The sequence below is a fragment of the Stenotrophomonas maltophilia group sp. Smal32 genome, assembly GCF_030237085.1.
GTDB lineage: Bacteria > Pseudomonadota > Gammaproteobacteria > Xanthomonadales > Xanthomonadaceae > Stenotrophomonas > Stenotrophomonas maltophilia_Q.
Genome location: NZ_JASJSI010000020.1, coordinates 1 through 56,750, shown reverse-complemented (window position 1 = coordinate 56,750; position 56,750 = coordinate 1). Strand labels below are relative to the sequence as shown.

52 protein-coding genes are annotated in these 56,750 nt (G+C 63.7%); 22 read left to right on the top strand and 30 right to left on the bottom strand.

The genetic code is table 11. The features are described from left to right. Positions 1-222 precede the first annotated feature (222 nt). Both QRO91_RS07320 and QRO91_RS07315 read left to right on the top strand, forming a co-directional pair. Positions 223-1,926: a proline--tRNA ligase gene (locus QRO91_RS07320; RefSeq protein ID WP_049427911.1), complete on the top strand. Its 1,704-nt coding sequence runs from the start codon at positions 223-225 to the stop codon at positions 1,924-1,926. 223 nt (positions 1,927-2,149) lie between these two features. After that, positions 2,150-2,533, top strand: coding sequence for an H-NS family nucleoid-associated regulatory protein (locus QRO91_RS07315; protein ID WP_005408004.1), 384 nt, complete (start codon positions 2,150-2,152; stop codon positions 2,531-2,533). Between the two features lie 110 nt (positions 2,534-2,643). Here the strand turns inward: QRO91_RS07315 and QRO91_RS07310 are convergent, their stop codons facing one another. Continuing rightward, positions 2,644-3,903 carry a threonine/serine exporter ThrE family protein gene (locus tag QRO91_RS07310; protein WP_049427914.1) on the bottom strand — a complete coding sequence of 420 codons (1,260 nt, stop codon included), beginning with the start codon at positions 3,901-3,903 and terminating at the stop codon, positions 2,644-2,646. 93 nt (positions 3,904-3,996) lie between these two features. Here QRO91_RS07310 and QRO91_RS07305 point away from each other — a divergent pair, with 93 nt between their 5' ends. The 5 genes from QRO91_RS07305 to QRO91_RS07285 all read left to right on the top strand — a co-directional run bounded on the left by QRO91_RS07305 (position 3,997) and on the right by QRO91_RS07285 (position 8,576). After that, positions 3,997-5,118: an ABC transporter permease gene (locus tag QRO91_RS07305; protein WP_049427915.1), complete on the top strand. Its 1,122-nt coding sequence runs from the start codon at positions 3,997-3,999 to the stop codon at positions 5,116-5,118. 1 nt (position 5,119) lies between these two features. Next, positions 5,120-5,947 (top strand): ABC transporter ATP-binding protein, encoded by an 828-nt coding sequence (locus QRO91_RS07300; protein ID WP_049427916.1) that lies wholly within the window; start codon positions 5,120-5,122, stop codon positions 5,945-5,947. Positions 5,948-5,950: 3 nt separating this feature from the next. After that, positions 5,951-6,877, top strand: coding sequence for an MlaD family protein (locus tag QRO91_RS07295; RefSeq protein WP_033835489.1), 927 nt, complete (start codon positions 5,951-5,953; stop codon positions 6,875-6,877). After that, positions 6,874-7,515, top strand: a complete 642-nt coding sequence (locus QRO91_RS07290) for an ABC-type transport auxiliary lipoprotein family protein (protein ID WP_049427918.1) — start codon at positions 6,874-6,876, stop codon at positions 7,513-7,515. Before QRO91_RS07295 ends, QRO91_RS07290 begins: the two co-directional genes overlap by 4 nt. Positions 7,516-7,613: 98 nt before the next feature. Then, positions 7,614-8,576 carry a glycosyltransferase family 2 protein gene (locus QRO91_RS07285; protein ID WP_049427920.1) on the top strand — a complete coding sequence of 321 codons (963 nt, stop codon included), beginning with the start codon at positions 7,614-7,616 and terminating at the stop codon, positions 8,574-8,576. Here the strand turns inward: QRO91_RS07285 and QRO91_RS07280 are convergent. From QRO91_RS07280 to QRO91_RS07240, 9 genes are all read right to left on the bottom strand, one after another. Beyond that, positions 8,573-9,184 carry an alpha-ketoglutarate-dependent dioxygenase AlkB gene (locus tag QRO91_RS07280; protein ID WP_197620103.1) on the bottom strand — a complete coding sequence of 204 codons (612 nt, stop codon included), beginning with the start codon at positions 9,182-9,184 and terminating at the stop codon, positions 8,573-8,575. The two genes, QRO91_RS07285 and QRO91_RS07280, sit on opposite strands and share 4 nt — an antisense overlap. A gap of 46 nt (positions 9,185-9,230) precedes the next feature. After that, positions 9,231-9,863: a CoA transferase subunit B gene (locus QRO91_RS07275; RefSeq protein WP_049427924.1), complete on the bottom strand. Its 633-nt coding sequence runs from the start codon at positions 9,861-9,863 to the stop codon at positions 9,231-9,233. A 1-nt stretch (position 9,864) separates the two neighbouring features. After that, on the bottom strand, positions 9,865-10,596 hold the full coding sequence (locus QRO91_RS07270; protein WP_049427926.1) for a CoA transferase subunit A: 732 nt from the start codon (positions 10,594-10,596) through the stop codon (positions 9,865-9,867). Positions 10,597-10,692: 96 nt separating this feature from the next. Next, entirely contained in the window at positions 10,693-11,898 is a 1,206-nt protein-coding gene (locus QRO91_RS07265; protein ID WP_049427927.1) for a hypothetical protein, read from the bottom strand. After that, the gene (locus QRO91_RS07260; RefSeq protein WP_049427930.1) at positions 11,873-12,298 is read right to left on the bottom strand and encodes a hypothetical protein; all 426 of its coding nucleotides are present in this window, start codon (positions 12,296-12,298) and stop codon (positions 11,873-11,875) included. Before QRO91_RS07260 ends, QRO91_RS07265 begins: the two co-directional genes overlap by 26 nt. A 51-nt stretch (positions 12,299-12,349) precedes the next feature. Further along, positions 12,350-12,949, bottom strand: a complete 600-nt coding sequence (locus tag QRO91_RS07255; protein WP_049427931.1) for a hypothetical protein — start codon at positions 12,947-12,949, stop codon at positions 12,350-12,352. Continuing rightward, positions 12,946-13,350 carry a GtrA family protein gene (locus tag QRO91_RS07250; protein WP_049427932.1) on the bottom strand — a complete coding sequence of 135 codons (405 nt, stop codon included), beginning with the start codon at positions 13,348-13,350 and terminating at the stop codon, positions 12,946-12,948. Before QRO91_RS07250 ends, QRO91_RS07255 begins: the two co-directional genes overlap by 4 nt. Then, positions 13,328-14,272: a glycosyltransferase gene (locus QRO91_RS07245; protein WP_197620102.1), complete on the bottom strand. Its 945-nt coding sequence runs from the start codon at positions 14,270-14,272 to the stop codon at positions 13,328-13,330. Before QRO91_RS07245 ends, QRO91_RS07250 begins: the two co-directional genes overlap by 23 nt. 10 nt (positions 14,273-14,282) lie before the next feature. Then, complete coding sequence (locus QRO91_RS07240) at positions 14,283-15,239, bottom strand: UDP-glucuronic acid decarboxylase family protein (RefSeq protein WP_197650571.1); 957 nt, start codon at positions 15,237-15,239, stop codon at positions 14,283-14,285. Positions 15,240-15,473: 234 nt separating this feature from the next. On the opposite strand from QRO91_RS07240, the gene QRO91_RS07235 reads away from it, so the two are divergent. Continuing rightward, positions 15,474-16,820, top strand: a complete 1,347-nt coding sequence (locus QRO91_RS07235; RefSeq protein WP_049427933.1) for a phosphomannomutase/phosphoglucomutase — start codon at positions 15,474-15,476, stop codon at positions 16,818-16,820. Positions 16,821-16,831: 11 nt separating this feature from the next. Beyond that, positions 16,832-18,235, top strand: coding sequence for a mannose-1-phosphate guanylyltransferase/mannose-6-phosphate isomerase (locus tag QRO91_RS07230; RefSeq protein ID WP_049427934.1), 1,404 nt, complete (start codon positions 16,832-16,834; stop codon positions 18,233-18,235). Positions 18,236-18,310: 75 nt separating this feature from the next. Here the strand turns inward: QRO91_RS07230 and rfbD are convergent, their stop codons facing one another. From rfbD to rfbB, 4 genes are read right to left on the bottom strand one after another with little or no spacing between them, the layout of a single operon-like run. Further along, a complete protein-coding gene (gene rfbD, locus QRO91_RS07225) occupies positions 18,311-19,204 on the bottom strand; it encodes a dTDP-4-dehydrorhamnose reductase (protein ID WP_197620101.1) in 894 nt (297 codons plus the stop codon). After that, entirely contained in the window at positions 19,201-19,758 is a 558-nt protein-coding gene (rfbC, locus tag QRO91_RS07220) for a dTDP-4-dehydrorhamnose 3,5-epimerase (protein WP_049427936.1), read from the bottom strand. The genes rfbD and rfbC overlap by 4 nt, the downstream gene beginning before the upstream one ends. Continuing rightward, positions 19,755-20,642 carry a glucose-1-phosphate thymidylyltransferase RfbA gene (gene rfbA / locus QRO91_RS07215; protein WP_049427937.1) on the bottom strand — a complete coding sequence of 296 codons (888 nt, stop codon included), beginning with the start codon at positions 20,640-20,642 and terminating at the stop codon, positions 19,755-19,757. The genes rfbC and rfbA overlap by 4 nt, the downstream gene beginning before the upstream one ends. Before the next feature lie 14 nt (positions 20,643-20,656). Further along, complete coding sequence (rfbB, locus tag QRO91_RS07210; RefSeq protein ID WP_049427939.1) at positions 20,657-21,712, bottom strand: dTDP-glucose 4,6-dehydratase; 1,056 nt, start codon at positions 21,710-21,712, stop codon at positions 20,657-20,659. A 259-nt stretch (positions 21,713-21,971) separates the two neighbouring features. On the opposite strand from rfbB, the gene QRO91_RS07205 reads away from it, so the two are divergent. From QRO91_RS07205 to QRO91_RS07165, 9 genes are all read left to right on the top strand, one after another. Then, positions 21,972-22,718 carry an electron transfer flavoprotein subunit beta/FixA family protein gene (locus tag QRO91_RS07205; RefSeq protein WP_014035896.1) on the top strand — a complete coding sequence of 249 codons (747 nt, stop codon included), beginning with the start codon at positions 21,972-21,974 and terminating at the stop codon, positions 22,716-22,718. Further along, entirely contained in the window at positions 22,718-23,656 is a 939-nt protein-coding gene (locus QRO91_RS07200; RefSeq protein WP_197632505.1) for an electron transfer flavoprotein subunit alpha/FixB family protein, read from the top strand. Before QRO91_RS07205 ends, QRO91_RS07200 begins: the two co-directional genes overlap by 1 nt. A gap of 91 nt (positions 23,657-23,747) precedes the next feature. After that, a complete protein-coding gene (locus QRO91_RS07195) occupies positions 23,748-24,212 on the top strand; it encodes a GtrA family protein (protein ID WP_049427941.1) in 465 nt (154 codons plus the stop codon). Positions 24,213-24,582: 370 nt separating this feature from the next. Continuing rightward, on the top strand, positions 24,583-25,380 hold the full coding sequence (locus QRO91_RS07190; RefSeq protein ID WP_049427943.1) for a glycosyltransferase family 2 protein: 798 nt from the start codon (positions 24,583-24,585) through the stop codon (positions 25,378-25,380). Next, positions 25,377-26,291, top strand: coding sequence for a hypothetical protein (locus QRO91_RS07185; protein WP_049427945.1), 915 nt, complete (start codon positions 25,377-25,379; stop codon positions 26,289-26,291). The genes QRO91_RS07190 and QRO91_RS07185 overlap by 4 nt, the downstream gene beginning before the upstream one ends. Then, the gene (locus QRO91_RS07180) at positions 26,288-27,748 is read left to right on the top strand and encodes a hypothetical protein (protein WP_049427946.1); all 1,461 of its coding nucleotides are present in this window, start codon (positions 26,288-26,290) and stop codon (positions 27,746-27,748) included. The genes QRO91_RS07185 and QRO91_RS07180 overlap by 4 nt, the downstream gene beginning before the upstream one ends. Beyond that, positions 27,702-28,115 carry a capsular biosynthesis protein gene (locus tag QRO91_RS07175; RefSeq protein ID WP_049427947.1) on the top strand — a complete coding sequence of 138 codons (414 nt, stop codon included), beginning with the start codon at positions 27,702-27,704 and terminating at the stop codon, positions 28,113-28,115. The genes QRO91_RS07180 and QRO91_RS07175 overlap by 47 nt, the downstream gene beginning before the upstream one ends. A gap of 3 nt (positions 28,116-28,118) precedes the next feature. After that, a complete protein-coding gene (locus QRO91_RS07170; protein WP_049427949.1) occupies positions 28,119-28,841 on the top strand; it encodes a glycosyltransferase family 2 protein in 723 nt (240 codons plus the stop codon). Between the two features lie 7 nt (positions 28,842-28,848). Further along, entirely contained in the window at positions 28,849-30,498 is a 1,650-nt protein-coding gene (locus QRO91_RS07165) for a hypothetical protein (RefSeq protein WP_100451143.1), read from the top strand. A gap of 822 nt (positions 30,499-31,320) precedes the next feature. On the opposite strand, the gene QRO91_RS07160 is transcribed toward QRO91_RS07165, so the two are convergent. From QRO91_RS07160 to QRO91_RS07095, 14 genes are all read right to left on the bottom strand, one after another. After that, positions 31,321-32,790 carry a glycosyltransferase gene (locus QRO91_RS07160; protein WP_152906553.1) on the bottom strand — a complete coding sequence of 490 codons (1,470 nt, stop codon included), beginning with the start codon at positions 32,788-32,790 and terminating at the stop codon, positions 31,321-31,323. Further along, the gene (locus QRO91_RS07155; protein WP_197620095.1) at positions 32,783-33,538 is read right to left on the bottom strand and encodes a glycosyltransferase family 2 protein; all 756 of its coding nucleotides are present in this window, start codon (positions 33,536-33,538) and stop codon (positions 32,783-32,785) included. The genes QRO91_RS07160 and QRO91_RS07155 overlap by 8 nt, the downstream gene beginning before the upstream one ends. A 142-nt stretch (positions 33,539-33,680) precedes the next feature. Further along, on the bottom strand, positions 33,681-34,388 hold the full coding sequence (locus tag QRO91_RS07150; RefSeq protein ID WP_049427955.1) for an NAD-dependent epimerase/dehydratase family protein: 708 nt from the start codon (positions 34,386-34,388) through the stop codon (positions 33,681-33,683). Further along, positions 34,385-35,827 carry a glycosyltransferase gene (locus QRO91_RS07145; RefSeq protein WP_197650572.1) on the bottom strand — a complete coding sequence of 481 codons (1,443 nt, stop codon included), beginning with the start codon at positions 35,825-35,827 and terminating at the stop codon, positions 34,385-34,387. Before QRO91_RS07145 ends, QRO91_RS07150 begins: the two co-directional genes overlap by 4 nt. Beyond that, positions 35,827-36,558: a glycosyltransferase family 2 protein gene (locus QRO91_RS07140; protein WP_049427958.1), complete on the bottom strand. Its 732-nt coding sequence runs from the start codon at positions 36,556-36,558 to the stop codon at positions 35,827-35,829. Before QRO91_RS07140 ends, QRO91_RS07145 begins: the two co-directional genes overlap by 1 nt. Beyond that, entirely contained in the window at positions 36,555-39,128 is a 2,574-nt protein-coding gene (locus QRO91_RS07135; RefSeq protein WP_152906555.1) for a hypothetical protein, read from the bottom strand. Before QRO91_RS07135 ends, QRO91_RS07140 begins: the two co-directional genes overlap by 4 nt. 8 nt (positions 39,129-39,136) lie before the next feature. Further along, positions 39,137-40,810, bottom strand: a complete 1,674-nt coding sequence (locus tag QRO91_RS07130) for a class I SAM-dependent methyltransferase (RefSeq protein ID WP_157804766.1) — start codon at positions 40,808-40,810, stop codon at positions 39,137-39,139. A 125-nt stretch (positions 40,811-40,935) separates the two neighbouring features. Continuing rightward, positions 40,936-42,372 carry an ABC transporter ATP-binding protein gene (locus QRO91_RS07125; protein ID WP_049427961.1) on the bottom strand — a complete coding sequence of 479 codons (1,437 nt, stop codon included), beginning with the start codon at positions 42,370-42,372 and terminating at the stop codon, positions 40,936-40,938. Further along, positions 42,362-43,144 (bottom strand): ABC transporter permease, encoded by a 783-nt coding sequence (locus QRO91_RS07120; protein WP_080354981.1) that lies wholly within the window; start codon positions 43,142-43,144, stop codon positions 42,362-42,364. Before QRO91_RS07120 ends, QRO91_RS07125 begins: the two co-directional genes overlap by 11 nt. Further along, positions 43,141-44,325, bottom strand: coding sequence for a cystathionine gamma-synthase (locus QRO91_RS07115; protein ID WP_049427963.1), 1,185 nt, complete (start codon positions 44,323-44,325; stop codon positions 43,141-43,143). Before QRO91_RS07115 ends, QRO91_RS07120 begins: the two co-directional genes overlap by 4 nt. A gap of 123 nt (positions 44,326-44,448) precedes the next feature. Then, positions 44,449-45,819: a pyridoxal-phosphate dependent enzyme gene (locus tag QRO91_RS07110; RefSeq protein WP_049427966.1), complete on the bottom strand. Its 1,371-nt coding sequence runs from the start codon at positions 45,817-45,819 to the stop codon at positions 44,449-44,451. A gap of 301 nt (positions 45,820-46,120) precedes the next feature. Further along, on the bottom strand, positions 46,121-46,357 hold the full coding sequence (locus tag QRO91_RS07105; RefSeq protein WP_005407964.1) for a YdcH family protein: 237 nt from the start codon (positions 46,355-46,357) through the stop codon (positions 46,121-46,123). Between the two features lie 324 nt (positions 46,358-46,681). After that, positions 46,682-47,566, bottom strand: coding sequence for a hypothetical protein (locus tag QRO91_RS07100; RefSeq protein WP_005407962.1), 885 nt, complete (start codon positions 47,564-47,566; stop codon positions 46,682-46,684). Next, positions 47,563-47,928 (bottom strand): DUF4398 domain-containing protein, encoded by a 366-nt coding sequence (locus QRO91_RS07095; RefSeq protein WP_005407961.1) that lies wholly within the window; start codon positions 47,926-47,928, stop codon positions 47,563-47,565. The genes QRO91_RS07100 and QRO91_RS07095 overlap by 4 nt, the downstream gene beginning before the upstream one ends. A 121-nt stretch (positions 47,929-48,049) precedes the next feature. Between QRO91_RS07095 and QRO91_RS07090 the strand changes: the two genes are divergently transcribed. From QRO91_RS07090 to QRO91_RS07080, 3 genes are all read left to right on the top strand, one after another. Continuing rightward, a complete protein-coding gene (locus QRO91_RS07090) occupies positions 48,050-49,177 on the top strand; it encodes a PilT/PilU family type 4a pilus ATPase (RefSeq protein ID WP_004141526.1) in 1,128 nt (375 codons plus the stop codon). Between the two features lie 108 nt (positions 49,178-49,285). After that, positions 49,286-50,569, top strand: coding sequence for a putative DNA modification/repair radical SAM protein (locus QRO91_RS07085; RefSeq protein WP_049427967.1), 1,284 nt, complete (start codon positions 49,286-49,288; stop codon positions 50,567-50,569). Further along, positions 50,550-52,046: a UdgX family uracil-DNA binding protein gene (locus QRO91_RS07080; protein ID WP_049427971.1), complete on the top strand. Its 1,497-nt coding sequence runs from the start codon at positions 50,550-50,552 to the stop codon at positions 52,044-52,046. The genes QRO91_RS07085 and QRO91_RS07080 overlap by 20 nt, the downstream gene beginning before the upstream one ends. A 33-nt stretch (positions 52,047-52,079) precedes the next feature. Here the strand turns inward: QRO91_RS07080 and maiA are convergent, their stop codons facing one another. Then, positions 52,080-52,763, bottom strand: a complete 684-nt coding sequence (gene maiA / locus QRO91_RS07075) for a maleylacetoacetate isomerase (RefSeq protein ID WP_197632510.1) — start codon at positions 52,761-52,763, stop codon at positions 52,080-52,082. A 14-nt stretch (positions 52,764-52,777) separates the two neighbouring features. Next, positions 52,778-53,767, bottom strand: coding sequence for a fumarylacetoacetate hydrolase family protein (locus QRO91_RS07070; protein WP_049427974.1), 990 nt, complete (start codon positions 53,765-53,767; stop codon positions 52,778-52,780). Between the two features lie 891 nt (positions 53,768-54,658). Between QRO91_RS07070 and QRO91_RS07065 the strand changes: the two genes are divergently transcribed. Beyond that, the gene (locus QRO91_RS07065) at positions 54,659-56,080 is read left to right on the top strand and encodes a DEAD/DEAH box helicase (protein WP_049432238.1); all 1,422 of its coding nucleotides are present in this window, start codon (positions 54,659-54,661) and stop codon (positions 56,078-56,080) included. The last annotated feature ends 670 nt before the right edge of the window (positions 56,081-56,750 follow it).

Genomic DNA, 56,750 nt, shown 5'->3' with positions numbered 1-56,750 from the left:
GCGTGAGCGCCATGGATGGCGCGACCGAGCCTACAGGGACGTATTTACGGCGTCCCCCGCAACCGGACCCACCCCGCCATCCCACGGGAAGTCCGCCTTTGCCGTTGCTTCGGCAGTTGCAGTTGACGTTGCTTGAGGCGGGTGCAGGGCGCAGCCCTGCCAGTACCCCCACCCCGGCCGGGCTGGCAGAATAGGCGTCTCTGCCGTTATCCGAAGCCGACGATGCGCCTCTCCCAGTTCCACCTGCACACCACCAAGGAAACTCCCAGCGACGCCGAGCTCACCAGCCACCGGCTGATGCTGCGTGCGGGCATGATCCGCAAGCTTGCATCGGGCCTGTACACCTGGTCGCCGCTGGGCCTGCGCGTGCTGCGCAAGGTCGAGCGCATCGTGCGCGAGGAAATGGACCGTGCCGGTGCCGTGGAATTCCAGATCCCGACCATCCAGCCGAAGGAACTGTGGGAGCAGACCGGTCGCTGGCAGAAGTTCGGCCCGCAGCTGCTGAAGATCAAGGACCGCAAGGACCAGGTCTTCTGCTACAGCCCGACCGCCGAAGAAGCCGCCTGCGACTTCGCGCGCAGCGAGCTGTCCAGCTACAAGCAGCTGCCGGTGAACTTCTACCAGGTGCAGACCAAGTTCCGCGACGAGATCCGCCCACGCTTCGGCGTGATGCGTTCGCGCGAGTTCCTGATGAAGGACGCCTACTCGTTCCACCTGCATGATGAATGCCTGGTGCGCGAGTACGAGAACATGAAGTCGGCCTACAGCCGCATCTTCACCCGCCTCGGCCTGGATTTCCGCATGGTGCAGGCCGACTCCGGTGCGATCGGCGGCGATGCCTCGCAGGAATTCCACGTGATCGCCGATTCCGGCGAAGACGCGCTGGTGTTCTCCACCGGCTCGGATTACGCGGCCAACATGGAAGCGGCGATCAGCGCCGATCCGGCCCCGCGTGCGGCCGCCGCTGAAGCGATGCGCAAGGTCGACACGCCCACCCAGAAGACCTGCGAGGACGTCGCGGCCCTGCTCGGCATCGACCTGCAGCGCACCGTGAAGTCGGTGGCGCTGGTCGCCGGCGAAGGCGACGCACAGCAGTTCGTGCTGGTGCTGGTGCGCGGCGACCATGAAGTCAACGAGATCAAGCTGGCCAAGGTCGCCGGCCTGGACGAGCAACGCTTTGCCAGCGAAGCAGAGATCGCCGAGTACCTGGGCAGCGTGCCCGGCTTCCTCGGCCCGGTCGCGCCTGCGAAGGCCATCCGCGTGGTCGCCGATCGCGAAGTGGCCGCGATGTCCGACTTCGTCGTCGGCGCCAACGAAGCTGGTTTCCACCTGGCCGGCGTCAACTGGGGCCGTGACCTGCCGGAACCGGAAGTGGCCGACATCCGCAACGTGCGTGCCGGTGACCGCGCGCTGGACGGCGGCGAACTGAAGATCGCCCGCGGCATCGAAGTCGGCCACGTATTCCAGCTCGGCCGCAAGTACGCCGAAGCACTGGATGCCACCGTGCTGGACGAGAACGGCAAGGCCGCGGTGATGGCGATGGGCTGCTACGGCATCGGCATCTCGCGCGTGGTGGCTGCCGCGATCGAACAGAACCATGACGATGCCGGCATCATCTGGCCGGACGCGATGGCGCCGTGGCAGGTGGTGGTGTGCGTGATCAACCCGAAGGGCGACGTTGCCGTCGCCGATGCAGCGTCCAGCCTGCTGCAGGAACTTCGCGACGCCGGCCTCGATGCCGCGCTGGACGACCGTGGCCTGCGCCCGGGCGCGATGTTCGCCGACATGGAACTGATCGGCATCCCGCACCGCGTGGTGGTGAGCGAGCGTGGCCTGGCCGCCGGTACCTACGAGTACCGCTCGCGCCGCGCCAGCGAAGCGGAAAGCCTGGACAAGGCCACCCTGCTGCAGCGACTGCAGGGCTGATCGCAGAAAGGACCGGGGCATGCCCCGGTCTTTTTTTGCGTTTCCGCCACGTCACCGATATTGCAGCGGACATAATCCGGTCAAAATCGACGCAATGCAGCCGGTACGTCGCCAAGCCCTGTCCTGTCTGCATTTGTGCTTGGAATAATTCATCTCTATTCTGTGCTGCGACGCCATGGACTGGCTCGTCCCGTCCACACATTAGTTTCCGGAGTAACCGTAAATGAGCATTGACCTGACCGGCCTGTCGGCACGCGAACTGGGCGCCCTGATCCGCACCGCCAAGAAGCAGCAGACCATCGTCGCCAAGCGCCGGCCAATCACCAAGGTCCGGGCCCAGCTGACCAAGCTGGCCAAGACCGAGGGTTACACCATCGAAGAACTGTTCGGCGGCGCCCCGGCCCCGCGCGCGCGCAAGGCCGCCCCGGCAGCCAAGGCACCGTCCAAGACCGCCGGCCGCAAGCTGGGCAAGGTGGCACCGAAGTACCGCAACCCGGCCAACCCGAAGGAAACCTGGACCGGTCGTGGCAAGCAGCCGCGCTGGATGGCCGAGCTGACCGCCAAGGGCAACAAGAAGCCGGAAGATTTCCTGATCAAGAAGGCCTGAGGCCAGGATCAGGTTGCAATGAAAAACGCCGGCGGAAGCCGGCGTTTCTTGTTTGTAGAGCCGAGCCCACGCTCGGCTATCCATATGCAAAGCCGAGCATGGGCTCGGCTCTACAGGGTTTTGCGCGCCGGCATCAGCAGGTTGCCGAACAGCAGGCCGGCCACCAGCGCCATCACCACGTTGAGCACGGTGAGGAACACGCTCTGGCCAGCGCCGACATCCTGCTGCTGGACCAGGGTCAGCACGCCGCGCAGGCTGGTGCTGCCGGGCACCATCATGATGATGCCGGGCAGGCGGATGATCGCGCCCGGTCGGCCCACCAGGCGGCCAAACAGATTGCCACCGGCGGTCAGCAGCATCGCCGACAGGAAGATGCCGGCCGGCGCACCCCAGGCGTGGCCGCCGAACTTGGAGATCGCATAACCGGCCACCGAAGCGGCGATTACCCAGGGATAGTCGCGGCGGTTGGCCTTGAACAACATCGCGAAGGCGAATGCTGCGGTCAGCAGTGAACCCCACTCCACCCACGGCCCCTGCGGCCGCGTGGCGCGGATCACCGGGTCCAGGCCGAGTACGTCGGCCAGGGTCACCGCGATCATCGCGCCCACGCTGAGCTTCATGATGGTGGTCAACGCGCCGGCGAAGCGCGCGGTACCGGAGACCCAGTGCTGGCTGGCGAGTTCATTGACCGCATTGGTCAGCGACATGCCGGGCAGCAACACCACCAGCGAGGCGATGATCACCGTGTTGAGGTTGAGTGCGCCGACAAAGGACGCGACCAGGGTTGCGACCATGCCGGCCAGCAGCGCCGCCAGCGCCTCGGCCGCTTCGCGGGTGGCCGGGCGACGGTCGGTGACCATGCCGAGCAGGCCGATCATCAGGCCGATGACACCGGCGGTGGCGATGTCCAGCCACGGCAGCTTCCACATGCCGGCCACGCCGGCAGCGCCGAGGGTGAACGAAAGGATGGTGCGCAACTTGCCGCGCCGGCCGGGATCCTTGTCCAGCTGGCGCAGCGCGGTGTGGCCCTGGGCGATGCTCATCCGGCCGTTGGACACTTCCTCGGCGATATGGTCGGCGACGCTGAGCTTGTGCAGGTCGTTCTCGCCAGGCGCCAGGCGGATCACGCGGGTGATGTCGCTGGAGCCGATCGCCTGTGCCGGGTCGCTGAAGCTGAGGATGATACCGGTGGGATTCGACCACGGTTCACAATCCAGATCGAGCTGGCGGGCCAGTGCCACCACTGCCGTTTCCAGGCGCTGGGCCGTGGTGCCGTAGCTGTGCAGGCGTCCGGCGATCTCGGAAACAAAGGCCACGCGCTGCGCGTAGGTGGCCTGGGGCGTGGGGATCGTGTGAGCGTCTGCGGACATGCGCCGTAGTATTACCTACTGCCGGGCCGCACTGGATAAATTCATCCGGGTTCGACGCGATGCCCCAGACAGAACGGTTATGCTGCGACCCGAATGGCCCAAGTGACCCCGAACCACGCCCCCCAGCTCGAACAGGACGCCCATGACCCGGGCCTGATCCGCCTGTCCGGCACCTGGACCTTGAAGACCGCGCTGGCCGCGGCCGAAGTCCTGCGCGGCGTTCCCGACACACTGACCGGCATCGACGCCACCGGCATCGAGAAGATGGATTCGGCCGGCGTGCTGCAGGTGCTGCGGGTGGCCCATCGCGCCGATCTCGGCGAGGACGCGTTGCAGTTCCGCCCGGATCACCAGGCGCTGGTCTGCACCATCGAGGAAGTGGCCGACGACCGGCCCAGGCCCAAGCGCGATTTCGGCGTGCTGGCCGCGCTGGAACGGCTCGGTGTCAGCGTCCATGCCACTGGCCACAATATCAAGGCGCTGTGCAGTTTCCTGGGCGAAAACCTGGTCAAGGCAGCCCGGCTGGTCAAGGAGCCCCGTCGCTTCCGACTGACCGCCACCGTGCACCAGATGGAGCAGGTCGGGCTGGACGCAGTACCGCTGGTGGCGCTGCTGTCGTACCTGGTCGGTGCGGTGATCGCCTTCCTCGGCTCGACCATCCTGCGCGACTTCGGCGCCGAGATCTACGTGGTCGAGCTGGTCAACATCGCCTTCCTGCGCGAGTTCGCGGTACTGCTGACCGCGATCGTGCTGGCCGGCCGCACCGCCAGTGCGTTCACCGCGCAGATCGGTGCGATGAAGGCGCGCGAGGAAATCGATGCCATGCGCACGCTGGGCCTGGACCCGATCGACCTGCTGGTGCTGCCACGGTTGATGGCGCTGCTGGTCACCCTGCCCCTGCTGACCTTCATCGCGATGGTTGCCGGCCTGGCCGGCGGTATCACCGTCGGCGCGTTCGACCTAGACATCCCGCCGCAGATGTACATCGCGCGCATGCACGAAACCATGGAAGTGCGGCACATGCTGGTCGGCCTGTCCAAGGCCCCGGTGTTCGCACTGGTGATCGGCCTGATCGGCTGCCTGGAAGGCCTGAAGGTGGAAGGCACGGCGCAGTCGGTCGGTGAACGCACCACCTCCAGCGTGGTGCAGACCATCTCGCTGGTGATCATCATCGATGCCTTCGCGGCGTTGTGGTTCATGCACATGGACTGGTGACATGAGCACGCATACGACTCCCGAAGAAATCCCCATGCAGGACGGCGAAGGCCACGACCTGGCCATCCGCGTGCGCGGGCTGGTCAACCGCTTCGGCAGCCAGACCGTGCATGAAGACCTGGACCTGGACGTGCGCCGCGGCGAGATCCTGGGCGTGGTCGGAGGCTCGGGCACCGGCAAGTCGGTGCTGATGCGTTCGATCCTCGGCCTGCGCACGCCCGACGCCGGACAGATCGAAGTGCTCGGCCGCGATGCGCGTGCCGACGATGCCGAGAGCCGACTGCACATCGAACGCAACACCGGCGTGCTGTTCCAGGATGGCGCCCTGTTTTCTTCGCTGACCGTGGGCGAGAACGTGCAGGTGCCCTTGAAGGAACACCACCGCGAATTGCCCGAGCGCTGGCACTACGAGCTCGCGCTGCTGAAGGTGAAGCTGGCCGGCCTGCCCGCCGATGCGATCAACAAGCTGCCATCGCAGTTGTCCGGCGGCATGCGCAAGCGTGCGGGCCTGGCCCGGGCGCTGGCGCTGGACCCGCCCCTGCTGTTCCTGGATGAACCCACCGCCGGCCTCGACCCGATTGGTGCGGCGGCATTTGACCGCCTGATCAAGACCCTGCAGGAAGCGCTGGGGCTGACCGTGTTCCTGATCACCCACGACCTGGACACGCTGTACGCGATCTGCGACCGGGTGGCGGTGATCGCCGACCGCAAGGTGGTGGCCAACGCGCCGCTGCCGGACATCGAGAAACTGGATCATCCGTGGATCCAGGAATACTTCCACGGACCGCGTGCGCGTGCCGCGCGCGGCGAACAGATCGAGAGTGCCTGAGCCATGGAAACCAAAGCCAACTACGTGCTGATCGGCGCGTTCACCCTGATCACCGGCCTGGCCCTTCTGGCCTTCGGCCTGTGGGCGGCCAAGTACTCCTCCGACCGTACCTGGCAGGAATACCGCGTGGTGTTCCGTGAGGCGGTGACCGGCCTGTCGGTGGGCAGCCCGGTGCAGTACAACGGCATCGCGGTCGGTTCGATCATCGAACTGAACCTGGTGCCGGACGACCCGCGCCAGGTGGTCGCTCGCATCCGCCTGAACTCGACCACCCCGGTCAAGACCGATACCCGCGCCAAGCTGGCGATCACCAGCCTGACCGGCCCGTCGATCATCCAGCTCAGCGGTGGCACGCCGCAGTCGCCTGCGCTGACCACGGTCAACAAGGACCCGGCCCCGATCATCCCGACCACGCCATCGGCGCTGCAGAACATCACCGACGTTGCCAACCGCATCGTCGAGCGCATGGACCAGATCCTCAGCGACCGCAACGTGGCCTCGATCAATGCGACGCTGGCCAACCTGGAGACGATCAGCGGCGGCCTGGCCGACCGCGACCAGGGTACCCAGGCGCTGCTGCTCAGCGCGCGCGACGCCGCCCGCAGCCTGGACACCACCCTTAAGACCACCAACGGTACGATCGAGCGCCTGGACAAGAACCTGGTGCAGCAGCTGCCGGGCATCATCGACAAGCTGGACGGCACCCTGGCCAAGCTCGACTCGGCCGCCGGCAACGCCGATTCGATCCTGGGCGAGAACCGCGCCGCGATCAACAGCTTCGCCAACGATGGCCTCGGCCAGCTGGGCCCGACGCTGACCGAACTGCGCGGCCTGATCCGCGACCTGCGCCGGGTCAGCGACCGCCTCGAGAACAACCCCGCGCGCTATCTGCTGGGCCGCGACGCACCGAAGGAGTTCGAACCCAAATGAGCCCGATGCCCCTTCCGCGCCTGCTGCTGGCCGCTTCGCTGGCCACCCTGCTGGGCGGCTGCTCCATCCTTGGCAGCAGCGAGAAAACCGCAGTGACGCTGTACTCGCCCGCCGTGCAGGTGAAGGCCGATCCGGCGTGGCCGCAGGCCAGCTGGCAGCTGGTACTGGCCAAGCCCAGCGCCGCGCGCATGGTCGACAGCCCGCGCATCAACGTGCGGCCGACCCCGTCGCAGCTGGAGATCTACAAGGGCGCCAGCTGGGCGCAACCGGCCACCGACATGATCGAGGACACCCTGCTGCGTGGCTTCGAGGACTCCGGCCGCATCCGCGGCGTGGCGCGCAGCACCGCCGGCATCCGCGCCGACTACAAGCTGTCCACCGACGTACGCCGCTTCGAGTCGGACTACCAGGGCCAGGCCACGCCGACGGTGGTGATCGAGGTCAACGCCAAGCTGATCCACGTCGCCGACCAGCGCGTGGTGGCCGACCGCACGTTCCGCCAGGCCCAGCCGGTCGGCAGCACCGATGTGCCGGCCGTGACCGCCGCGTTCGAGCGTGGCCTGCAGCAGCTGGCGCAGGACATGGTGGGGTGGACGCTGGTCAGCGGGCAGAACGATCAGCCGGGCGCCCTGCACTGATCAATGGCCGGCGTGCGCGCCACGGAGGGCGGGAGGGTCTCGATGGAGGCATGCGATACTCGACGCATCCTGGCTGCACCTGGCTGCACCGTCTCCCGATGACCTCATCCGTTTCCATCGCCGTCTGCACCTACAACGGCGAGCGCTTCCTGCAGGAGCAGCTGGACAGCCTGCTGGCGCAGACACGCCATCCGGATCAGCTCGTGATCCGTGACGATGCGTCCTCCGACGGTACCCTGGCATTGCTGCGTTCGTTCGTGCCTCGTGCAGAGGCCCTGGGCATCGCGGTGGACCTGCAGGTGAATGCCCGCAACGTCGGCTATCGGCAGAACTTCGACGGCGCGCTCCGCGCCTGTACCGGCGACCTCATTTTCCTGTGCGACCAGGATGACCTCTGGTACCCGGACAAGCTGCAACGTTTCTGCACCGAGTTCGATGCCCGCCCTGAGCTGCTGGCACTGCACAGCGATGCGCAACTGATCGACGGATCCGGCCGGATGTTGTCCAAACGGTTGTTTTCCGCGTTGGGGTACCGGCCTTCGGAGCATGTGCGGATGCATGCAGGCCACGGTTTCGAGCTGCTGCTCAAGCGTCCGCTGATGACAGGGGCGGCAATGGCGCTGCGTCGCCAGGTTCTGGACGATGCATTGCCTCTTCCTGCTTCGGGCTGGGTCCACGACGCCTGGATCAGCACGCTGGCGGCCATGCGAGGGGAGATCGACAGCTTACCCGAGCCGTTGATCGGCTACCGCCTGCACGGCAACAACCAGGTGGGGCTTGGCGACCAGGATGGCGTCTCGCGCGAGGTGAGGCGGGAACGCCAATTGGAGATCGAACGACTGCAGTGCGAGCAGCTGCTGGCCCGCGCACGCGCGCTGGGCCTGCCCGGATCGCGCCTGGAGTGGATTGAACGGAAGCAGCGGCACTTGACGGTACGCACAGGGATGGGCCCTGCACGCCTTCGCCGCATTCCCGCGGTGATGGCAGAGGTGTTCTCCGGCAACTACGGCTACTTCGGGCGTGGCCTGTTGACCGCCGCCATCGATCTGGTCCGGCGCTAGGCTCCGGTACGCGCGCCCGCCGTGCGTGAATGAATCCAGCGGAACGTCAGGTTGATCCGCTCCCCGCGAACCCGCGCCATCTTCGGGAGCGCGTGCTGGTAGAAGCGCTGGGTCTGCCCGCCCATCAACAACAGGTCTCCGTGGCCCAGGACGAACTCGGTCCTGCGCGCCGGCTCATCGCGCCGTCGCAGCAGGAAGCGGCGCGCAGCACCAAGGCTCACCGAAGCAATCACCGGTGCCGGCCCCAGCTCCGGCTCATCGTCACTGTGCCATCCCATGTGATCTCCCCCATCCCGATAGCGGTTCAGCAGCACGCTGTTGAAACGACCGATGTTCCCGTCCTGCAGCTGCTCACGCACGGCCTGCAGCACGGGCGGCCATGAGTACGGCACGAACTCGGCACCGGAGTAACGGTAGCGGGCCTGCGGGTCGCCGATCCAGCAGCTCAGCCGCGGCGACTCCACCCAGTTGCCGAACATGCGGATGCGATGTACCTCCCATGGCACTTCGGCCTGCAGCGCGGCCATCAGCCGGTCGGCGTCGGCCGCAGCCAGCCAGCCCGGCAAGTGCTGGACGTCCGCATCGGGCAGATCGTGGAGGAACAACATGGCGGCCCCTCAAGGAACAGGGCGGCGCTTGGCCGCCCCCGGAACATCAGGCACGCTGGAACGCGACGCCGGTCTTTTCCTTCAGTTCGTCATCGCCGACACCCGGTGCCGCTTCCACCAGCAGCAGCCCCTCGTCGGTAACGTCGAATACGGCCAGGTCGGTGATGATGCGATCAACTACGCCGACGCCGGTCAGCGGCAGCGTGCATTCGGCCAGGATCTTGTGCTCGCCATTCTTGGCGGTGTGCTCCATCAGCACCACCACGCGCTGCACGCCGGCCACCAGGTCCATCGCGCCGCCCATGCCCTTGACCATCTTGCCGGGCACCATCCAGTTGGCCAGGTCACCCTTGTCGGTGACCTGCATGGCGCCGAGAATGGCCAGGTTGACGTGGCCGCCACGGATCATCGCGAAGCTGTCATGGCTGCCGAAATAGCTGGCACCGGCGCGTGCAGTCACGGTCTGCTTGCCGGCATTGATCAGGTCCGCGTCGACTTCAGCGTCGGTCGGGAACGGGCCGATGCCCAGCAGGCCATTTTCCGACTGCAGCCACACGTCCACGCCTTCGGGAATGTGGTTGGCGACCAGGGTCGGCAGGCCGATGCCCAGGTTCACGTAGGCACCATCGGTCAGTTCGCGGGCGGCACGTGCCGCCATCTCATCGCGGGTCCATGCCATGTCAGTTGCCCTCCGCGCGGACGGTGCGCTGCTCGATGCGTTTTTCAGGGTGTGCGTTGTGCACGATACGGTGCACGTAGATACCCGGCAGGTGCACCTGGTCCGGATCGATGGCGCCCACCGGCACGACCTCCTCGACCTCCGCAATGCAGACCTTGCCGGCCATCGCGCAGGCCGGGTTGAAGTTGCGCGCGGTCTTGCGGAACACCAGGTTGCCAGCTTCGTCGGCCTTCCACGCCTTGACCAGCGCCACGTCGGCGCGCAGGGCGGTTTCCATCACGTAGTGCTTGCCGTCGAACTCGCGCGTCTCCTTGCCTTCGGCCACCACCGTGCCGTAGCCGGTGGCAGTGAAGAACGCAGGAATGCCTGCACCGCCAGCACGCAGGCGCTCGGCAAGGGTGCCCTGCGGATTGAATTCGAGCTCCAGTTCGCCAGCCAGGAACTGCCGCTCGAACTCCTTGTTCTCGCCCACGTAGGACGAAATCATCTTCCTGATCTGGCGCGTCTCCAGCAGCTGGCCAAGGCCGAAGCCATCGACACCGGCGTTGTTGGAGATCACCGTCAGGCCCTTGGCCCCGCTGTCACGCAGCGCGGCGATCAGCGCCTCGGGAATGCCGCACAGGCCGAAGCCGCCCACGGCCAGGGTCTGGCCATCGGCGACCACGCCCTCCAGCGCCTGCGCCGCACTGGCGAAGCGCTTGCCGCGCTTGCCGGTGGAAGTCACGTGTTCCATTTCTACAGCCCCACACGGGAAGAATGAGCGCATTCTAGCGCTACACCTGCCTACCGCTGGGATGCGCCGCAGCATGACGCCGCGGCGCGTTCCGGCTCAACGCGCGCGCGGCATCTTCGCCGTGGCGCGATGTTCCAGTGCCAGCAGCACTGCAAACCCCAGCAGCAGTGTCACCGGCATGCGGACACGGTCGACGCTGCTGCGCAGGTGCCAGTCCAGGTCATGTGGTGTTCCCAGGTAGACCAGGAACAGCAGCGTTGCATACGCCAGCGCCGCCAGCACGGCAACCGATGCCGCCGGAACCCGCAGCACCGGGCGCCAGAGCACCGCCAGCACCAGCAGCGGCACCAGCACCCAGACATCCAGCAGCAGGCGCCCGACGATCGGCAGGGTACTGCCCTCGCTGCCAAGCCGCGCCAGCAGCTGCACCTTCATGTCGCTTCCCGCCAGGTCATTGCCAACCCCTGCCTGCCCGACGGCCAGCTTCCATGCCAGCAGTGGCAGCAGGGCCACAACCGCGGCCAGGAGGATGTGCCAGCCCAGGCGACGCTCACGCAGCACACCTTCGCCCAGCACCACGGCCGTCAACAGGGCCGCAAGCACGGCCCCCTCGTTCTTCAACATCGACAGCACGGCCACCAGCAACATGAATGCGACCAGCTCGCGACTACCACCGTGCTTCCCGGACATGCGGTGGCGCATCGCTGTCGCCACGGCAGCGACGGCGTAGACCGCCACCAGCGGATCCATGTAGCCGTTGATCAGCATGTCGCGCGCCAGGCGCAGCAGCAGCACTGCGAACAGCACGCCGCACCAGCGCGAGCGGAAACTCGGGGCGATCAGCAGCAGTGCCGGCAGCAGCAGCAGCGGTGCCACCGCCTTGGGCAGCAGCTCGTTCCAGTGCCCAGCCAAACCTGCTGCACAGGCCATCAACAACGGAACCAGTGCAGGATAGTCGTTGTGGCTCCACGGCGCGTAATCATCCAGCTGGGCGTACAACGTGCCCTCCAGGTAGATCCGCTTGGCATGGAAGAGCCAGATTGAACGCGGGTCCCAGCCATCGCTGGGGCTTCCCAGTGCGATCAACACCAGCACCAGCACGGCCAGGACCAGAGGGGCGGTACGCAGGTCACGCACAGCCGGCAGGGCGAGCAGCGCGCTGAGCACGACCGCGCCAAATGCCACCTGCACCGGCCAGCCCATCAGGCCCACGGCGGCCAGGCCGTAGCAGAGAAGAATGGAGACCAGCATGGCCAGCGCCGCACGGCGCCCTGGTTCAGCGGCAGTCGGCAAGAACGACATCTCCGCTCCTCCCCTGGACGTGGCACTGGTCAACCAACGGATCACCGGCCCTCAGCAGGCGCTGCGGGGTATCGGTATCGCTGAACCGGACCGGATACAGCGCCTCCCACATGCGTTGCTGGATCAATGGGTCGTCCTTCAGCCCCTGCCCGAGTGAAAGCAGCGAGGGAGCGATCGGCTGCGCGCGCACCAGACCACGTGCATCCACCACCTCGCGTGGTACGGATGCCTCGAATCCCGCGTCCTCAGCGAAGGCCTGGCGCAGCAACGATGTCTGATAGTCAGATCGCTTGGCGACCGATACGAGGGAAGCGGCCAACAGCAGCGCCAGGGCCCCGGCAATCGCCAGGTCTCGGCGCGGAGTACGCGGGGGGGGAGAGGTGGAGGTCATGTCATCCATGAAACGTTTCAAGGAACCAACGGAAAAACCAATGCGCCAGCAGCACCCGGGCTATTGGCAACGGTAGTCGGACGGCATCCGGCTGTCGCGGAAAGGATCAGTGAGCGCATCGGTGTACTCCCCCATCAGCAGGCGATGGGTCGGCAGCAGGTTCTGCCGGTAGAAGCGGCCAAACGATGCGAGGCGCTCGCCGCGCGCGGTCAACCGCACACAACCATCATGGATCTGCACGGTTCCAGACTGCAGCTGCTCGGTCAGGCGCACTTCCACCAGGTGGTGCTCGGGGACGTACTCTTCGATGAAGACCTGCCGGAAGGCATCCTCGCGGATGCCGCCACCACGCTGCTGCAGCTTCTCCAGGATGTAGAAGGACAGCGAACGATCGATGACGGTCGGGACCGAAATCGCGAACACGTAGCCTCCCAGCAGCCAGATGGCGGCCAGCTGGATCAGCTCGAGGCGGCTGAAATCCCTGAACCACTTCAACGCGTACAGGCCCGCAAACACCACCACCACGGCGATCACCGCGTCGAGGATGCTGGCATACAGCACCACGTTCACGCGGAACTGGCGCATGTGGACGTAGTAGACCAGCAGCAGGGTGGCAATGAACGCCAGGGTTGCCAGCGCGGCACGCAGATACTTGTTCATTTGAACACCAGGAATTTGTTGGCAACGAAGCTGAAAGCCATCTGCATCCCCGTGGCCAATACGAATCCGATGCGATAGTCCAGACCCCATCGATCGGCCCAGACGTACATCACCAGCGCATGCAGCACGGCGATCGCCGCGTAGATCAGCAGGAACAGCGAGCCCTGCCGCGCCAGGCTGCCCTGCCTGCCATGGAAAACGAAGTAGCGGCTGCCGAGGAACGATACGGTGATGCCGAAGACCGCTGCAATCGCATTGGCCACCGCGGCCAACGGGATGTGCAGCACCTCAATGTTGAAGTGCAGCACTCCATAGTGCACTGCGGTGGCGAGCAGGCCATTGATCACGTAGCGGACGGCCTGTCCGCCCAGCGCATCCTTAGCCACTGCGGCGGCCGGCATGCAGGACCTCGTCGACGAACTCGCGATAGCTGCCCACGCTCATGACACCACCGCCGCGCATCATCCCCGACAACATCAGGATGATCAGCGTCAGTGCCGCGGTCTGCAGGAACACCAGCACCAGGATGCCGAATGCCAGCGAGAACCAGCCCTGCGATGCAAAGCCCAGCATCTTCAGCCCGGTGGCGACGATGCCGCCGATGATCGACAGTGCCGCCACCATGGTGCAGGCGATGCCCACGCGTACCAGCACATCCTCGGCAAACACCATCAGTGCACGGAATCCGTGCAGGGCCAGGCCGACGAAGTTCATCTTGCTGCGGCCGGCATAGCGCGGACCACGATCCAGCGCACAGGTCTGCACGCGCAGCTTAGAGCCCAGTACGCAGGCTGCAACGTGGATCCACAGCTCCTGCATCGATGCCAACCGGCGCACCGCCGGCATCTTCGCCGCCATGAAGTTGCCGAAGCTGATCTGGCGCCCGCTGAGCAGCGAGAACAGCAGCTTGTAGACAATGTAGAACGACTTGAACTTCAGCGATTCGACCCGGCTGCGACGACTGGCCACCACCACGTCGACATCGGCCGAATCCAGGCCCGCCACCAGTTCGGTGATGCTCTCCGGCGTATCCTCGCCATCGGAATCCATCACCACGACAATGTCATTGCCATCGAAGTGTTCGGCCACATAGCCCAGGCCGATGGCGATCGCACGCTGATGCCCGACATTGCGACGCAGGCGGATCACCACGCCCTCCAACCCTGAAGCCTCAATGGCGCTGATCGGCAATGGCTGCCGCACCGAGCCGTCGTCCACGGCCACCAAATAGGTGTCCGGGCCCTGGGTGCGGGCGAGCTCGACAAACAGCTTCGAGGAGGCTTCCAGATCCTCGTAGACCGGCATCACCACGATCTTTCGCATCGTCGCCACCTCAGGCCTGCAAGCGATGGCGGAAATAGGCGATGGTCTCCTTCAGGCCGTCCTCCAGGCCGACCTTGGGCTCCCAGCCCAGATCCGCTTTGGCCAGGCTGATATCCGGCTGGCGTTGGCGTGGATCATCCAAGGGCAGCGGGCGGTACTCGATCTTCGACCTGCCACCGACGAGGCGGAGCACGGTCTCGGCCAGTTCCAGCATGGTGTACTCGGACGGATTGCCGATATTGATCGGACCGGTGAGATCAGCTGGCGAGTCCATCAGCCGCAACATGCCTTCGATCAGGTCATCGACATAGCAGAAGCTGCGCGTCTGGCTGCCATCACCATAGATGGTGATCGGCTCGCCCTTCAGCCCCTGCACGATGAAGTTGCTGACCACCCGGCCATCATTGGGATGCATGCGCGGGCCATACGTGTTGAAGATGCGCATGACCTTGATCTCCAGCTGGTGCTGGCGCCAGTAGTCGAAGAACAGCGTTTCGGCGCAACGCTTGCCCTCGTCATAGCAGCTGCGGATGCCGATCGGGTTGACCCGGCCCCAGTAGCCTTCTACCTGCGGATGGATTTCCGGATCGCCGTACACCTCACTGGTGCTGGCCTGCAGGATGCGCGCGCGCAGACGCTTGGCCAGGCCGAGCATGTTGATCGCGCCATGCACGCTGGTCTTGGTGGTCTGCACCGGGTCCTGCTGATAGTGGATCGGTGACGCCGGGCAGGCCAGGTTGAAGATCCGGTCCACTTCCACATAGAGCGGGAACGTCACGTCATGGCGCATGAGCTCGAACCGTGGGTGGCCCAGCAGCCCATCCACGTTCGCCTTGCTACCGGTGTAGAAGTTGTCCACGCAGAGGACGTCATCGCCGCCCGCGATGAGCCGATCGCACAGATGCGACCCGAGGAAGCCCGCGCCACCGGTCACCAGCACGCGTTTCTGATCGTGAGTGAATTTCAAAGCAAACCTCGATCCTTCTGGAACAGCAGGCCAATCGGCGATGGCCACGCGGGCCATGTCCTCGGTCGTCAGCGCGCAATTGTATGCGAACTGCCTGCTGGCCATGGCCCATCGACGGGGAATCGGCCCGCCCCACTTCCATGTCGGCGCTACCCGCCGGGCGTCCCTGACTCACCGGCCGTTTGCAGACCCTCCCGCTATAATCAGGTTTCTCTATCCGGATGGACTGCTTCGATGCCCCTGCCCGCCTTCAAGGCCTATGACATCCGTGGCCGCGTGCCCGAGGAACTGAACGAAGACCTGGCTCGCCGCATCGGCGTGGCCCTGGCTGCGCAGCTCGCGCCGGGCCCGGTGGTCCTAGGCCACGACGTGCGCCTGACCAGCCCGGCGCTGCAGGACGCGCTGGCGGCCGGCCTGCGCGGTACCGGGCGGGAAGTGATCGACATCGGCCTGTGCGGCACCGAGGAAGTCTATTTCCAGACCGACCACCTGAACGCAGCCGGCGGCGTGATGGTCACCGCCAGCCACAACCCGATGGATTACAACGGCATGAAGCTGGTCAAGGAAAACGCACGGCCGATCAGCTCCGATACCGGCCTGTTCGCGATTTCCGATGCAGTGGCCGCCGACACCGCCGAGGCCCAGCCGCCGCGTGCCGGCCAGGTCGCCCAGCATGACAAGAGCGCCTACATCCAGCACCTGCTGAGCTATGTCGATGCCGGCAAGCTGAAGCCGCTGAAGCTGGTGGTCAATGCGGGCAATGGCGGCGCCGGCGCCATCGTTGACCTGTTGGCACCGCACCTGCCGTTCGAGTTCATCCGCATCTGCCACGAGCCGGACGGCAGCTTCCCCAATGGCATTCCCAATCCGCTGCTGCCGGAGAACCGCGCCGCCACCGCCGACGCCGTACGCGAACATGGCGCCGATTTCGGCATCGCGTGGGACGGTGACTTCGATCGCTGCTTCTTCTTCGACCACAGCGGCCGCTTCATCGAGGGCTACTACCTGGTCGGCCTGCTGGCCAAGGCGATCCTGGCGCGCCATCCCGGCGGCAAGATCGTGCATGACCCGCGCCTGGTCTGGAACACCGTGGACATGGTCGAGCAGGCCGGTGGCGTGCCAGTGCAGTGCAAGAGCGGCCACGCCTTCATCAAGGAAAAGATGCGTGCCGAAGACGCGGTGTACGGCGGCGAGATGAGCGCGCACCACTATTTCCGCGAGTTCGCCTATGCCGACTCGGGCATGATCCCGTGGCTGCTGATCGCCCAGCTGGTTTCCGGGAGCGGCCGTTCGCTGGCCGACTGGGTCGAAGACCGCATGGCAGCCTACCCGTGCAGCGGCGAGATCAACTTCAAGGTGGCCGATGCCAAGGCCGCCGTCGCGCGCGTGATGGAACACTTCGCCGCGCAATCGCCCAGGCTGGACCACACCGACGGCATCAGTGCCGACTTCGGCAACTGGCGCTTCAACCTGCGCAGCTCCAATACCGAGCCGCTGCTGCGCCTGAACGTCGAAGCGCGTGGTGACGCGTCGCTGATGCAGGCGCGTACCGACGAACTCTCCCGTCTCATCCAGCAGTAACCGAGGCCCGCATGAGCAGCATCCAGCCCGTCATCCTGTCCGGCGGATCCGGTACCCGCCTGTGGCCGCTTTCGCGCGAGGCCTACCCGAAGCAGTTCCTGCCACTGGCCGGCGAGCTGACGATGCTGCAGGCCACCTGGCAACGCGTCGCCCCACTGGCGGCGCGTGGTCCGCTGGTGATTGCCAACGAGGAACACCGCTTCGTTGCCGCCGAACAGCTGCAGCAGGTCGGGGCCGAGGCGGCCGCGATCATCCTGGAACCGGTGGGCCGCAACACTGCGCCGGCGATTGCCGTAGCCGCGCTGGAGGCCACCCGTGGCGGTACCGACGCGCTGCTGCTGGTGCTGCCCTCCGACCATGTGATCACCGACGAAGCGGCCTTCCGCAGTGCAGTGCAGGCCGCAGCAAGTGCCGCCGACGCCGGCAAGCTGGTGACCTTTGGCATCGTCCCGACCGGCCCGGAAACCGGTTATGGCTATATCAAGGCCGCTGATGGACAGGGCGTGCGCGCGGTCGAACGTTTCGTCGAGAAGCCCGACCTGGAGACCGCCACCGGCTACGTCAGCAGCGGTCAGTACTACTGGAACAGCGGCATGTTCCTGTTCAAGGCGTCGCGCTATCTGCGGGAGCTGGAACGCTTCCAGCCGGAAATGCTGGCCAGCAGCCGCCAGGCCTGGCAGCAGGCTCGCCGCGATGCGGACTTCACGCGCTTGGACAAGGACGCCTTCACCGCCGTGCCCTCGGACTCGATCGACTACGCGGTGATGGAAAAGACCGCCGACGCGGTGGTGATCCCGCTCGATGCCGGCTGGAACGATGTCGGCTCGTGGACCGCACTGCGCGATGTCTCGCAGCAGGATGGCGACGGCAATGCCCACCAGGGTGATGTGATCGCCATCGATTGCCGCAACACCTATGCCTATGCCCAGCGCCTGGTCGCACTGGTCGGGCTGGATGATGTGGTCGTGGTCGAGACCGACGATGCGGTGCTGGTCGGCAAGGCTGACCGCATGCAGGAGGTCAAGACCGTGGTGGCCAAGCTGAAGGCCGAAGGCCGCAGCGAGGCGACCTGGCACCGCAAGGTGTACCGCCCCTGGGGTGCCTACGACTCGATCGACAACGGCGAGCGCTTTCAGGTCAAGCGGATCACGGTCAAGCCCGGCGGCACGCTCAGCCTGCAGATGCATCACCACCGCGCCGAGCACTGGATCGTGGTCAGCGGCACCGCCGAGGTGACCCGCGGCAACGAGGTGATCCTGCTCAGCGAGAACCAGAGCACCTACATCCCGCTGGGCGTGACCCATCGCCTGCGCAATCCCGGCAAGCTGCCACTGGAGCTGATCGAAGTGCAGTCGGGCAGCTACCTGGGCGAGGATGACATCGTGCGGTTCGAGGACACGTACGGGCGCAACTGACGCGGCGCCCGCTGGTGGGTGCCGACTGTTGGTCGGGGCGGGTGCCGACCGTTGGTCGGCACGTCGCCTACCGGGTCAGGCAATCTCCGCCATCACCCGCTTCAGGCCGTCCTGCCAGGTCGGCAGCACGATGCCGAAATCCTGCTGCAGCTTGCGGTTGTCCAGCACCGACCAGGCTGGACGCTTGGCCGGGGTCGGATACTCGGAACTGGGAATCGCCTCGACGGTCGGCACCTTGACCAGTACGCCGGTGGCCAACGCTTCGGCGAAGATCGCCTCGGCGAACCCATGCCAGCTGGTCTGGCCATTGGCGGTAAGGTGCCAGGTACCAGACAGCTGATCCGGATGCTGCAGCGCCTGCGCGGTAACATCGGCGATCAGCGCGGCCGGGGTCGGCGTACCGATCTGGTCGGCCACTACCCGCAACGCATCACGCTCGGCACCTACGCGCAGCATGGTGCGCAGGAAATTCGCGCCGTGCGAGGCATAGACCCAGGCCGTGCGGAAGATCAGGTGGCGGCCACCGGCCGCGCGTACGGCATCCTCACCATCTCGCTTGCTGGTGCCATATACACCCAGCGGTGCAGTCGACTCATCTTCGCGGTACGGCGCGGAACCCTGACCATCGAACACATAGTCGGTGGAGTAATGCACGAACGGCACGCCATGCGCCGCACACCATCGTGCGATCACACCCGGCGCCTGCGCATTGGCAGCGAAGGCGGCCTCTGCGTCCTGCTCGGCACGATCCACAGCCGTGTAGGCCGCAGCATTGACCACGATCGACGGCTGCAGGCGGTCCAGCAGCGCCGGCAGACTGTCGGGCTGGCTGAAATCGGCCGTTTCGCAGGCACGGCCATCTGGCAACCGGCCACTGCGCGTGGTTGGCAACACCGTACCCAGTGGTGCCAAAGCGCGCAGCAGTTCCTGACCGACCTGGCCGTTGCCGCCGAAGACCAGCACCGTCATGGGGTGTAGACCGGCAGGCGGTCCTCAGCGATGTCCTTCAGGAACGGCGCGTTCTCGTCCTTGGCCGACAACGTCGGTGCACTGACCGGCCAATCCACGGCGATATCGGCATCGTTCCAGCGTACGCCAGCATCGGCCTCCTTTACGTAGACATCGGTGCACAGATAGTTGAACAGCGCCGTATCAGAAAGCACAGCGAAGCCGTGCGCGAACCCTTCTGGAATCCAGAACTGCCGCTTGTTTTCGGCGCTCAGGATCACCGCTTCCCAGCGTCCGAAGGTCGGCGAGCCGCGGCGGATGTCCACCGCGACGTCATAGACTTCACCCTGCAGCACCGAGATCAGCTTGCCCTGCGGGCGCGGCCACTGGTAATGGAGGCCACGCAGCACGCCCTTGCTCGACGACGAAACATTGCTTTGTACGAAGCCGCCCTCCAGCCCCGCCTCAGCGAACCGGTCGGCATTCCATGTTTCAAAGAAAAATCCGCGGGCATCGCCGAACACGTTCGGCTCGATCACTTTGCATCCAGCCAGACTCGTCTCGATGACTTTCACGGCACGACACCACGCTGCAACAGCTTGACCAGATACTGGCCATAGCCATTCTTGCTCAATGGTGCAGCCAGTTCCTCAAGCTTGGCCGCATCGATCCAGCCCTGCCCGAAGGCGATCTCTTCAGGGCAGCACACTTGCAGGCCCTGCCGGGTCTGGATGGTCTCGATGAAGTTCGAGGCTTCCAGCAACGACTGATGGGTACCCGTATCCAGCCAGGCGTAGCCGCGACCCAGTGCTTCAAGGTGCAGGTTGCTCTCTGCCAGATAGCGCTTGTTGAGATCGGTGATTTCCAGCTCGCCGCGCGGCGAAGGCTTCAACTCGGCCGCGTACTCGCTGGCTTTTCCATCATAGAAATACAGGCCGGTCACAGCATAGTTCGAACGCGGATTCTCGGGCTTCTCGACCAGATCGATCACTCTGCCATCCTTGTTGAACTCGGCCACGCCATAGCGTTCCGGATCATTCACCCAGTAACCGAACACCGTGGCACCTGCATCCCGCTGGTCGGCACGCCTGAGCACCTCGCGCAGGCCGGTCCCGTGGAAGATGTTGTCTCCCAGCACCAGGCAGCTCGGCTTGCCGGCCACGAAGTCGCGACCGATCAGATAGGCCTGCGCCAGCCCATCGGGGCTGGGCTGCACTGCGTACTGGATGTCCATGCCCCATTGCGAGCCATCGCCCAGCAGCTGCTGGAACAGAGCCTGTTCATGGGGAGTGTTGATGATCAGCACTTCGCGGATGCCCGCCAGCATCAGCACGCTGAGCGGATAGTAGATCATCGGCTTGTCGTATACCGGCAGCAGCTGCTTGCTGACGCCCTTGGTGATCGGATACAGCCGGGTGCCGGAGCCACCGGCGAGGATGATGCCCTTGCGCTGGGTCATGAGGTCTCCTGGGTTCAGGCCGCAGTGCCGATGCGCTGCAGACGGTAGCTGCCGTCGAGCACGCCGTTGACCCATGCCTGGTTGTCCAGGTACCAGTCGACGGTGAAGGTGATGCCCTGCTCGAAGGTGTAGGCCGGCTCCCAGCCCAGGTCGTTCTTCAGCTTCGACGCATCGATCGCGTAGCGGCGGTCATGACCCGGGCGGTCGGCCACGTAGGTGATCTGGCTGCTGCGCGGCTGGCCATCCTCACGCGGGCGACGCTGGTCCAGAAGCGCGCAGATGGCCTGCACCACTTCGATGTTCTGCTTTTCCGAGTTGCCACCGACGTTGTAGGTCTCGCCAACCTGACCCTTGGCCAGCACGGTACGGATCGCCTCGCAGTGGTCGGACACGAACAGCCAGTCGCGCACCTGCTTGCCATCGCCGTACACCGGCAGCGGCTCGCCGGCCAACGCCTTGGCGATCACCAGCGGGATCAGCTTCTCGGGGAAATGGTACGGGCCGTAATTGTTGGAGCAGTTGGTGGTCAGCACCGGCAGCCCGTAGGTGTGGTGGAACGCACGCACCAGGTGGTCGGAGGCGGCCTTGGACGCCGAATACGGCGAATTCGGCGCATACGGGGTGGTTTCGCTGAACTTGCCGGTCTCACCCAGGGTGCCGTACACCTCGTCGGTGGACACATGCAGGAAGCGAAACGCCGCGCCCTGCTCGGCCGGCAGGGCCTTCCAGTAGTCACGTACCGCTTCCAGCAGGCCCAGGGTGCCAACCACGTTGGTCTGGATGAAGGCGCCAGGACCATCGATCGAACGGTCCACATGGCTTTCTGCAGCGAAGTTCAGCACCGCATCCGGCCGATGTTCGGCCAGCAGGCGGGATACCAGCGCGCTGTCACCGATGTCACCCTGCACAAACACGTGGTGCGGGTTGCCGTCCAAGCTGGACAGCGTCGTCAGGTTGCCGGCATAGGTCAGTGCGTCGAGGTTGATGACCTTGATGCCACGGGCGACCGCTTCGAGAACAAAGTTACCGCCAATGAATCCGGCACCGCCGGTGACAAGCCATGTGGGCACTACCTGTTCTCCTGTTGATGATCCATGTGGGCCGCACCCGGCAGCCCGACTCAGCGCAACAGGATACATCGGGGGCACCTTCACTACTGCCCTCACACCGTGAACAACACGCAGGGCCTCGCGGATTCTGCTGCATCGCAGCAAAACCATACGCATTCGCATGGTGCCCCGTCACCCGCTAGAATCGGGATCCCACCCCCGAACCGGTTGCTGTGCGAGGACCGGACGCTCTCTCCGTTATTGAAGGACCCCGTACCAGATGAAAATCCTCGTCGCGTACAAGCGCGTGGTGGACTACAACGTCCGCATTCAGGTCAAGCCGGACGGTTCCGGCGTGGTCACCGACGGCGTCAAGCTGTCCCCCAACCCCTTCGATGAAATCGCCTTGGAAGAAGCCCTGCGCCTGCGCGACAAGGGCATCGCCAGCGAAGTCGTGGTCGCCACCATTGCTCCGGCCGATGCCCAGGCGCATCTGCGCAACGGCCTGGCCATGGGCGCCAACCGCGCGGTCCATGTGGTCACCGACCAGGCCATCCAGCCGCTGACCGCCGCACGCACCCTGCTCAAGCTGATCGAGAAGGAACAGCCGGACCTGGTGATCCTCGGCAAGCAGGCCATCGACGACGACGCCAACCAGACCGGCCAGATGCTGGCCACGCTGTGGGGCCGTCCGCAGGCGACCTTCGCCAGCAAGCTGGACATTGCCGATGGCAAGGCCACGGTGACCCGCGAAGTCGACGCCGGACTGGAAACGCTGGAAGTGGACCTGCCGGCCGTGGTCACCACCGACCTGCGCCTGAACGAACCGCGCTTCATCAAGCTGCCGGACATCATGAAGGCCAAGGCCAAGCCGCTGGAGACCCTGCAGCTGGCCGATCTCGGCGTTGAAGCCGCCGACACCTTCAAGACCACCCAGTACGCCGCGCCGTCCAAGCGCAGCAAGGGCGTGATGGTCAAGGACGCGGCCGAACTGGTTGCCGCACTCAAGCAGAAGGGGTTGCTGTAATGAGCAAGATTCTCGTCATCGCCGAGCACCACGACGGCAAGCTCAACGCCGCCACCGCCAAGACCGTCAGCGCCGCCGCCGCCATCAGCGGCGCCAGCATCGATGTGGTCGTGCTGGCCGCCGACCCGGCCGCCGTCGCCGCTGAAGCCGCGAAGATCGCCGGCGTTGCCAAGGTCCTGACCGTGGCCAACGCCGCCAACGCGCAGGCCATCGCGCAGGTCCTGGCGCCGCAGATCGCACAGCTGGCCAAGGGCTACAGCCACGTGTTCGGCCCGTCGACCACCTTCGGCAAGGACCTGATGCCGTGCGTGGCCGCCCTGCTCGGCGTCAACCAGGTCTCCGACCTGATGACCGTCGAAGGCAGCCACACCTTCAAGCGCCCGATCTACGCTGGCAACGCGATCATCACCGTGGAAGCCCCGGCCGACCAGATCGTGGTCGCCACCGTGCGCGCCGCGTCGTGGCCGGAAGCCGCCCAGGGCGGCAGTGCCGCCATTGAAGCGGCCAGCGTCGATGCTGCCCTGCCGACCCACACCCGCTTCATCGGCCTGGCCGCCGGTGCCAGCGACCGCCCGGACCTGCAGAGCGCCAAGCGCGTGGTCTCCGGTGGCCGTGGCGTCGGCTCGGAGGAGAACTTCAAGGTCATCTTCCAGCTGGCCGACAAGCTCGGCGCGGCCGTCGGTGCCTCGCGCGCCGCCGTCGATGCCGGCTATGTGCCCAGCGACCTGCAGGTCGGCCAGACCGGCAAGATCATCGCGCCGGAACTGTACGTGGCTGTCGGCATCAGCGGTGCCATCCAGCACCTGACCGGCATCAAGGATGCCGGCACGATCGTGGCGATCAACAAAGACGGCGATGCGCCGATCTTCGAGATTGCCGATATCGGCCTGGTGGGGGATCTGTTCACGATCCTGCCGGAGCTGGAGACATTGCTCTGATGAGGTGCGCTGGCAGTTGGATTCTGCTGGTCGCGGAAGAAGGCGCGCGCGCACGCGCGCCTGCCTTCCTGGCACGGCGGGGAACTGCGCCATGACAAGTACGCCGTTGGCCGGCGTCCGTGCTGGCTTCCGGAATTTACTGAAGCAGTACGCAGGCTTCTTCATCGTTTCAGGCACCGGGCTTGTAATCGCCGTGGGCCTGCTGTGGCTGCTGGTACACCTGGTACACCTGCCGGTGGGATGGGCCAACGCCATCGCAGATACCTCCGCGGCAACCTTCGTGTTTCTGGTTTCCCGCCAGAGGATTTTTGACGGCGCTGGCGGGCACGATGGGCTCAAGTATCTGGCATGGCTGGCCTGGCAGGCGGTTCACATAATGCTGATTTCGCTCGCCTTGGCTTGGCTGACGAGCACGTTCGGTCCTCGCTTGTACGACATTACGTCAGGCAGCCCGGAGACGCTTCTCAAGATTGCCATCACACCATTCACAATGACCCTCAACTTCGTTGTTGCTCGACTTCTTCTCCATTCCGGCAATGCCAAGGAAAATCCCTGATCCAGGCCTGCGAGACTCAATCAGCCGGCCTCCGTCTGGCCTGAGTGAAATGAGCCAACAGCGCTGATAGCTCCTCGGCATCCGGATCCCCGAGCCAAGGCAATCGTCCAACCCGGGGCAGGTGCGATTCCAGGGGAGGCGGGTCGCGCGCCTTCCATGCCAACGGGTCGCCAACCAGGGGCGGAGGATCATGGAGATGCCCTCATGTGATGTTAATATCTCCCGTCCTGTGACGCCATTGACCGCACCTTCGGTTCGCTCCCGCGCGGAACTTCCCTGAACCGTTGCCTGAGAGGTGTCGCCATCTTGCGGGGCGCCATTCAAATACACTGTTGCACGACCTATTCCCGCCGCGATCAGAAAGAGACGCATGAGCAGACACCTTGTCTTCATCCCCGCCTATAACTGTGCGCGACAGATTGCCCGTGTGCTCAGGCAGTTCGAATCGCTCCCGACTGGCTTTGTTGATCGTGTCCTCGTGATCGACAACCGGAGCACCGACGAGACGCTTCAGGTCGCATGCGACGCAGCCCGTCAGTTCACGAGCTGCGAGATTCAGGTCTGCCGCAACGTGGAAAACTATGGATTGGGTGGATCGCAGAAGGTGGGCTTCGCGCATGCCTTGGAGAACGGGTTCGAACGCGTAACGATTCTGCATGGCGACGATCAGGGGTCGATTGCCGATCTTGTCCCGGTGTTGTCCGGGGACAGCGTAAATCTGGATGCGCTGCTGGGCGCACGATTCATGCCCGGTAGCACCCTGCCTGGTTACTCCGCTTTTAGAACCTTCGGCAACGAAGTGTTCAACCTGCTGTTCTCGCTCGTGGCTCGCAAGCGGCTGCATGACCTGGGGTCAGGCCTGAACAGCTACCGTACTGCAATCTTCAGGGGTGGCTTCCATCTGCGCTTCCCGGATGACCTAACTTTCAACTACTGCATGGTGCTGGCTCACAGCCACCTGCGCCACAGCATGACGTTCTTCCCGATCACTTGGCGGGAGGACGACCAGATTTCGAATGTCAGACTTTTCCGCCAGGCATCAAAGGTGCTGGCACTGCTGGGCGCCTTCGCCTTGCGGCCACGCGCCTTTCTATCCAGGGATCACCGACAGCGCGTAACTGCGGATTACAGGACCGAGGTGATCTACCAATCGAGGACGGGGGCGTGAGGATATTTCCCCGCCTCCTCGACCTTGTGCTACCTGCGGCTGCGCTTGGGCTGGCCATCTTCTGGCTGACGACCCGCACCCACCTTGGCCCTGGAATCTGGGTAGCGGTGATCGCATACGCCATCTCTCATTTATTGCGCGTGTCGCGGCTGGTGATGTTTTTCATCTTCGAGAAGCCTTCGCTGGCAAATGTGTCGGCGACCCATGCATGGAGCACCTGGCTCAGTGCGGTGGCTCCATTCAAGCTCGGTGAGCTCACCAGGGCATGGGCCATCATGCGGCTCGCCCGCAAGCCTGCGGCTGGCTTGGCAGCCTATGCCAGCGAAAAGGTGCTCGATGCCTCGGTCCTGTTGTTGGCCATTCTGGCTCTGACTTCGAGCGGATACAGCGATGCAGCAATCGGCCTGCTCGCTGCGGTGCTTCTAACCGTGCTTCTGTTTGCACTTGCCGCCTATCTCACCAGTCGCGCAACTTCCACAGAACTTCGTCAGCTCATCCTGGTTGGCTCCAGCAGCGTGCGTGGACTGCATGCATTGACCTTGCTTAATACATTCGAGGCAGCCTTCAGCGCATTCCGGCAGATGATGGGCGGCCGCGTCCTTCTTCTGCTCCTGGTGACCATTGGAATCTGGATCCTTGATTTCACTGCGTTCTACCTTATCGCCATGAACGTCGACCCTGCACCTGGTCAGCTCGCGGGCTTCATCGATATGTTCGAATCCGTCCTGCTGCAGTCGGCATTCTCACCTTGGCACGCAGGCTACTGGAACGTAGTCACCCTGACTCTCGCCACGGCAACCATTCCATCGAGCATCTATTGCCTTTACAGCTCGCTGGCACGGCGCCGCTCCAGGCAGACCAGCTACCGCATTGAGCATAGGCAGAAGCGCTATTCCGGAGAACAAGCATGACGTTGCACCTTGTCATTGACGATCGCCAGACGGCATCACCCCCCGTCAGTGACCTGATCGGGCATCGGCGGTTCGGCGAGGTCAACTACCGCCGGAGTGCCCTGCTTGGCTGGATGAAGGCTCGAGCAATGGAGGTGGGCTGCAGCGATATCCACGTTGTCCGTTCCGATGGCGACCTCACACAGGCAATAGAACAAGCGAATCTGAACGAGTGCAGGACACTCATGGTTCCAGCGTGCGTTTGGATCCGTGATATCGGCAGCGGTTCCGCGCTGATAAAGCGCCTGGTACTTGCTGCCATCGACGCGCACATTCGTGTTGGAAACCAAGCAGTGCTGTATAGCGCTTCGGGGATATCCCTGGGAAGGCTGATAAAAGGTCTGGACCAGCCGCCGCTTCCTGGCTTGGTGGTCATGGATGGCTCGGATGCGTTCGTCGACCTGAATGACTACCGGAACTGCTTGTCGCTTCTGTCAGGGGCATTCGAGGCCCGCCATTTCAATGACATCCGCGCCGATGAGCTCACCATCAGCAAGCGCTCTTCCAACGCCCGCAAAATTACTGCCGAGCATGATTACTGGTACCTGCTTCCTCAAGCGATGCGGCGATGGTTTGTCATGCCCTATGACCTGCGCGTGGAAGCCAGCGGCGCAGAATATCGGATGGAAAGACTGCAGGTTGCTGACGTAGCCCTGCAATGGGTTCATGGCGCCATATCCGGCCCCGAACTACAGCAAGTGCTTTCCCTGCTGCGCGCGTTCCTTCAAGAACGTCCAAGCCGTCAGGTAGATGTCGAGGTCTGCAGCGCCACACAGCGTGAGCTCTATCTGAACAAGCTCATGCGCCGGATGGAGGAATTGCGCGCACTGCCGGAGGGCCGCGAGCTGGAGAACTGGCTTGCCATCGGCACGCCATACACGTCGTTCGATGAACTGACAGCCCGCTACACCGACCTGTACAACAAGGTCACCCAAAGCGTCCCAGTAGCCACGTCTCGAGAGTGCATCGGGCACGGAGACCTATGCTTCTCAAACATGCTGTATGAGCGTCACGGCAGGCTTCTTAAACTAATTGACCCCAAGGGCGCCATCACAGAAGCCGAACTGTGGACCGACCCCAGTTACGACGTCGCCAAACTCTCGCATTCGATCCTCGGCGACTATGACTTCATCAACCAGGATCTATATCGACTTGAAGTTGACCAAGATGGGCGGCTGAGCTTGATCGTCAATGCACACGCGGGCATTGATGACGCAAAGAATAGATTCCTTGAGTGGCTCACCGATAACGGTTACGACCCCCTGCTTGTCCGCCTCCACGAATTGTCTTTGTTCCTGTCAATGCTGCCATTGCACATTGACAGAAAGCACAAAGTTCTCGCATTCCTGATCAACGCAACGGATATCCTTCATGACATCGAGCAAAACTATCAGCAACGATTCAACACTGGTCATTGATGTCGATGGCACGCTCTGTCCGATCAAGAAGGACGGCGAGAGCTACTCGGATCTCGTGCCTTATCCGGAGATAATTTCCCGAATGCGCGAATATCGTGAGCTGGGCTTCCGGATCGCGCTCAGCACTTCCCGCAACATGCGGACGTTCGATGGCAACCTCGGGCGCATCAATGCAGTCACTGCGCCACAGATGGTGGAGTGGTTGCAGCGCTGGGATATCCCTTACGACGAGCTCTACTTTGCCAAACCGTGGCCAGGAAAGGACGGGTTCTACGTCGACGACCGCACGGTCAGGCCCGATGAGTTCCGCGACTTGTCCTTTGATCAGATCCGGAACTTGCTGAATGGCGACAGGGACACGGATTAATCCATGACGACTCTGCTGATAACCATGGCTGGGCTGGGTTCGCGCTTCGCTGCGGCCGGATACACCGTGCCGAAGTACATGATAGAAGCAAAAGGCTCCACCCTTTTCGCTTGGTCAATGATTAGCTTGAAAGGCTACATGCCCGCTCGTTGCGTCTTCGTCGTTCGGCGGGAAGACCATGCACGCGACTTCATCATCAACCAATGCAAAGCATTGGGCATCGATGATGTTGAGATCGTCGAGATCGACGGCTTGACCAATGGACAAGCAACAACGGCCCTGCTTGCCATTGATCACTGCCAGGCTAATGCACCGATTGCGATCTTCAATATAGACACACACATCTCGCCCGGCAGCATGCAGCCCCCAGGCGGGAATGTCGACGGTCATATTCCCTGCTTCTTGGCTCCCGGCACACACTGGAGCTTCGTTCGCCTGGGCGAGGACGGACTCGCGTTGGAGGTTCGCGAGAAACATCGCATTTCGGAGCTGGCGACAGTTGGACTCTATTGGTTCCGCTCTCCGGAACTGTATCGCCGCACCTACGAGCAACACTTCGGCGCAAGCGGTTCGGGGCTTGAGCGCGGAGAAGCTTACATCGCCCCCATGTACAACACGATGATCAAGCAGAACGCTCGGGTCAGCGTTTCGGTCCTGGAATTCTGCGATGTCGTCCCACTCGGAACTCCCGCCGAACTGGACGCATTCCTTTCCCTGCAGCAGTAGAAGAGCCATGTCGATCTCACAGCCGTCAGCACGCCAGCTCGGTGCAGCTGCAGTTTCTTTCGCCCTCTACCTGGCCGTAGCGTGGTCAGCGGACTGGTTTGGAATGAATGGGCGCGGCACGGAAGTGCTTTTTCTTCGCCTAGCTGGCGCTGGAACGGCGTCCATTGCGCTGCTGCTGTCTTTCCGACTTTTCCTACTCGCCGATACCGCGTCGCGACTGGTCTTCCTGGCCTGGGCCATGTGGCTCGGTGCCGCACTGGCACTGGTCTGGCCAGGAATCTTGATGTCGGATACCTATTCGGCTTACTTGTATGGACTCAACTTCCCCATCGATAGCTGGCTTGGGTTCATGACCCCGGTCGGCTATCAATTTGTCCTGCAAGTGATTCCGAAATACTGGGCGATCAGCTTGGTTCAAGTTCTCATGGCCGCGATGTTGCTAGCCTATGCCGACTGGACTGTCCGGCGCTTGGGTGGCGGACTTATCGCCAGGATCGTCCTGCATCTTCCATTGGCTGCATCGGTTGCATTCGTATCCACGAGCCTGCTGCTGAGTCGAGACGTGCCTTTCGCGATGATCCAGGTCGCACTGGCATTGGTGCTGCTCAACTACCTGCTTGATCGGCACTGGACATCTACGCGCTACATAGTCGCGCTGAGCCTGCTGTCCGCCCTGGGCCTAGTGGTCCGGACCGATGGATTGCTCCCGGCATTCATTGCCATGGCCATCGTTCTGATCAAGGTACTCCACAGTCCGCGCTCCACAGCGCTGCTGTTTTCTGCATTCGCTGCTCCATTGCTGGTCTGCAGTCTTCTGCTGCCATCGGTTCTGGGTGAATGGCAGAACCGCTGGGGATATCAACTGACATTGGCTCTTAACCCGCTCGGCCAGCTAGTACAGGGCCCCTATTACGAAAGCACGCCTGGCGCCGCTCGTACTGCCGTTGACCCCATCATTCCATATGACCGTGTCGTCGAACGATCAATTCCACAGGAGATCCCGCTGTACTGGGACCAGGCGATGAATCCCAATGCGACAGAAGAACAGAAGCAGGGCTTCCTGGCTGCGGTGACTACTTTGATTGTCGAAAACCCGGCGAAGTTCGTCTCTGCAAAGCTGATGACAGCAGGGTATGCCTCTGGCCTCGGCCCAAGGACGCTCACATTTGTCGAGGGTGACATCGCAGGGAACTGGTCAACCTTGAACGCCTCCAATCCCTACTATTCCGACGGCCGACCGATGTCGCATGTGCGCAGTCTGTTCGGGACTCTTGGGCCTTCCCGCGAATCTGTTATGGCGGCCCTAAGTTCGACCACGCAATACCAGGGTATGCACCTTAAGGGGTCGTTCCTGTGGTGGAATTTCATTCCGGAACTGGTACTGCTTCTTTTGGTGGTACTGGCCTACCGATGGGCACCCGCAAGCAGCCTGGCGGCTGTGCTGATTCTTTCCAGGATTCCAGCAATGGTACTTTTCGCTCCAGGATCGCATTTCAAGTACTACTTCACGGTCGAAATAGCCGGTTCAGTACTCCTGATTACAGCTTTTCTGGAAGCTCGCCTGCATCTGCAGGGAACCAGCTGGTCAACTCGACTGCTAACCGGAGCTCAGAGAGTTCGCAGCAACTGGTCGGCCGGGACGGCCCGAAACACTTGAATCATTTCGTGGGACTCGCCTAGGACCAAATACCGGTTGTGGGAATTGATGGAAGCCAGCGCCGGTCCGGCGCTACGGGACTCTGCGTGCGGACTGATACTCCAAGTCCGCCCTCCTAGTGACAGGCGCACGAAGCGTGCCCCTGCGGACTCGGCGTCTCCTTGAATCTGCGCCGAGACGGCGTTGGGAGCAACCCGCCGTATGGGTATCGATGCGACGCGAGAATGACGAGCACCCGATACCACCGTCGTCAATCAACGGAGCTCTATCGCCGCGGCCCCTGGGCCAGGATATTCCAGCACCGGACTACGCACTCTCACCAATCTCAATCTTGGGGAAGGCAACTGAGGCTGCTCTGAAAGCTGCTCTCCAGCTCTTCGGCGGGCGAGGCCTCGAGCAATCAGCCCCGCCCTCGCAACAGACGACGCAGAACGCGATCAGTCAAGCAGCCTGTTACGGAAGCACCACGTTCATTGCAGGCATTGCCTATCGTGGTGCTGGCGCCGATCCCGAAACTGCTTCAGCCAAGAGTCCATTGGTTTTTGTAGCTGTGGCCAGGGTGACGAAGCCGGTCTCGCCAGAGCACAGCCTCTTCGCCTGGCGCTTGAACTCTTGGGCAAGAGGCCCGATCTGAAGGATCAGCAGCGGCTACTGCGTGGCCGACTCAACGAAAACTCTGTTGAAAGATCTAGCGGACGTGGCGATCAGCCTCGAACCAGCCCGGCGTCCGGACTGCGACCGGGCGGGGCTCCAACTGCATTGCGGAAACACCCGTGAAATCGCGCCGAGAGCGCGGCCAAGCGCTCTCTTCACGTCACGATCTCAACCACGCGCCACGTGCACCGCGTTGATCTCTCTTTCCGTTCCTGCCGACGCATTTCTCTTCCGGGCAGTCAGGTAACCATCGAGGGCTTCGAGCGATGCGGTGAAGTCCTCCCAGCGGCGATTCCGGCGAAGCGATTCAAGCTGTCGCTGGACGCGCTCGCTGCGAAGTTGAGCAGAGGACTGCAGTAGTCTTAGCTGCGAAACGAATGCATCCACGTCGTCATAACGCTCGACCATATCCTCCTCTGCGAGGAAGTCCACGATCCCCCCCACCTGCGGTGCGAGGATCGGCAGTCTCGCCGCGGCTACATCGAACAGGATGGTCGGCGTCCCTTCCCACGCCGTCGTGTGCAGATAGGCAAAGTGATCAGGGGTTGCCACGTCCTCAAGCCTCTGGAATTCGCCGTGGAGAGTAACGTTGTGCAGAGACCGTAGCTGGGAGAGATCCTGCACCGCTGCGCCAGACATCACTTGTGCACCGTACACATCGAAGTGCACGTCAGGCATCCGCGTAGCGATCGCTGCCAGGATGTCCGGGCGCTTCTGCCGGTCGAGACGGCCGGCCCACAACACGCGCCTGGCACCGTCCGCAGAGATCGCCTGTCCGCACGATTCGGCCACCCGACCGTCATATGGGAACGGGATGAAGGTGAAGGAACCACGAGGAATGCCCAGCTCACGCGACCATATCTGCGGATAACGCGAGTTGTCGCAGATTACCGTGGAAAGGTGCGGGTAGCAGTAGCGCAGATAGTCACGCGCGTAACCGACCGGATTCATCCGCTGGTCGTAGTCATCGCAGAACAGCGAAGCAAACAATCGCGAGTGCTGGGTCAGCGCCAGCCCGTGGCGCAGGATTGCATCCCAACCAACACGGGAGTTCACAAGATGAACCGTCGGCGCGCGCAACTGCAGCAGTACACGCACCATTACATTGACTTGCTGGTTGAAATCCAGGGAAGCCGCAATGTTCCCGAAATCGACGCATTGGGCCTGCGCCGGCAGCCTGGAGGCCCATGGCGACGAAGCGGGCTCAGTCGTAAGAACAAGAATCCGTGCCAACGGATCGCTCTGCGCGATGGCGCTTGCGTGATAAAGGATTCCCCGATCCGCCCCACCTGGCTTCAGCCATGGCACAAGCAATGCATGCGTATACGGCTCTCCACCAATGGCATCGGATAGTGCGGCATACACCTCCCCCTGCCGGGTATCCATCGGAACCGAATAGAAGGCGTAGCGCTCCACGCCGGATCCTGGCGGCAGCAACTCTGGTTCTATCGAAGCAAGTGCACGCATCTCATCCTGCAGCCAGACCGGCATCGTAGGTGCCGATGCGATGCCATACGTTGACGCATTCGAATCTGTCGACTTTGCGGACAGCATGGCAAGCACACGGCGGACCCAGTGTGCCACCCGGCGCGTGTACCGATTGCGGACCCAGCGATTATGAGTGAGTTGATCAAACATGGCCTTGTCCTTTGCCGCGCTTGCGCCCAAGGGCAAACAGCGAGGTGCAGGGAATGACGGTTTTCAATGCGTGGCTGGCTTCGTTGAGAGAACCATGCCATTTGCGCCGGTAGAAGTAAGCCGATCCCCAGGCGAGCCGGTGGACCACTCCGCGGGCAATCGTCTCCGCATTCCAGTACCAGTCTTCGTACCCGAAGCCAGTTCGCTTCGGGTAGCAGGCCACGTAGGGAATGCTCTCGAACAGCTCGCGGGTGGAGAACGCTGCACTGATCCAGGGGTTCACAGTGAGCAATGCGTTCTCATCGTAGTAACCTCCCTCCTGATCCACCTGCCAGTTGAACGCACTGTACATGCCGAAGCTCAGGACCATCTCAGGATGCAGAACGAAGCGCCCTTGCTGGCGAGCGGCCTCCTTCATGTGCACCAGGAAGTAGCCGGTGGAGACAAGATCATCACCGTCCAGAGTGCACACATAGTCTGCCCGGCACGCTGCCACACCCGCATTGCGTGCAAGTGCCGCATCCCCGAGCCGGGTCTCGACAAGAATTTCAGTCCCATCCAGATCGGGGTGCTCGGTCACGAACATGCGGGTCTGGTGGTCCGCGTTGTCCAGCACCAGGACCAGTTCAACCTCGACCCCATGCTCCCGCGCCACTTTGCGGGACAGCGCGTACGAGCGCAGCGAGGTGTGCGCAAGGATTCCTTCTCCATGGAAAGTGACGATGGCGCTCAGCGCTGGCCTGGTCATTTGCCGCTCCTGCGGCTCGACGGCACTACAGCTCGCCGCGTCCTCTTCGCATTCATTTGCGCCCCAATCTACTGAATTCTAAGCGTACTTAACGATCTTCATGATACTAGGGGACCTGTCCTGACGCGAATGGCCATTCCTCCTAGATTCGAACCCTCTTGGCGACGCCATAGTACTTCTCCACGAGCTGCTCCAGGTATCCTGGGCCAAAGTGAATACCGCAAGCCCTGGCGGCCCTAAGGCAGTCCGTGGTATCAATCGGAAACGCGGCACCGCGCTCAAGAATGCTGTAGTTCCCGCGCTTCGCGAGCGCACGTTCCATGCAATGAACAATGTCAGGCATACGGGTCGACTGGGCATCTGCGAGCGGCATCATCCGCGGGAACTGCTCGGGGTGACAGAGCACATGGGTCACCAGGGTCACCACATCTTCGACATCGATCAGATTGCGCTCAGAGCGTACCCACACCTCGAAGTGCTCACCAGACTGAATGCGTTGGCTGAGAAAATTGGTGAGCGTATGTGGATTGCCTCCTTCGCCAACCACCTGTGGAAGCCGGAACACCCTGCCACGCTCATCGGCCAGCACCCGAGACTCCATCCAAGTCTTGTGCCGCAGGTAGGGAGTCCTCGGCTCGTCCGGATTGCCAACTGCGCAGCTTCCGAAATAGACAACCCGGCGCGCTTGCGGATAAGTGAACACCTCATCCAGCAGACGCTTCTCACGATCAAATGCAGCCTGCTCCCGCTCGTCGGAGTTGGACACCCCTGCAGCAACGATCACAGTCGCCCCGTCCTGCGGCCACTTGCCGGCGAAGGCCTTGGCAACCAGGCCTCGTCCAATAATCACTGAATTCTTCCTTGCTCGATAGATATGTCAGGCGCTGCCGGCAGTTCCGGCAGGTAGAACGGTATGTCTTGCAGTGTCTTGACGAAGGTGCTCCAGTCCCGACCATCTGATAGCGAGGCGTACTGCTCGATCCGACGCTGTTCACGCAGCGCCTGATCATGTCCCAGGTCCTTCAACCTCGCCACGAATCCAGCAACGTCATCGGGATCATCAACTAACCAAGCAGCATCGAGGAGATCGCCGATCCCCCCGACTGCTGGCGCCACGATCGGCAGACCCGCGGCCGCAGCATCAAGCAGCAGTGTCGGCAATCCTTCCCATGATGTGGTGAAAAGCAGCGCCGCATGCGTGGGACGCACGATGTCGTCGAACCGTTCGAATGAACCGTTCAGGACTACGTTGGGCAATCCTCTGATCTCCTTGACTGCAGGATCCGGACGGCCCAGTTCGGATACCCCATGCACGTCGAATCCTACTGATGGCATTGACTTTGCGACCTGGAGGAGAATGTCAAGCCGCTTCTGGCGATCAAAACGCCCTGCCCAGAGTACTCGAGCAGGACCTTCGATCAGATACGGCCCCTCCTTCCGGACAACCTTCTGGTCATAAGGGAAGCGCAGCACGCTGAACAGCTGTCGAGGAACACCAAGGTCCCTGGACCAGATGTTCGGATAGACACTATTGTCGCAAAAAACCGTCACCAGGTTTGCATAGCTGTCGCGCAGGTGACTTCGGGCAAATCCGGTTGGAACCCCCTCCTCATCGCGGTCATCGCAGAACAGGGAAGCAAACAGCCCTGACTTCTGGCGCAGCGCCAGCCCGTGCTGCGCGAACGCCTGCCAGGCAACCCTTGAATTGATGTTGTGAATCACCGCCGGTTGCATCTGCAGCAACAGCCGGGTCAGAAGTTGCACGCGACCGGGCAATGCCATGCCGCCCACAATCCGGCCAAATGGGAGCACCCTGACCGCCGCTGGGACTCGCTCAAGCCAAGGAGAGGCAACGTCCTCGGTAAGAACAAGCAATGCTTTGCCTGCGGGCAGCGCCTCTGCCCAGACCCGAAGGTGATGCAGCGCCCCCCGATCAGCCCCTCCCCGCACCAACCATGGCAAGATGAGAACGTGGCTGGCTGACTGAGTGCCGACAGACTCCACCAGTTCCCGATAGATCTCGCCCGGGCGGTTGGTGAGCGGGATCGAAGCGTGGCCAAAGCGCCTGGGCTCGTCACCCTCCCTCAACAGCTCCGGCTCGATCGCCGCCAGCGCCACCATTTCCTCATGCAGCCAGTCCGGCATTGGTCTGTGCCCGCTGCCGGTATTCCGACCCACGCGTTCAATGCGTCGACCCAGCCAGACCATGATGCGGCCCAGTTCCATTCGTGGATTACGCAGCAGCTGGCGAACATCGACACGACGCGCCAAAGCGAACAGACGCCGCATCAACAATGCTCCCATCGACCGAACAGATCACTCGGTGGCAAGACGGCGCGCATGGCGGCGCTGCTCGCATTGACCGAGCCTGTGTGCTTGAGCCTGTAGAAATAGGCCGTGCGTGGCACGATCAGATGCTCGTAGCCCGCCGCCACGGTCTGGCAACTCCAATGCCAATCTTCATAGCCATATCCGGTCTTTTCTGGCCGGCAGGCGACGTAGGGGATCTGACTGAAGACTTCACGGCGCGCGAACACGGCACTTATCCAAGGATTCGCGTGGAGCAGCACGTCCGGCGAAAATGGCATGCTGCGCTGATCAAGCTGCAGACTGATTCCATTTTCCCTGCCGAAGCTGGCAACCACCTCGGCGTGAAGAACGGACCGAACTGGAGCTGCCGCAGCAAAGGCCAAGTGTCGCTGAAAGTAATCCCGGCTGATCAGGTCATCGCCATCGAGGATGCAGACAAAGGTGCTTCTGGCCTGCTCGATACCCAGGTTGCGCGCCAGCGCCGGATCTCCTGCTGAAGTGACGAGGATCAGCTCATCTCCCTCCAGGTCAGGATGCCCGCGCACAATTGCGCTGGTTTTCTCATCTGCATTGTCCAATACCAGCACGAACTTCACCTGCGATCCGGCGGCAGACGCATGCTGGCGCGACCGCATGTAGCTTCGCAGCGCAGCATATGCAAACAATCCCTCGCGATGGAAAGTCACTACGACGGTAAGTTCAGCCATCATCGCGGATGTCTCCAATCGAGCAGCTTGGTAAGCAAACGCAATGCCGTGCGTACCACGGACTTCAGCGGCATGCGTTGAAGTGCTGACGCGAGCGAGGTCATCTCTTCTGCGATGGCCTCGGCCGGGAACCGCAGCTGAGGTGAGTTGCCGATGATCAGCCCGGTTGCTGCGGCGAGATCACGCGCTGCCTCCTCCAGCTTCCGGTGTGCTGCGATCTTGTCGTCCAGTGCAGCTGATTGGCGCTGATACGCGTTGTGCACCTGCGCCAGCTCCTCCCGCCTCCGCTGGAGCTCATCCTGCAGCCCCGCCCATTCAGCTTCCGCATGCAGATGCGCAAAGCGGAATGCGGCCCGGAGGCCCACGATCTCTGCCGCCCTGGCTTCATTCTCGGACTGCGATGCCTGAAGCTCTTCGGTACGCAGTGCCAACTCCTCATGCAGCCGGTAGTACTGCTGCTCCAACCAGTCTTTGCCTTCTTGCAGCTGGCGCTGCCACGTCAGGCGCTGGTCGAGCTCAAGACTCAGACTCTGGTACTGGGCATCCAGCCAGTTTTTCGCAGACGAGAGCTCCTCGTGCTGCGCCATCAGTCGCCTTAGCTCGGTGGCGAGACGTGCAGTGTGCCCGTCCAGCCATGCCTTTCCTTCCTGCAGCGTTTCACTTTCGATTCGATGCCTCTGAAGATCCGAACGCAGTTCGTCCATATCTTGAGCGAGCACAAGCAACTGTGACTCGAGTACGCGCTCCCCCCCCTCCCGCCGCTCCAACTCGGCGTTGAGGTGGCGGTACTGACCGTCGAGCCAGTCCTTGGCAACCTGCAATTTGCCAATCCACTCCTGTTGAAGCCGCAGTTCCGTGCGCGCCTCCTGCAATTGTGCTTTCCATGTATGGTTTCCCCCTTGCCAAGCAATCCCCGGCCGCAGTGGAGACTCAGCAGTTACCCGCAACGCAGTCGCCAGGCCACCGGCTTCATCCATGACCACGGCCAATTCCGGCATCGAGAATGTCTCCGGCGCCGCAGGATCAGCCACGACTTCGGACCAGTCCGCCTGAGCGGACAGCCGCCGCGCCTCGTCCAGACCGCGGGACCATGCCATGCGCGCAGCATCGACGTTGCCTTGGCCGAACCTGATCCAGCCCAACCTTGCGGCGGCGGCGGTGGTCTTGGTACCCAGCAGCGGGCTGAAGGCCAGCACATCGAATGCCAGGACACGCTGATAGAGCTCAGCCGCCTCTTCCAGCCTGCCATCGGCCTGGTAGAGCTGAGCGGCGGCAAAGGCGAGGGAAACCTGCCAGCGCAGCACCGTAGGATTGGCAGCCGGCTCGGTGATGTAGTGCCAGACGGCAGCGAGCAACACCTCACGCTTGTCTCCGGCGGCTGCTTCCGCGTCATAGAGCAGTACGCACAGGGCAGCACCGTGATCGGCGGAAGTCGGTGACGACGAGTCGAGTACGCTGCGGGCAAGCTGCCGGCGTAGCACCGGTGATTCGATCCGCTCCCCCATGGAAACGATCAAGCGGACAACGCTTGCGTCCTGATAGTCGCGATGGAATGCGATGATGTTGGGAACCTGCGCGGAAGGGTCCTGCGTGACCCCTCGCCCGCCAGTTTTCACCGCGAGCAGCACAATTGCGTCGGCGCTCTCCCCGCGCGCAGTGGCGAGCGGAGTCTCGCGGTCAATTTCGTGGAACTGCTCAAGACCAGTCCGGCCGGCAGTACGCTGATACCACGCGCGATCCACCACCAGCTCCAACTCTTCCAAGCAAGTCACCAAATGTGACAGCGGATCGAGTCCATGCGCCAACGGCACGCGCAGGACAAGCCGCCCGCTTCGCCGCAGTGGAGCATGTGCATTCCGCAGCAGCCCGTGCCAGTCCGCGGCATCGACGGCCATCTGCGTGATCACCACATCCAGCAAATCGGAGAACTCCGGCCAGCGCGCAGGGTTGATCCATTCGAGGCCGGGCTGCGACGGGGCGGGTGGTCGCGATGCCAGCACGCCCAACCAGCGGCAGCGTGATTGCTGCTGCACGATCCGCCATACGCCGTCCCCAGCGGCTTCGGTCGCCATGACTGCATCACCAGGACGTACGAGGGCGGCCGCTAAACCGTGAAAGCTGGCATGCGGAATCGTATCGGCGGAGGTCGATCTGACCCCGCTCCGAGCAAGCACCAACAAGGCAGCGCTGCCAAGAACGCCAGGCATGGTGAAGATCGCGGGGTGAAGATCCCATCCACGCTCACAGGCTTGCTCCCGCCAGGCGGGCACGTCTGCGCCTGCACCGCCCACCAGCACCAACGTGGAAACGTCAGATCCGAGCGCCTCGGACCGCAATGCATCGGTCTGCGCCCAAGCGACCATCCATTCCGGGCGCTCGCCATCCGCCTCAATCTGAGTCGTGGAAACTTCGCAGCCTGCCCTGCGCAACGGCGCGGTCAGCATCGTCATCTCGGCGCCGAACAGGACTACCCGGCCCGGCCCGCAGATCCGCAGACAGAATTCCGCCAATCCGTCGGGTAACAGAGTAGTCGCCGGCTGCGCGGAGGACATTGATGAATCTGGCGCGCTCATGGCGATTGCTACCTGCTATCGCCGGACGCAGCAGCAGACGCTTGTCCGAGGCGCTGTACCTCTGCCGTCAGTGAGTGGTACTGCGCGTCCAGCCATCTGCGAGCAGCCTCGAGTTCGACGTTGTACTGCTCCAGTTCGGCAATATGCTTCTGCTGCTCGTGGTACTTGCCATCAAGCCATCGCTTGGCATCCACAAGCTGCTGTACATCGCCAGCACTCAGGCTCGACTGCCCATTGCCATCCCCGATGCCCGCGGACACGGCGCGATCATCGTTGTCGCCCAGCAATGCGGGCTCCGGGCCGAGCAGATCGCAGATGATCGGGGCTCGGATCCGAATCAGAAGTTTCAATCGAGCAAAGCGTAGATGCGTTGGCAATGCCAGCTGGGCCGCGGCAAGATGCAGAAGCGCGGCCGCCTCGGCCTCGATGGATGGCTCGACCAATGCTTCACGGGCCGCTGTCCGGCAATGCTCCCAATGCGCAGCAGCGGACTCCAGCGTCCCAGTGGTTGTCGCAAGCACAGCCGCCGCCGCACGCGAGCGGGCCTGGAGCAGCGGTTCTCCCGTTTCGAAATGGGCCTCAAGTTCATGCAATGCGGCGTCAGTTTGTCCGTTGGCGAGCATTTCGCGGAACGGACGCAGCGGATCGTCCCCCGTTTCCATTGCCGCATCGGTCTTGCGGGCGAGCACCAGCAGCCATTCACCATCGCAGCTTGGACCTGCGTGCGGATCGATCTCAAGCATGGAGCGCACCGACAGATGCCGCTTCTGGCCACCTCCGGCATCCTGCAACCACGCCCTCTCGATAACGAAACCATTCCGATGGAACTGGTTGATGAGTCGCGGCCAGTCGTATACATGGAAATGAAATGGATTCGGGTCCTCGCCAGTTTCGTCCGACCAGTCATTAGGCACGCTTGCATACAAGCGCCCTTCCGGCGAGAGCACCCGATGCAGCTCCGCCAGCAGTCGATCAGGCTCAGGAAGATGTTCCAGCGTCTCCACAGATACCGCGAAGTCCGCGGAACCATCAGCCATTCCCGACAGATCCTGCGCATCGCCGACAACGAAGCTCATCTCTACCGGGGCATCAGGGGCAAAACAGGTACTGGCGTAGTCCACCGCATAGTCACTGGCATCAAGTCCAATGAACGAGGCCGCCTGGCTATTGTGGGCAAGCTGGTAGGAGCCGTACCCCAAGCCGCATGCGACGTCGATGACGCGATCCCCAGGTCGAATGAACTGCGCAGCCTGTGCATAGCGGGCCATGTGCGCATCGGATCGTCGCCCAGCCTCGCGAGTCATGTCCGTATGCAGATCGCGCTCTTCCACAAGCGCGCTCAGAGGATAGGCAGCAATGGCTGCGTCGGGCACGCGTTCGAACGCCATCAACAGCAACCCATTGACACGATCCAACTCACCGTATGGCGCTACGCGCTCGTTCTGCGGATGTTTGCGCCACTCTTGGCGGATGGCCGCTGCCTCCCACTGGGCACGCGCTACGTTGGTTGCCGCCCCCCCCCCGACCAGAAGGCATACGGGTATACGGATATCCGCCAGCAATGACTGCAGGCACTCATCGGCGGAGCCAACATCTGCATGATCAACAACGAGGACCGCAGACGCTGCGCCTTCCACTCCATCAAGCACCTCATATCCGCACTGCCGCAGGCCGCGCGCCAATGCCGGCTCGGAATTTCCGAGCAGCGCAACCGGACCCGCAGCCAACCAGTCATACAGTCTTCGAACTCCGACGCGCAACGCCGCGGGGGACAACGCGGAACGGGGAACATTCGTGCTTGTTTGCATCACAGTTTCTCCGTATTTCGCTGAATTCCGGCCACTTCCGCGTGCATGCGGAGATCGCAGACACCACCGAATGTGTATTCCTTCTGCCTCATGCCCACTTGGAAGAAGGCCGCCTCGTCACGCCAATGCAGCATGCGCTGTGCTCCGCCAAATTGCTCGATTTCTTCTGAAACAGAAACCTGGACTTCATAGAAGTTCATGCCAAGGGCGCAATCGAAGGTAAACCGCACCACGAAAGGAACGTCCGCCGGGAACATCATGTTCCACACCCCTGAATCATCCCGTCCGCGCTCGGCCCACGCATTAACATCCTGGTTCAAAGTACCCCACGAGTAGAGCTTCACCCCTTCCTTGTTGCGAAGCCGGACATTGATGTTGAGTCGGTCCATGTCACGCTTCGGGCGCCCGGTCACTTCAATGACCACCTTGTCCTGCGGCAGGAAGTAGGCGCACTCCTCGTCGCGCTGGTCGAGCACGCGCACCCGCTCGATCACGCAGTCATAGTCGCCGAAGGACAACTTGTCGCTGCGGGCACCCAAGATCGCAGAACCTTCATGGCCCTCTACGTCCGCGGCCCCTTCGCCAGCCACCTGCGCGTCAACAATTTTCTGGGCAAACTGCAGGTGCTGCGCACTGACCGACGCGTAATAGTCGCGCTCATCCTCATGCAGCTGCTTCCTGTATTCGAGGACCACGTCCGATGACGGCCCCGCAACCCGCACGGTGCCGTCCCTCAGGAGGATCGAATGATCGGTCAACGTCCTGATCGACTCCTGGTCATGGGAGACGAGGAGCAGGGTGCAACCGTTGGCTCGCAGCGCCTCCATCTGCTGGAAACAGCGCTTCTGGAAGAGCGCGTCGCCCACAGCCAGGGCCTCATCCACGATGAGGATGTCCGGCTCGACCTGGGTCTGCACTGCAAATGCCAGCCGCAGCATCATGCCGCTGGAGTAAGTGCGCACGGGCTGATCGATGAAACTGCCTATGTCGGCGAAGGCGGCAATAGCATCGAAGCGTTGCATCACCTCACGCTCCGTCAGGCCAAGAATCATGCCATTGAGCACGACATTCTCGCGCCCGGTGAAATCCGGATTGAACCCGCTTCCCAGCTCAAGCAGCGCAGCGATCCGTCCATTGACCTTGGCCTTGCCCCTTGTCGGTGCAAGTGTGCCGGCGATGATCTGCAGCAGCGTCGATTTTCCTGAACCGTTGCGACCGATGATGCCGACCGCGTCGCCCCGTTTCACTTTCAAACTGACATCACGCAGCGCCCAGAACTCACGCCCACGTTGACGCGAAGTCCACGAGCTACCAACAGGCAGAACACGCCCCAGCCGTGGCAACAGCATCTGCAGCAGTCGATCAGAAGGCTTCTCAAAAATGTTGAACACCTTGCTGACGTTCTCGATATCGATCACGAGATCTTCAGACGACATCGGCAAACGCCCTCCGGGTCCGCTGGAACCACCAGAAACCAATGAAGAAAATGGCCAATGACCAAGCGACGGCCCAGCCATAGGAAGGCCAATCCGGCAATGTGCCACTCACGATCAGCGCGCGGGTCTGCTCGACATAGACAGCCAGCGGACTCAGCCGCATCCACTTGCCGATCACATCGGGAAAAATGATCGATGGATAAAGCACAGGTGTCAGGTACTGGAGCACCCGCGCCAGCAATCCGGCAATCTGATCAACATCGCGGAAGAACACCCCGAGAGACGCGAACAGATAGGCCACGCCCATCGTAAGCATGAGCAACGGCAGAATCAGGACCGGCAGGAGGATCATCTGCCAATGGAGGCCAAAGCTGCTGAAGGCCAGGAACACCGCGAGCGCGACCGTGGCCACACCAGCGTTGTACAGCGATGACAACACCACCACGGGCGGCAGTACCTCCAACGGGAAGACTACCTTCTTGACCAGGTTGGGATTGCTGAGAACCGCCGTAGGTGCTCGCGTCAATGATTCTGCAAAGAAGTTGTAGACGATCAAGCCAATGAACAGCAACACGGCGTAGTCGACCTTGCTGTGCACTTCAATGCCTTTCCACTTGGCACTGAAGATGGTGGCGAAGATCACTGTATAGATGCCAAGCATGATCAACGGCACAAGCACGCCCCATAGCGCGCCCAGCAGCGAATGCTTGTACTTCGTCTTGATGTCGCGGCCGGCCAGGCTCAACATCAGTTCGATGCGGCGTCCCATCATACAGAGGCAACCCTCAGCGCCCGCTCCAGATCCACCTGCAGATCCCCCAGATCCTCAACACCCACGCTCAGCCGCACCAGTGCATCGCTGATGCCCAGCTGCTCGCGGCGCGCGACCGGGATCGACGCATGCGTCATCACCGCCGGGTGGTTGACCAGGCTTTCAACGCCGCCCAGCGATTCGGCCAGGGTGAACAGCTCGGTCTTCTCGCAGAAACGCTTGGCCGCCTCGAAACCGCCCTTGAGCACGATCGAGACGATGCCGCCGTACCCAGCCATCTGCTTGCCGGCCAGTTCATGCTGCGGGTGCGACGGCAGGCCCGGGTAGATCACCTTCTCCACCGCCGGGTGCTTTTCCAGCCACTGGGCCAGGGCCAGCGCGTTGGCGCAGTGGGCCTTCATGCGCAGCGGCAGGGTCTTCAGGCCGCGCAGGGCCAGGAAGCTGTCGAACGGGCCCTGCACGCCACCCACCGAGTTCTGCAGGAAGGCCATCTGCTCGGCCAGTTCGGCGTTGTCGCCAACCACCACCATGCCACCGACCATGTCCGAGTGGCCGTTGAGGTACTTGGTGGCCGAATGCAGGACCAGGTCCGCGCCCAGCTCCAGCGGGCGCTGCAGCATCGGCGAGGCGAAGGTGTTGTCGACCACCACGATCAGGCCATGGCGCTTGGCAATGGCGGCCACAGCGGCGATGTCCACGATCTTCAGCATCGGGTTGGTCGGGGTCTCGATCCACACCATCTTCGTCTTCGGCGTGATGGACGCTTCAAACGCAGCCAGGTCGGTCAGGTCGACGAAGCTGAAATCCAGCCCGGCGGTGCGGCGGCGCACGCGCTCGAACAGGCGGAAGCTGCCGCCGTAGATGTCATCCATCGCCACCACGTGGCTGCCGGCGTCCAGCAGCTCGATCACGGTCGAGCTGGCCGCCATGCCCGAAGCGAAGGCAAAACCGCGGGTGCCGCCTTCCAGCGACGCCACGCAGCGCTCGTAGGCGAAGCGGGTCGGGTTGTGGGTACGCGAGTACTCGAAGCCCTGGTGCGCGCCCGGGCTGGACTGCGCATAGGTCGAGGTGGCGTAGATCGGCGGCATCACCGCGCCGGTGCTGGGGTCGGGCGACTGGCCGCCGTGGATGGCCAGCGTGGCCAGGGCCAGGGCGCGATCCTGGGAAGTAGCGTTGGACATGTTCTTTCCTGAGGGGCGCCGAAGCTCGGCGCCGTCGAAGGTGCGGAAGTCTATCAGCGCGGCCTTAACGACCTTTGACGCGGATAAACCGGGATTCAGCAGCGAACGTCTGCGATCAACGGCTTACTGCACGCGACGGCGCAGATAGTTCAGCAGGTCGATACGGGTGATCAGGCCCAGGAAGGCATTGCCGTCCATCACGATCGCCACCTGGCCGCGGTCGAACACCGGCAGCAGCGCCTCGATCGGCGACTTCACGTCCAGCCGGTCCAGCTTGCTGACCATCGCCGTGGCGACGGTGTCGCGGAAGCGTGCTTCGTCACCATAGACATGCAGCAGCACGTCGCTTTCGTCGACGATGCCGACCAGCTGGTCACCGTCCATCACCGGCAGCTGCGACACGTCGTACAGCTTCATGCGCTGGTAAGCGGTGGTCAGCAGGTCGTTCGGTCCGATCACGACAGTGTCGCGCTGGCCATACGGGCGCAGGATCAGGTCGCGCAGGTCGCCGTGCTGCGGGCGCTCCAGGAAGCCGTTGTCCAGCATCCAGTAGTCGTTGTACATCTTCGACAGGTACTTGTTGCCGGTATCGCACACCAGCACCAGCACCTTCTTCGGCGCGGTCTGCTCCTTGCAGTACTTCAGCGCAGCGGCCAGCAGGGTGCCAGTGGACGAGCCACCGAGGATACCTTCCTTGCCCAGCAGTTCGCGCGCGGTGTGGAAGCTCTCGGCGTCGCTGATGGCATAGGCCTTCTTGACGCGGCTGAAGTCGGAGATCGACGGCAGGAAGTCCTCGCCGATGCCTTCCACCAGCCAGCTGCCCGACTTGTCGTTCAGATTGCCGTCGTTGATGTACTCGGCCAGGATCGAACCGACCGGATCGGCCAGCACCAGCTCGGTCTTCGGCGACAGCTTGGCGAACGCGCGCGACAGGCCGGTCATGGTGCCGGAGCTGCCGCAGCCGAACACGATGGCGTCGAGATCGCCGCCCATCTGCTCCAGGATCTCCGGGCCGGTACCGAATTCATGCGCGGCCGGGTTGTCCGGGTTGCCGAACTGGTTGATGAAGTAGGCACCCGGGGTCTGCTCGGCGATGGTCTTGGCCAGATCCTGGTAGTACTCCGGATGGCCCTTGGCCACGTCCGAGCGGGTCAGGCGGACTTCGGCGCCCATCGCCTTCAGGTTGAAGATCTTCTCGCGGCTCATCTTGTCGGGAACGACCAGGATCAGCTTGTAGCCCTTCTGCTGCGCGACCAGAGCCAGACCCAGGCCGGTGTTGCCGGCGGTACCTTCCACCAGGGTCGCACCCGGCTTCAGGTCGCCACGCTGCTCCGCCGCCTCGATCATTGAAAGGCCGATGCGATCCTTGATCGATCCGCCCGGGTTGGCGCTTTCGAGCTTCAGGTAGAGCTCGCAGACGCCGCTGTCCAGGCGCTGGGCCTTGACGATCGGGGTCTGGCCGATGAGTTCGAGGACGGAAGAATGAATGGGCATTCGGAGGACTTTCGGTTCGCGCCGCGGAGGGCCGGACCGGTGATTATCCGTCGGATGGCGATGAATGTCAGGTCGGCGCGGAGACGGGCCACAAGCCCGCAAAAAGAGATGCGGACGGCCCCGGATCGACGAGGAGACCGGTACCGCCCGCATCGGTGAGTGGTGCCTGCAGGCCAAGGCACCACTGCCTGTGGTGCCTTGGCGCGGCCGCCTCATCGGCGGTACCGCGATGCCGGGGCAGGAGCGCCCGGCGGGGGCCATCGATGGCCGGGTCACGCCGTTCCGGGCGTGACGGGGTGCGTCAAAGCGTGGGGGACGTCGTTGGGAGCGGTGTTTCGTACATTCGCAGAAGTCGTTGCTTGGCCAGCAGCTTCTCGCGCTTCATGCGACCCAGGGTGACATCATCGATCGGGAGTACGCCCAACTCCGCGTCCATGCACTTCTTGTTCAACTTGCGGTGCTGGTCATGGAGTGCCCTGAACTCCGGATCACGCGCGCGACGTGCGTCGATCTCGCTCTGGGGCTGATCTTCAAACATGATGGACCTCCTTCGACAGATACACGAACGCCCCGGCCACAAGGCACGGGGCGTTGTTCATGGAGGAGCGCCGGTCGATGGCCACCTGGACGCCTGCAACGACCTGCGGCACTGGCCTGCGCACGTCGATCTGCTGCGGTTCGCGCCCTGCTTGCATCGGCCCGGCCCTCCCATCGTCCGGTCCGCGGCATTGCGTCCCGGACGATTGACCCTACGCCTGCTCAAGGCGGGGTACAAGACCCCTGCGTCAAAAAGACCGAACCCCGCCGGGGCGGGGTTCAGGCTGAATGCTCATCACAACGAAAAACAAACGATATCAAGCAATTACGGGGCGATGATGACCTCGGCCGAACGTGCCTGGGTGGAGGCCGCCTTCTTTCCGGCGAGCTGGATCCGGTTGCTCGCGACCCCCGCAGCAACCAGCGCGTCACGCAGGGCCTCGGCACGCTTCTGGCCCACGCCATTGGCACTGTCGTACGCCTCGATGCGCAGGCGGCCCTTCTTGCCGATGTTCAGGTATTCGGCCAACGCCTTGGCCTGGTTGCGGGCGCCGCCGGACAGGCTGGAGGCGCCGGCGGCAAACGCATCGCCACGGAAGGTGAAGACCTCGCCGCGGCCATCGAACTTCGAGCCCGGCAGCTTCTGACCGGACACCAGCTCGGCTTCCTCGCGGGCCAGCTTGGCGGCGTTCTGCTGGGCAGCGCTGAGGCGCTGCTGCTGCTTGCCAGCCACGCTGGTCAGGGCGTTCTCGGCGTCCTGGCGGGCCAGGGTTTCGGCCTCGGCGGCCTGGCGCAGGCGTTCAGCCTCCTCGGCCTGCATCTGTGCCTGCATGCGCAGCTGTTCGGCCTCCTGGCGGGCGCGCGCGGCGTCGCGGCGGCTGGCCTCGATCAGCAGGTCGCTGCGGGTCCGCTCCAGGCGGTCGACCTCGCGGGCGGCCAGCGCGGTACGCACGGCCGTCTCGGCGATCTCCACCCGGCGCTCGGCCAGGTAGGTGGCCAGTTCCTGGTCGCGGCGCTTGGCCTTGTCCAGGGTGGCGATGGCCTGCTGGGCCTGCATGCGCTCGAAGGCGCCCAGCTCAGCGGTATCCGGGTTGGCCTGGATGGCCATCAGGCGCTGGCTCAGCTGCGCCACCATCGGGTTGTCAGCGGCCACGGCCAGCGTAGGCAGCGCCAGCAGCGCGGCCAGGGTTGCGGCAGTCATCGGCTTCACCGGCGATCCTCCCCGGTCGACAGCTGGCGTTGCAGCTGGTTGACCTCGTTGCGGCGCAGCTGCAGCTGGGCGGTCACGGTGGCTTCCTCGCTGCGCACGCGGGCCAGGTCGGCATCGGCGGCGGCACGCAGGGCCATTGCCGGGGCGTTCTTGCGCTCGCGGCGGTCGCCGGCGGCGCGCTGGGCCTGCTCCAGCCCCTGCCGGGCCAGCCCGATCAGGTCCGGGGCGTACTGGTCGGCATCGGCCTGGGTGGCCTTGTCGACCGCCTGCCGGGCCTGGGCCAGTTCCATCGCGCCATCCTGCGCCCAGGCGGGGGCAGACAGTGCGAATGCAAACGCCATCACATACAGGCTGTGGCGCATTCGTGCGAAGCTAAGTCGTTTCATTGGGGAGGCCGTACCGGTTGTCGGTTCACGGCCATTGTCGTCAAGCCGACACCGTGCTGGCAACGGGCGTCGGCCGTTTCGTTGGGGAAAATTCGCAATGGATATCGGCTACTTCCTGAAGCTGATGACCGAAAAGAACGCTTCGGACATGTTTCTGACCACCGGGGCACCGGTCTACATCAAGATCGAGGGGAAGCTCTATCCGCTGGGCAACACCGGCCTGCCGCCGGGCATGGTCAAGAAGATCGCCTACTCGCTGATGGACGAAGGCCAGGTACCGCAGTTCGAGCGCGAGCTGGAACTCAACATGGCCATCGCCCTGCCCGATGCCGGTCGTTTCCGCGTCAATGTGTTCAAGCAGCGCGGTGAAGTCGGCATGGTCATCCGCGCCATCCGCAGCCGGATTCCGAGCATCGAAGAGCTGAACCTGCCGCAGGTGCTGAAGGACGTCATCATGACCCCGCGTGGGCTGGTGCTGGTGGTGGGGTCCACCGGCTCGGGCAAGTCCACCTCGCTGGCATCGATGATCGACCACCGCAACAGCACCACCACCGGTCACATCCTCACCATCGAGGACCCGATCGAGTACCTGCACAAGCACAAGATGTCGATCGTCAACCAGCGCGAGGTCGGGCTGGACACCCATGCCTTCCACAACGCGCTGAAGAACGCGATGCGTGAAGCACCGGACGTGATCCTGATCGGCGAGATCCTGGACGCGGAAACGATGGAGGCGGCGATCGCCTTCGCCGAGACCGGCCACCTGTGCCTGGCCACCCTGCACTCCAACAACGCCGACCAGACCATCGAGCGCATCCTCAACTTCTTCCCGGAAAGCGCGCACAAGAACGTGCTGATGAACCTGGCGCTGAACCTGCGTGCGGTGATCAGCCAGCGCCTGGTGAAGAACAAGGAAGGTCGTCGCCTGCCGGCCACCGAAGTGCTGCTCAACACGCCGATGATCCGCGACCTGCTGCGTCGTGGCCAGGTGCACGAGATCAAGGCGGCGATGGAAGCATCGCTGGAAGAAGGCATGGAGAGTTTCGACCAGTGCCTGTTCAGGCTGGCCAAGGCCGGCACCATCGAGCAGGAGGAAGCGCTGCGCGCCGCCGACTCGCGCGATGGCCTGGCGCTGAAGTTCCGCCTGTCCGAAGGCAGCAGCGGCGAGCACGACCCCTACGCGGATTTCTCGGCCGGCGCACCCAGCATCACCCACGGGTTCTGATCCGCGCAGCTCTTTCGACACCGGTAGCGCCGGGCCATGCCCGGCGCAAGCCTGAAGGATTCAGGGCCGATCTCATCCATTGAGACCGCTCATCCGTAGGTTTCCGCAATGGAAACCATCCGCAAGCTTGCGATCCTGGCTGACGCCGCCAAGTACGATGCCTCCTGCGCCTCCAGCGGCTCGGGCAAGCGCGACTCACGCGCCAGCGGCGGCATCGGCAGCACCGAAGGCATGGGCATCTGCCACAGCTACACGCCGGATGGCCGCTGCGTATCGCTGCTGAAGATCCTGCTGACCAACTTCTGCGTCTACGACTGCGCCTATTGCGTCAATCGCGTGTCCAGCAATGTGGCCCGCGCGCGTTTCAGCGTGGACGAGGTGGTCGCGCTGACCCTGGATTTCTACAAACGCAACTACATCGAAGGCCTGTTCCTCTCCAGCGGCATCATCCGCAATGCGGACTACACGATGGAGCAGATGGTGGAGGTCGCCCGGCGCCTGCGCGAGGAACACCGCTTTGCCGGCTACATCCACCTCAAGACCATTCCCGAAGCGTCGCCGGAACTGCTGGCCAGCGCCGGGCGCTACGCCGACCGGCTGTCGATCAACGTGGAGCTGCCCACCGAAGCCGGGCTGAGCGCGCTGGCACCGGAGAAAACCGTACAGTCGATCCGCGGTGCGATGGGCGAGCTGCGCTGGCGCATCGAGGAAGCCAAGGAGGCACGCAAGGCCCCCGCCGCGGTGGCGCCGACTGCAAGCCGCGTCGCACGCCCGCGCCCTCCCCGTTTCGCCCCGGCCGGGCAGAGCACGCAGATGATCGTCGGCGCGGACGGGGCGAACGACCAGCAGATCCTGGCAAGCGCCGAGAGTCTGTACGGCAACTACCGCATGCGCCGGGTCTACTACTCCGCGTTCAGCCCGATTCCGGACGCCAGCCGGCAGCTGCCACTGCAGCCGCCACCGCTGCAGCGCGAACATCGCCTTTACCAGGCTGACTGGCTGCTGCGCTTCTACGGCTACGGCGTGGATGAGATTACCGACACCACCCAGGACGGCATGCTCGACCTGGATATCGACCCCAAGATGGCCTGGGCGATCCGCCACCCAGAACGCTTCCCCGTGGATCTCAACCGCGCGCCGAAGGAAATGCTGCTGCGCGTACCCGGGCTGGGCGTGCGCAATGCAGAGCGCGTGCTGATGGCGCGCCGGCACGGGCGCCTGCGCGTGGCGGACATCGCCCGCCTGAAGGCGCCGATGAGCAAACTGCTACCATTCGTGCTGCTGGCCGACCACCACCCGCGCAGGGCGCTGGACGATCCGGCTGCGCTGCGCGCCCAATTGGCCCCACCGCCCCGTCAGGGATCGCTGTTCGATGCCCTACCGTCAGCCTGACACGCAGCGCTGGTCGCTGCGGGTGGACCCGCCGTGGTCGCTGGAGGCCTGGCGCAACGGCGCGCGCGATGCCCTGTTGCGCGGCATCGCACCGGAACAGCTGGACTGGCTGGAGGGCAGCGACGCATCACTGCTGGATGCGCCGGCGGTCAGCTCCGCGCCCGTGCTGGCCGATGCCGGCGTGCCGAACGTACCGCGCGACTTCCTTGAACTGGCGGCCACCTGCCTGTGCCACCGCGATATGCAGCGCATGGCCCTGTTGTACCGGCTGCTGTGGCGCATCACCCATGGCGAGCGCTCGGTGCTGTCCAATCCCGCCGATGCCGACGTGCTGCGCGCAACCGCGCTCGCCCAGGCCGTTCGCCGCGATACCCACAAGATGAAGGCGTTCGTGCGCTTCCGCGAAGTCCCCGGCCAGCCCGAGGCGTTCATCGCGTGGTTCGAACCACAGCATCACATCGTCGATCGGGTGGCGCCGTTCTTCGCGCGCCGCTTCACCGGCATGCGCTGGGCTATCCTGACACCGTCACGCAGCGTGGCATGGGATGGGCAGGCACTGGCGTTCGGCCCCGGCGCACGACGCGAGGACGCCCCGGCCGAGGATGCGCGCGAGGCCCTGTGGCAGACCTATTACGCCAGCATCTTCAATCCCGCGCGGCTCAACACCCGGATGATGATGCAGGAGATGCCGGTCAAGTACTGGCGCCACCTGCCCGAGGCGCAGCTGCTGCCGCGCCTGGTGCGCGATGCGGGCGATCGCGTGCAGGAAATGCATGACCGGCCAGCGCAGGCACCGCAGCGCAGGATTCCCATGCGTGGGGATGCTGCGTCGGCGCCCCCCGATACCGGCAGCCTTCAGACGCTGCGACAGCAGGCCAGCGCCTGCCGCCAGTGCCCGCTGTGGGAGACCGCCACGCAGGCGGTGTTCGGCCAAGGGCCGGCCAATGCGCGGGTGATGGTGATCGGCGAGCAGCCGGGTGATACCGAGGATCTGCGCGGCCAGCCGTTCGCCGGCCCGGCTGGCCAGCTGCTGGACCGTGCCCTGGCTGAGCTGGGAATCGATCGCGCCGCGCTGTACCTGACCAATGCGGTAAAGCACTTCCACCATGAGCGCCGCGGCAGGATCCGGCTGCACAAGCGTCCGGAAAGCCGCCACATCCAGGCCTGCCGGCCGTGGCTGATGGGCGAGATCGCGCGGGTGCGGCCGCAGATCATCGTCTGCCTGGGCGCAACCGCGGCAGCCTCGGTCTTTGGCCGGGATTTCAATCTGTCGCACGACCGTGGACGCTGGCATACGCTGCAGGACGGCACCCGCGGCTATGCCACCGTTCATCCGGCGTGGGTGCTCCGGCAGGGCGATGATGCCCGCCGCGAGGCCGGCTATCGGCTGTTCCGGGAGGACCTTCGGCAGATGCTGCGAGGGGATGGGGAATCCGCCGGGCATGGCCCGGCGCTTCCACGGGCCGGGGACCGGTAGCGCCTGGCCGCGCCCGGCGAGCGAAGCGGCCCGTCAGGCGGCGTCGAGCTGGTTCTCCGGGCGCGCGCGCTCGAAGGCCTCCAGTGCCTGGCAGGCGGCCTCGATGCGGCGCAGGGTCGGGTACGGCGCCAGGTCGAGGCCGAAGCGGTGGGCGTTGTAGAGCTGCGGCAGCAGGCAAAGATCGGCCAGGCCGGGGCGGTCGCCGTGGCAGAAGGTGCCGGTGTCGCGGCTGTTGGCCAGCATCGCTTCCATCGCGGCAAAGCCTTCGGCGATCCAGTGCAGGGTCCATTGCGTGCGGGCGTCGGCCGGCAGTTGCAGGTCGCGTTCCAGGTACTGCATCACCCGCAGGTTGTTGATCGGATGGATATCGCAGGCCACCAGCTGGGCCAGCGCCCGCACCCGCGCGCGGCCGGCGGCGTCGGCCGGCAGCAGCGGCACCTGCGGGAAGCGCTCTTCCAGGTACTCGACGATCGCCAGTGACTGGGTCAGCGTGTGCCCATCGTGCAGCAGGGTCGGCACCAGCTGCTGCGGATTGAGCGCGCGATAGGCGTCAAGGTGCTGCTCGCCACCGTCGCGGACCAGGTGCACCGGCCGGGCCTCCCAGGCCAGGCCCTTCAGCTCCAGGCCGATGCGCACGCGGTAGGCGGCGCTGGATCGCCAGTAGGTGTACAGCACGATGCCGTCGTCGACCGGGCCGTCGTCAACCAGGATGTCCATCGCCGCCTCCATGCTCAGGGCTTGGCCGCCTGTTCGATGCGCTGTTCGATCGCACCGAAGATGCTGTTGCCGGCGGCGTCGAGCATCTCGATGCGGACCACATCGCCGAACGACATGAACGGCGTGCTCGGCTTGCCATCGCGCAGGGTTTCCACCACGCGCTGCTCGGCGAAGCACGACGCACCCTTGCTGGTGTCTTCGTTGGCGATGGTGCCGGAGCCGACGATGGTGCCAGCACCCAGCGGGCGGGTCTTGGCCGCATGCGCGACCAGCTGGGCGAAGTTGAACTGCATGTCCACGCCCGCTTCCGGCGCACCGAACCACTGGCCGTTGATGTGGGTCAGCAGCGGCAGGTGCACCTTGCTGTCCTGCCAGGCATCACCCAGCTCGTCGGGGGTGACGAACACCGGTGACAACGCCGAGCGCGGCTTGGACTGCAGGAAACCGAAACCCTTGGCCAGCTCACCCGGGATCAGGTTGCGGAGCGAAACATCATTGACCAGGCCGACCAGCTGGATGTGGCCTGCGGCCTGCTCCGGGGTGGCGGCCATCGGCACGTCGTCGGTGATCACCACGATCTCCGCTTCCAGGTCGATGCCATAGTCCTCGCTGACCACCTTGACCGCATCACGCGGGCCGTAGAAACCTGCGCTGGTGGCCTGGTACATCAGCGGGTCGGTGTAGAAGCTCTCCGGCACCTCGGCACCACGCGCACGGCGCACGCGCTCGACGTGCGGCAGGTAGGCGCTGCCGTCGACGAATTCATAGGCGCGCGGCATCGGCGCGGCAAGTGCCTGCACATCCAGATCGAACACGCCGTCGGCGTCGCCGGCATTGAGCGATTCGGACAGCGCGTTCAGGCGCGGCGCGATGTGGCTCCAGTCCTCCAGGGCCTGCTGCAGGGTGGCGGCAATGCCGGTGGCGCGCACGCCGTGGCGCAGGTCACGCGAGACGACGATCAGGGTGCCGTCGCGGCCGCCTTCCTTCAAAGAACCAAGCTTCATGGTGGGTGTCCGGAGTCGTGGGCAAACAAGTTTCAAGTGTAATCAAATATGCGCTGGCGCCAAGCTGCAGCGCGGCATCGGGCCACACTACCGTAGTGGGGGGTTCGGCAGGGTTGCACCCTGCACCTGCTTCAAGCCAAGGCAACGGCCGAAGCAACAGCAACAACGGGCATTCCGTGGGATGGCGGGACACTGTGGGTTTGCGGGGACGCCGTAAACCCGTCCCTGGGGGCTTGGTCGCGGCATCCATGCCGCTCACACCCCGCAAACCCACAGTGCCCCGCCTTCGACAGTAGGCCGGTGGCCAGTAGATCCACGCCATGCGTGGATGAATCTCCATTGAAATCGAATATTTCGATAATTGAACGAAGAGCATCCACGCACGGCGTGGATCTACCGCAGATCGCGGGAAACTGTCGAAGGCGGGATGGGTCCGGTGGCGGGAGTGTCCGCGGCATGGATGCCGCGGCCAAGCCCCCATGGACGGGTTTACGGCGTCTCCCGCCACCGGACCCACCCCGCCATCCCTCAGGAAACCCGCTTTTGACGTTGACGTTGACGTTGCTTCGGCCTCTGCGGGTGCAGGGCGCAGCCCTGCATAGAGCCCCCTACCTGAACGGGGCTTTTTGCGTAAGGTCTCAGCCATCGGTTAGACTAGGCGGGTCTGCAGCGGCCGTCCGTTTCCCTTCGGGATCGCCGGCGTCCGGGGTCCGCCCCGTCGCCCGCCCCCACTCCGACACCGTTCGTCACGCATTCCAGCCTGCGCTCCGCGCCGGCTGCACCCAACTTCTCGCAGCGCGGTTCACGGGAACGCTCCGAGTCAGCCGATCAGTTTGATCTGCCCCCGTCTGTCCGTTCGGACAGGCGTTTCTTGTACTTGGAGCAACCTCAATGTCTTTTGAATCGCTGGGCCTGGCGCCCTTCCTGCTGCGTGCGCTTGCCGAGCAGGGCTACGAAAACCCGACCCCGATCCAGCAGCAGGCGATCCCGCTGGCGCTGGCCGGTCGCGACCTGCTGGCCGGTGCACAGACCGGTACCGGCAAGACCGCCGCCTTCGGCCTGCCATTGCTGCAGCACCTGGGCACCGCCTCGCAGGAAGTGCGCAGCGGCCCGCGCAAGCCGCGCGCGCTGATCCTGGCCCCGACCCGCGAACTGGCCACCCAGGTGCACGACAGCCTGCGTGGCTACAGCAAGTACCTGCGCATCCCCAGCGCCTGCATCTACGGCGGCGTCGGCATGGGCAACCAGCTGGACATCCTGCGCCGTGGCGTGGACCTGCTGGTGGCCTGCCCGGGCCGCCTGATCGACCACCTGGAGCGTCGCAGCATCGACCTGTCCGGCATTGAACTGCTGGTGCTGGACGAAGCCGACCGCATGCTCGACATGGGCTTCCTGCCGTCGATCAAGCGCATCCTGGCCAAGCTGCCGAAGCAGAACCGCCAGACCCTGCTGTTCTCGGCCACCTTCGAGGACAACATCCGCCAGCTGGCGCTGGAGTTCATGCGCAACCCGGAACAGATCCAGGTGACGCCGAAGAACACCGTGGCCGAAACCATCACCCATCGCGTGCACCCGGTCGATGCCGGCCGCAAGCGTGACCTGCTGCTGCACCTGCTGGCGCAGGACAGCCGCGAGCAGACGCTGGTATTCGCCCGCACCAAGCACGGCAGCGACAAGCTGGCGACGTTCCTGGAAAAGTCGGGCATCAAGACCGCGGCGATCCATGGCAACAAGAGCCAGGGCCAGCGCCTGCGTGCGCTGGGCGACTTCAAGGCCGGCCGCGTGACCGTGCTGGTGGCCACCGATATCGCCGCGCGTGGCATCGACATCAACGAGCTGCCGAAGGTGATCAACTTCGACCTGCCGATGGTGGCCGAGGACTACGTGCACCGCATCGGTCGTACCGGCCGCAATGGCGCGACAGGCCAGGCGATTTCGCTGGTGGCGCAGGATGAAGTGAAGCTGCTGCGCGCGATCGTGCGCCTGCTGGGCCGCGACATGGACATCCGTGATGTGCCGGGCTTCGAGTTGCAGGTGCCGATCCGCTGGGGCAACAGTGCACCGGGCAAGGCCGAGCACGATACCGGCGAGCGCGCACCGCGCAAGAGCCACGCGCGTCGTCCGCACGGTGATGCACCGCGCCATGCGCATGCGGGCCCGAAAAAGGCCGGTGGCGGCCGTCGCGAGGGCGGTGGCAACGGCCAGCAGCGTGCAGGCGCCGGTGCCGGCCAGGGCCAGCGTCGTGGTGGCGGCGGCAATGGTGGCGGCCGTGGCCGCGGCCAGGGTGGCAACGGCGGCGGTCGCGCCGGCTGATCCCAGCTGACATGGTTGGTGCTTCCCGCTGCGCGGGGGGCTTATCGAGGGACGGCGCTGACGCGCCGTCCTTTTTTTTGTTGCGGGCTACCGGGTGATAAAGCACGCGGTGGCAGTACCGAGGGCGAATGGGCATGGGGGCAGCGCAGAACACGCTGTAAATACGTCCATGTAAGCTCGATGGCGCCATCCATGGCGCCAACGGTTCTGCGCTGCCCCCATGCCCATCCGCTTCAAGCATTGCCTGCGCCTTCTTCTCCCGCCGGGTAGCCGGGAGAAGAAAGATCAAATTCAAATTCAAAGTCAGAAGCCGAAGCCGCAATTCCTGGCTTTGCCTTTGCTTTTGCTTTTGCCCTTGCTCCCGCCTTGGGGTCTGATGCGTCCGCGCCCGCAGGAAACTGTCATGGGAGGCAGGGGGCCTCAGCCAGGACCGTTGGCGCCAACGTTTGCGGCATACACCCCCCCAGGATCGGGTTACCGCGTGTCCAGGGTGATGGCCCCATCCTCCCCACCACAACAACAAAAACGCGCCAAAACCCTCAAACCCCCGCTTTAAACGGCTTAAACATATTACCCAAAAATATCGGGTTGATAATCACCCGCTACGTGCCGTGCGAGTACTTTCGGTTCGGCGGATCAAACGCAAAAAACAACAACTTGCCTTGCCCCA

Coding starts and splice junctions, on each gene's coding strand:
- QRO91_RS07320 (WP_049427911.1), top strand. CDS start 223: ATGCGCCTCTCCCAGTTCCACCTGCACACCACCAAGGAAACTCCCAGC.
- QRO91_RS07315 (WP_005408004.1), top strand. CDS start 2,150: ATGAGCATTGACCTGACCGGCCTGTCGGCACGCGAACTGGGCGCCCTG.
- QRO91_RS07310 (WP_049427914.1), bottom strand. CDS start 3,903: ATGTCCGCAGACGCTCACACGATCCCCACGCCCCAGGCCACCTACGCG.
- QRO91_RS07305 (WP_049427915.1), top strand. CDS start 3,997: ATGGCCCAAGTGACCCCGAACCACGCCCCCCAGCTCGAACAGGACGCC.
- QRO91_RS07300 (WP_049427916.1), top strand. CDS start 5,120: ATGAGCACGCATACGACTCCCGAAGAAATCCCCATGCAGGACGGCGAA.
- QRO91_RS07295 (WP_033835489.1), top strand. CDS start 5,951: ATGGAAACCAAAGCCAACTACGTGCTGATCGGCGCGTTCACCCTGATC.
- QRO91_RS07290 (WP_049427918.1), top strand. CDS start 6,874: ATGAGCCCGATGCCCCTTCCGCGCCTGCTGCTGGCCGCTTCGCTGGCC.
- QRO91_RS07285 (WP_049427920.1), top strand. CDS start 7,614: ATGACCTCATCCGTTTCCATCGCCGTCTGCACCTACAACGGCGAGCGC.
- QRO91_RS07280 (WP_197620103.1), bottom strand. CDS start 9,184: ATGTTGTTCCTCCACGATCTGCCCGATGCGGACGTCCAGCACTTGCCG.
- QRO91_RS07275 (WP_049427924.1), bottom strand. CDS start 9,863: ATGGCATGGACCCGCGATGAGATGGCGGCACGTGCCGCCCGCGAACTG.
- QRO91_RS07270 (WP_049427926.1), bottom strand. CDS start 10,596: ATGGAACACGTGACTTCCACCGGCAAGCGCGGCAAGCGCTTCGCCAGT.
- QRO91_RS07265 (WP_049427927.1), bottom strand. CDS start 11,898: ATGTCGTTCTTGCCGACTGCCGCTGAACCAGGGCGCCGTGCGGCGCTG.
- QRO91_RS07260 (WP_049427930.1), bottom strand. CDS start 12,298: ATGGATGACATGACCTCCACCTCTCCCCCCCCGCGTACTCCGCGCCGA.
- QRO91_RS07255 (WP_049427931.1), bottom strand. CDS start 12,949: ATGAACAAGTATCTGCGTGCCGCGCTGGCAACCCTGGCGTTCATTGCC.
- QRO91_RS07250 (WP_049427932.1), bottom strand. CDS start 13,350: ATGCCGGCCGCCGCAGTGGCTAAGGATGCGCTGGGCGGACAGGCCGTC.
- QRO91_RS07245 (WP_197620102.1), bottom strand. CDS start 14,272: ATGCGAAAGATCGTGGTGATGCCGGTCTACGAGGATCTGGAAGCCTCC.
- QRO91_RS07235 (WP_049427933.1), top strand. CDS start 15,474: ATGCCCCTGCCCGCCTTCAAGGCCTATGACATCCGTGGCCGCGTGCCC.
- QRO91_RS07230 (WP_049427934.1), top strand. CDS start 16,832: ATGAGCAGCATCCAGCCCGTCATCCTGTCCGGCGGATCCGGTACCCGC.
- rfbD (WP_197620101.1), bottom strand. CDS start 19,204: ATGACGGTGCTGGTCTTCGGCGGCAACGGCCAGGTCGGTCAGGAACTG.
- rfbA (WP_049427937.1), bottom strand. CDS start 20,642: ATGACCCAGCGCAAGGGCATCATCCTCGCCGGTGGCTCCGGCACCCGG.
- QRO91_RS07205 (WP_014035896.1), top strand. CDS start 21,972: ATGAAAATCCTCGTCGCGTACAAGCGCGTGGTGGACTACAACGTCCGC.
- QRO91_RS07200 (WP_197632505.1), top strand. CDS start 22,718: ATGAGCAAGATTCTCGTCATCGCCGAGCACCACGACGGCAAGCTCAAC.
- QRO91_RS07195 (WP_049427941.1), top strand. CDS start 23,748: ATGACAAGTACGCCGTTGGCCGGCGTCCGTGCTGGCTTCCGGAATTTA.
- QRO91_RS07190 (WP_049427943.1), top strand. CDS start 24,583: ATGAGCAGACACCTTGTCTTCATCCCCGCCTATAACTGTGCGCGACAG.
- QRO91_RS07180 (WP_049427946.1), top strand. CDS start 26,288: ATGACGTTGCACCTTGTCATTGACGATCGCCAGACGGCATCACCCCCC.
- QRO91_RS07175 (WP_049427947.1), top strand. CDS start 27,702: ATGACATCGAGCAAAACTATCAGCAACGATTCAACACTGGTCATTGAT.
- QRO91_RS07170 (WP_049427949.1), top strand. CDS start 28,119: ATGACGACTCTGCTGATAACCATGGCTGGGCTGGGTTCGCGCTTCGCT.
- QRO91_RS07165 (WP_100451143.1), top strand. CDS start 28,849: ATGTCGATCTCACAGCCGTCAGCACGCCAGCTCGGTGCAGCTGCAGTT.
- QRO91_RS07160 (WP_152906553.1), bottom strand. CDS start 32,790: ATGTTTGATCAACTCACTCATAATCGCTGGGTCCGCAATCGGTACACG.
- QRO91_RS07155 (WP_197620095.1), bottom strand. CDS start 33,538: ATGACCAGGCCAGCGCTGAGCGCCATCGTCACTTTCCATGGAGAAGGA.
- QRO91_RS07145 (WP_197650572.1), bottom strand. CDS start 35,827: ATGCGGCGTCTGTTCGCTTTGGCGCGTCGTGTCGATGTTCGCCAGCTG.
- QRO91_RS07140 (WP_049427958.1), bottom strand. CDS start 36,558: ATGATGGCTGAACTTACCGTCGTAGTGACTTTCCATCGCGAGGGATTG.
- QRO91_RS07135 (WP_152906555.1), bottom strand. CDS start 39,128: ATGAGCGCGCCAGATTCATCAATGTCCTCCGCGCAGCCGGCGACTACT.
- QRO91_RS07125 (WP_049427961.1), bottom strand. CDS start 42,372: ATGTCGTCTGAAGATCTCGTGATCGATATCGAGAACGTCAGCAAGGTG.
- QRO91_RS07120 (WP_080354981.1), bottom strand. CDS start 43,144: ATGATGGGACGCCGCATCGAACTGATGTTGAGCCTGGCCGGCCGCGAC.
- QRO91_RS07115 (WP_049427963.1), bottom strand. CDS start 44,325: ATGTCCAACGCTACTTCCCAGGATCGCGCCCTGGCCCTGGCCACGCTG.
- QRO91_RS07110 (WP_049427966.1), bottom strand. CDS start 45,819: ATGCCCATTCATTCTTCCGTCCTCGAACTCATCGGCCAGACCCCGATC.
- QRO91_RS07105 (WP_005407964.1), bottom strand. CDS start 46,357: ATGTTTGAAGATCAGCCCCAGAGCGAGATCGACGCACGTCGCGCGCGT.
- QRO91_RS07095 (WP_005407961.1), bottom strand. CDS start 47,928: ATGCGCCACAGCCTGTATGTGATGGCGTTTGCATTCGCACTGTCTGCC.
- QRO91_RS07090 (WP_004141526.1), top strand. CDS start 48,050: ATGGATATCGGCTACTTCCTGAAGCTGATGACCGAAAAGAACGCTTCG.
- QRO91_RS07085 (WP_049427967.1), top strand. CDS start 49,286: ATGGAAACCATCCGCAAGCTTGCGATCCTGGCTGACGCCGCCAAGTAC.
- QRO91_RS07080 (WP_049427971.1), top strand. CDS start 50,550: ATGCCCTACCGTCAGCCTGACACGCAGCGCTGGTCGCTGCGGGTGGAC.
- maiA (WP_197632510.1), bottom strand. CDS start 52,763: ATGGACATCCTGGTTGACGACGGCCCGGTCGACGACGGCATCGTGCTG.
- QRO91_RS07070 (WP_049427974.1), bottom strand. CDS start 53,767: ATGAAGCTTGGTTCTTTGAAGGAAGGCGGCCGCGACGGCACCCTGATC.
- QRO91_RS07065 (WP_049432238.1), top strand. CDS start 54,659: ATGTCTTTTGAATCGCTGGGCCTGGCGCCCTTCCTGCTGCGTGCGCTT.